Annotated in this window: 63 protein-coding genes (1 of these 63 only partly in view); 53 read left to right on the top strand and 10 right to left on the bottom strand. The window is 35.0% G+C overall.

Annotated features, from left to right (window positions below):
- The 3 genes from CS937_RS11470 to CS937_RS11460 form a co-directional block, all read left to right on the top strand.
- Positions 1-135, top strand: partial view of a YrrS family protein gene (locus tag CS937_RS11470; RefSeq protein ID WP_099158586.1) — the final stretch only. It extends 534 nt beyond the left edge of the window; the window shows 135 of its 669 coding nt (coding positions 535-669); its start codon lies beyond the left edge, outside the window; its stop codon occupies positions 133-135.
- 26 nt (positions 136-161) lie between these two features.
- On the top strand, positions 162-851 hold the full coding sequence (gene mtnN, locus CS937_RS11465) for a 5'-methylthioadenosine/S-adenosylhomocysteine nucleosidase (protein WP_099158585.1): 690 nt from the start codon (positions 162-164) through the stop codon (positions 849-851).
- Between the two features lie 71 nt (positions 852-922).
- Positions 923-1,156, top strand: a complete 234-nt coding sequence (locus CS937_RS11460; RefSeq protein WP_176555820.1) for a YrhC family protein — start codon at positions 923-925, stop codon at positions 1,154-1,156.
- Between the two features lie 45 nt (positions 1,157-1,201).
- Here CS937_RS11460 and sigK read toward each other — a convergent pair whose 3' ends face one another.
- From sigK to sda, 8 genes are all read right to left on the bottom strand, one after another.
- Positions 1,202-1,909, bottom strand: a complete 708-nt coding sequence (gene sigK, locus CS937_RS11455; RefSeq protein WP_099158583.1) for an RNA polymerase sporulation sigma factor SigK — start codon at positions 1,907-1,909, stop codon at positions 1,202-1,204.
- 124 nt (positions 1,910-2,033) lie between these two features.
- The gene (gene mnhG / locus CS937_RS11450; RefSeq protein WP_099158582.1) at positions 2,034-2,414 is read right to left on the bottom strand and encodes a monovalent cation/H(+) antiporter subunit G; all 381 of its coding nucleotides are present in this window, start codon (positions 2,412-2,414) and stop codon (positions 2,034-2,036) included.
- The gene (locus tag CS937_RS11445) at positions 2,395-2,706 is read right to left on the bottom strand and encodes a monovalent cation/H+ antiporter complex subunit F (RefSeq protein WP_099158581.1); all 312 of its coding nucleotides are present in this window, start codon (positions 2,704-2,706) and stop codon (positions 2,395-2,397) included. The genes mnhG and CS937_RS11445 overlap by 20 nt, the downstream gene beginning before the upstream one ends.
- Complete coding sequence (locus tag CS937_RS11440; protein ID WP_099158580.1) at positions 2,703-3,179, bottom strand: Na+/H+ antiporter subunit E; 477 nt, start codon at positions 3,177-3,179, stop codon at positions 2,703-2,705. Before CS937_RS11440 ends, CS937_RS11445 begins: the two co-directional genes overlap by 4 nt.
- Before the next feature lie 6 nt (positions 3,180-3,185).
- On the bottom strand, positions 3,186-4,661 hold the full coding sequence (locus CS937_RS11435) for a Na+/H+ antiporter subunit D (RefSeq protein ID WP_099158579.1): 1,476 nt from the start codon (positions 4,659-4,661) through the stop codon (positions 3,186-3,188).
- A complete protein-coding gene (locus tag CS937_RS11430) occupies positions 4,654-5,001 on the bottom strand; it encodes a Na(+)/H(+) antiporter subunit C (RefSeq protein ID WP_099158578.1) in 348 nt (115 codons plus the stop codon). The genes CS937_RS11435 and CS937_RS11430 overlap by 8 nt, the downstream gene beginning before the upstream one ends.
- Positions 5,002-7,341 (bottom strand): Na+/H+ antiporter subunit A, encoded by a 2,340-nt coding sequence (locus tag CS937_RS11425; RefSeq protein ID WP_099158577.1) that lies wholly within the window; start codon positions 7,339-7,341, stop codon positions 5,002-5,004.
- A 347-nt stretch (positions 7,342-7,688) separates the two neighbouring features.
- Entirely contained in the window at positions 7,689-7,829 is a 141-nt protein-coding gene (gene sda / locus CS937_RS11420; protein ID WP_099158576.1) for a sporulation histidine kinase inhibitor Sda, read from the bottom strand.
- Between the two features lie 441 nt (positions 7,830-8,270).
- Between sda and CS937_RS11415 the strand changes: the two genes are divergently transcribed.
- The 11 genes from CS937_RS11415 (at position 8,271) to CS937_RS11365 (ending at position 16,967) form a co-directional block, all read left to right on the top strand.
- Positions 8,271-8,786, top strand: coding sequence for a YqeG family HAD IIIA-type phosphatase (locus tag CS937_RS11415; RefSeq protein ID WP_099158575.1), 516 nt, complete (start codon positions 8,271-8,273; stop codon positions 8,784-8,786).
- A 2-nt stretch (positions 8,787-8,788) separates the two neighbouring features.
- The gene (gene yqeH, locus CS937_RS11410; protein WP_099158574.1) at positions 8,789-9,886 is read left to right on the top strand and encodes a ribosome biogenesis GTPase YqeH; all 1,098 of its coding nucleotides are present in this window, start codon (positions 8,789-8,791) and stop codon (positions 9,884-9,886) included.
- Between the two features lie 19 nt (positions 9,887-9,905).
- A complete protein-coding gene (gene aroE, locus CS937_RS11405) occupies positions 9,906-10,751 on the top strand; it encodes a shikimate dehydrogenase (RefSeq protein ID WP_099158573.1) in 846 nt (281 codons plus the stop codon).
- A 6-nt stretch (positions 10,752-10,757) separates the two neighbouring features.
- Complete coding sequence (gene yhbY, locus CS937_RS11400) at positions 10,758-11,048, top strand: ribosome assembly RNA-binding protein YhbY (protein ID WP_099158572.1); 291 nt, start codon at positions 10,758-10,760, stop codon at positions 11,046-11,048.
- A gap of 22 nt (positions 11,049-11,070) precedes the next feature.
- On the top strand, positions 11,071-11,640 hold the full coding sequence (locus CS937_RS11395) for a nicotinate-nucleotide adenylyltransferase (RefSeq protein ID WP_099158571.1): 570 nt from the start codon (positions 11,071-11,073) through the stop codon (positions 11,638-11,640).
- Positions 11,627-12,202, top strand: coding sequence for a bis(5'-nucleosyl)-tetraphosphatase (symmetrical) YqeK (gene yqeK, locus CS937_RS11390; RefSeq protein ID WP_099158570.1), 576 nt, complete (start codon positions 11,627-11,629; stop codon positions 12,200-12,202). The genes CS937_RS11395 and yqeK overlap by 14 nt, the downstream gene beginning before the upstream one ends.
- Entirely contained in the window at positions 12,203-12,559 is a 357-nt protein-coding gene (gene rsfS / locus CS937_RS11385) for a ribosome silencing factor (RefSeq protein WP_099158569.1), read from the top strand.
- Positions 12,560-12,563: 4 nt separating this feature from the next.
- Positions 12,564-13,319 carry a class I SAM-dependent DNA methyltransferase gene (locus CS937_RS11380; protein ID WP_099158568.1) on the top strand — a complete coding sequence of 252 codons (756 nt, stop codon included), beginning with the start codon at positions 12,564-12,566 and terminating at the stop codon, positions 13,317-13,319.
- 117 nt (positions 13,320-13,436) lie between these two features.
- Positions 13,437-14,027 (top strand): helix-hairpin-helix domain-containing protein, encoded by a 591-nt coding sequence (locus tag CS937_RS11375; RefSeq protein WP_245835734.1) that lies wholly within the window; start codon positions 13,437-13,439, stop codon positions 14,025-14,027.
- A 67-nt stretch (positions 14,028-14,094) separates the two neighbouring features.
- Positions 14,095-14,658 (top strand): ComE operon protein 2, encoded by a 564-nt coding sequence (locus tag CS937_RS11370; RefSeq protein WP_099158567.1) that lies wholly within the window; start codon positions 14,095-14,097, stop codon positions 14,656-14,658.
- A gap of 23 nt (positions 14,659-14,681) precedes the next feature.
- Positions 14,682-16,967 carry a DNA internalization-related competence protein ComEC/Rec2 gene (locus CS937_RS11365; protein WP_099158566.1) on the top strand — a complete coding sequence of 762 codons (2,286 nt, stop codon included), beginning with the start codon at positions 14,682-14,684 and terminating at the stop codon, positions 16,965-16,967.
- A 119-nt stretch (positions 16,968-17,086) separates the two neighbouring features.
- On the opposite strand, the gene CS937_RS11360 is transcribed toward CS937_RS11365, so the two are convergent.
- Positions 17,087-17,221 carry a YqzM family protein gene (locus tag CS937_RS11360; protein WP_099158565.1) on the bottom strand — a complete coding sequence of 45 codons (135 nt, stop codon included), beginning with the start codon at positions 17,219-17,221 and terminating at the stop codon, positions 17,087-17,089.
- Positions 17,222-17,525: 304 nt separating this feature from the next.
- Here CS937_RS11360 and holA point away from each other — a divergent pair, with 304 nt between their 5' ends.
- Positions 17,526-18,548: a DNA polymerase III subunit delta gene (gene holA, locus CS937_RS11355; RefSeq protein WP_099158564.1), complete on the top strand. Its 1,023-nt coding sequence runs from the start codon at positions 17,526-17,528 to the stop codon at positions 18,546-18,548.
- 215 nt (positions 18,549-18,763) lie between these two features.
- On the opposite strand, the gene rpsT is transcribed toward holA, so the two are convergent.
- Entirely contained in the window at positions 18,764-19,030 is a 267-nt protein-coding gene (rpsT, locus tag CS937_RS11350) for a 30S ribosomal protein S20 (protein WP_099158563.1), read from the bottom strand.
- Positions 19,031-19,305: 275 nt separating this feature from the next.
- Here rpsT and gpr point away from each other — a divergent pair, with 275 nt between their 5' ends.
- The 38 genes from gpr to CS937_RS11165 all read left to right on the top strand — a co-directional run bounded on the left by gpr (position 19,306) and on the right by CS937_RS11165 (position 57,623).
- Positions 19,306-20,403: a GPR endopeptidase gene (gpr, locus tag CS937_RS11345; protein ID WP_099158562.1), complete on the top strand. Its 1,098-nt coding sequence runs from the start codon at positions 19,306-19,308 to the stop codon at positions 20,401-20,403.
- 103 nt (positions 20,404-20,506) lie between these two features.
- Positions 20,507-21,685 carry a stage II sporulation protein P gene (gene spoIIP / locus CS937_RS11340; RefSeq protein WP_099158561.1) on the top strand — a complete coding sequence of 393 codons (1,179 nt, stop codon included), beginning with the start codon at positions 20,507-20,509 and terminating at the stop codon, positions 21,683-21,685.
- Positions 21,686-21,687: 2 nt separating this feature from the next.
- Positions 21,688-22,005: a hypothetical protein gene (locus CS937_RS11335; protein WP_099158560.1), complete on the top strand. Its 318-nt coding sequence runs from the start codon at positions 21,688-21,690 to the stop codon at positions 22,003-22,005.
- Between the two features lie 165 nt (positions 22,006-22,170).
- Positions 22,171-23,979, top strand: a complete 1,809-nt coding sequence (gene lepA, locus CS937_RS11330) for a translation elongation factor 4 (protein WP_099158559.1) — start codon at positions 22,171-22,173, stop codon at positions 23,977-23,979.
- Positions 23,980-24,059: 80 nt separating this feature from the next.
- Complete coding sequence (gene hemW / locus CS937_RS11325; RefSeq protein ID WP_483887742.1) at positions 24,060-25,223, top strand: radical SAM family heme chaperone HemW; 1,164 nt, start codon at positions 24,060-24,062, stop codon at positions 25,221-25,223.
- A 76-nt stretch (positions 25,224-25,299) separates the two neighbouring features.
- The gene (gene hrcA / locus CS937_RS11320; RefSeq protein WP_099158557.1) at positions 25,300-26,331 is read left to right on the top strand and encodes a heat-inducible transcriptional repressor HrcA; all 1,032 of its coding nucleotides are present in this window, start codon (positions 25,300-25,302) and stop codon (positions 26,329-26,331) included.
- Between the two features lie 157 nt (positions 26,332-26,488).
- On the top strand, positions 26,489-27,070 hold the full coding sequence (grpE, locus tag CS937_RS11315; RefSeq protein WP_099158556.1) for a nucleotide exchange factor GrpE: 582 nt from the start codon (positions 26,489-26,491) through the stop codon (positions 27,068-27,070).
- A 33-nt stretch (positions 27,071-27,103) separates the two neighbouring features.
- The gene (gene dnaK / locus CS937_RS11310; RefSeq protein WP_099158555.1) at positions 27,104-28,936 is read left to right on the top strand and encodes a molecular chaperone DnaK; all 1,833 of its coding nucleotides are present in this window, start codon (positions 27,104-27,106) and stop codon (positions 28,934-28,936) included.
- 137 nt (positions 28,937-29,073) lie between these two features.
- Positions 29,074-30,201, top strand: coding sequence for a molecular chaperone DnaJ (gene dnaJ / locus CS937_RS11305; RefSeq protein ID WP_099158554.1), 1,128 nt, complete (start codon positions 29,074-29,076; stop codon positions 30,199-30,201).
- Positions 30,202-30,368: 167 nt separating this feature from the next.
- Positions 30,369-30,491 carry a hypothetical protein gene (locus CS937_RS19820; protein ID WP_281251894.1) on the top strand — a complete coding sequence of 41 codons (123 nt, stop codon included), beginning with the start codon at positions 30,369-30,371 and terminating at the stop codon, positions 30,489-30,491.
- Positions 30,492-30,568: 77 nt separating this feature from the next.
- The gene (gene prmA, locus CS937_RS11300; protein ID WP_099158553.1) at positions 30,569-31,507 is read left to right on the top strand and encodes a 50S ribosomal protein L11 methyltransferase; all 939 of its coding nucleotides are present in this window, start codon (positions 30,569-30,571) and stop codon (positions 31,505-31,507) included.
- 18 nt (positions 31,508-31,525) lie between these two features.
- On the top strand, positions 31,526-32,284 hold the full coding sequence (locus CS937_RS11295; protein WP_099158552.1) for a 16S rRNA (uracil(1498)-N(3))-methyltransferase: 759 nt from the start codon (positions 31,526-31,528) through the stop codon (positions 32,282-32,284).
- A complete protein-coding gene (gene mtaB, locus CS937_RS11290) occupies positions 32,284-33,639 on the top strand; it encodes a tRNA (N(6)-L-threonylcarbamoyladenosine(37)-C(2))-methylthiotransferase MtaB (RefSeq protein ID WP_099158551.1) in 1,356 nt (451 codons plus the stop codon). Before CS937_RS11295 ends, mtaB begins: the two co-directional genes overlap by 1 nt.
- 110 nt (positions 33,640-33,749) lie before the next feature.
- Positions 33,750-34,421 carry a deoxyribose-phosphate aldolase gene (gene deoC, locus CS937_RS11285; protein WP_099158550.1) on the top strand — a complete coding sequence of 224 codons (672 nt, stop codon included), beginning with the start codon at positions 33,750-33,752 and terminating at the stop codon, positions 34,419-34,421.
- Between the two features lie 157 nt (positions 34,422-34,578).
- Entirely contained in the window at positions 34,579-34,755 is a 177-nt protein-coding gene (rpsU, locus tag CS937_RS11280) for a 30S ribosomal protein S21 (RefSeq protein ID WP_072887896.1), read from the top strand.
- Positions 34,756-34,770: 15 nt separating this feature from the next.
- Positions 34,771-35,217 (top strand): GatB/YqeY domain-containing protein, encoded by a 447-nt coding sequence (locus tag CS937_RS11275; protein WP_099158549.1) that lies wholly within the window; start codon positions 34,771-34,773, stop codon positions 35,215-35,217.
- A 250-nt stretch (positions 35,218-35,467) separates the two neighbouring features.
- A complete protein-coding gene (locus tag CS937_RS11270; RefSeq protein ID WP_099158548.1) occupies positions 35,468-36,748 on the top strand; it encodes an NfeD family protein in 1,281 nt (426 codons plus the stop codon).
- Positions 36,749-36,780: 32 nt separating this feature from the next.
- Positions 36,781-37,773: a flotillin-like protein FloA gene (floA, locus tag CS937_RS11265; RefSeq protein WP_099158547.1), complete on the top strand. Its 993-nt coding sequence runs from the start codon at positions 36,781-36,783 to the stop codon at positions 37,771-37,773.
- A gap of 32 nt (positions 37,774-37,805) precedes the next feature.
- Positions 37,806-38,306, top strand: a complete 501-nt coding sequence (locus CS937_RS11260) for a hypothetical protein (RefSeq protein WP_099158546.1) — start codon at positions 37,806-37,808, stop codon at positions 38,304-38,306.
- Positions 38,307-38,426: 120 nt separating this feature from the next.
- Positions 38,427-38,708, top strand: coding sequence for a sporulation protein YqfC (yqfC, locus tag CS937_RS11255; RefSeq protein WP_099158545.1), 282 nt, complete (start codon positions 38,427-38,429; stop codon positions 38,706-38,708).
- Between the two features lie 37 nt (positions 38,709-38,745).
- Positions 38,746-39,963 carry a sporulation protein YqfD gene (gene yqfD / locus CS937_RS11250; protein ID WP_099158544.1) on the top strand — a complete coding sequence of 406 codons (1,218 nt, stop codon included), beginning with the start codon at positions 38,746-38,748 and terminating at the stop codon, positions 39,961-39,963.
- 2 nt (positions 39,964-39,965) lie between these two features.
- Positions 39,966-40,925 carry a PhoH family protein gene (locus CS937_RS11245; RefSeq protein WP_099158543.1) on the top strand — a complete coding sequence of 320 codons (960 nt, stop codon included), beginning with the start codon at positions 39,966-39,968 and terminating at the stop codon, positions 40,923-40,925.
- Positions 40,926-41,001: 76 nt separating this feature from the next.
- Positions 41,002-43,146 carry an HD family phosphohydrolase gene (locus CS937_RS11240; protein WP_099158542.1) on the top strand — a complete coding sequence of 715 codons (2,145 nt, stop codon included), beginning with the start codon at positions 41,002-41,004 and terminating at the stop codon, positions 43,144-43,146.
- 1 nt (position 43,147) lies between these two features.
- On the top strand, positions 43,148-43,612 hold the full coding sequence (gene ybeY, locus CS937_RS11235) for an rRNA maturation RNase YbeY (RefSeq protein ID WP_099158541.1): 465 nt from the start codon (positions 43,148-43,150) through the stop codon (positions 43,610-43,612).
- Positions 43,590-43,970 carry a diacylglycerol kinase family protein gene (locus CS937_RS11230; protein ID WP_099158540.1) on the top strand — a complete coding sequence of 127 codons (381 nt, stop codon included), beginning with the start codon at positions 43,590-43,592 and terminating at the stop codon, positions 43,968-43,970. Before ybeY ends, CS937_RS11230 begins: the two co-directional genes overlap by 23 nt.
- Before the next feature lie 289 nt (positions 43,971-44,259).
- Entirely contained in the window at positions 44,260-45,162 is a 903-nt protein-coding gene (era, locus tag CS937_RS11225) for a GTPase Era (RefSeq protein WP_099158539.1), read from the top strand.
- Positions 45,163-45,257: 95 nt separating this feature from the next.
- On the top strand, positions 45,258-45,404 hold the full coding sequence (locus CS937_RS11220; protein WP_099158538.1) for a YqzL family protein: 147 nt from the start codon (positions 45,258-45,260) through the stop codon (positions 45,402-45,404).
- 37 nt (positions 45,405-45,441) lie between these two features.
- On the top strand, positions 45,442-46,185 hold the full coding sequence (recO, locus tag CS937_RS11215) for a DNA repair protein RecO (RefSeq protein WP_099158537.1): 744 nt from the start codon (positions 45,442-45,444) through the stop codon (positions 46,183-46,185).
- A gap of 298 nt (positions 46,186-46,483) precedes the next feature.
- A complete protein-coding gene (gene glyQ, locus CS937_RS11210; RefSeq protein WP_099158536.1) occupies positions 46,484-47,362 on the top strand; it encodes a glycine--tRNA ligase subunit alpha in 879 nt (292 codons plus the stop codon).
- The gene (gene glyS / locus CS937_RS11205) at positions 47,363-49,447 is read left to right on the top strand and encodes a glycine--tRNA ligase subunit beta (RefSeq protein WP_099158535.1); all 2,085 of its coding nucleotides are present in this window, start codon (positions 47,363-47,365) and stop codon (positions 49,445-49,447) included. It abuts the gene before it with no gap.
- Between the two features lie 194 nt (positions 49,448-49,641).
- Positions 49,642-50,271, top strand: a complete 630-nt coding sequence (gene ccpN / locus CS937_RS11200) for a transcriptional regulator CcpN (RefSeq protein WP_099158534.1) — start codon at positions 49,642-49,644, stop codon at positions 50,269-50,271.
- A gap of 82 nt (positions 50,272-50,353) precedes the next feature.
- A complete protein-coding gene (locus tag CS937_RS11195) occupies positions 50,354-51,157 on the top strand; it encodes a pyruvate, water dikinase regulatory protein (protein WP_099158533.1) in 804 nt (267 codons plus the stop codon).
- 470 nt (positions 51,158-51,627) lie between these two features.
- Entirely contained in the window at positions 51,628-53,442 is a 1,815-nt protein-coding gene (gene dnaG, locus CS937_RS11190) for a DNA primase (protein WP_099158532.1), read from the top strand.
- A 30-nt stretch (positions 53,443-53,472) separates the two neighbouring features.
- Positions 53,473-54,594, top strand: coding sequence for an RNA polymerase sigma factor RpoD (gene rpoD, locus CS937_RS11185; RefSeq protein ID WP_099158531.1), 1,122 nt, complete (start codon positions 53,473-53,475; stop codon positions 54,592-54,594).
- Positions 54,595-54,700: 106 nt separating this feature from the next.
- Complete coding sequence (locus CS937_RS11180; protein WP_099158530.1) at positions 54,701-55,240, top strand: hypothetical protein; 540 nt, start codon at positions 54,701-54,703, stop codon at positions 55,238-55,240.
- A 103-nt stretch (positions 55,241-55,343) separates the two neighbouring features.
- Complete coding sequence (cccA, locus tag CS937_RS11175) at positions 55,344-55,724, top strand: cytochrome c550 (protein ID WP_099158529.1); 381 nt, start codon at positions 55,344-55,346, stop codon at positions 55,722-55,724.
- An 83-nt stretch (positions 55,725-55,807) separates the two neighbouring features.
- Positions 55,808-56,527 carry a tRNA (adenine(22)-N(1))-methyltransferase gene (locus tag CS937_RS11170; protein WP_099158528.1) on the top strand — a complete coding sequence of 240 codons (720 nt, stop codon included), beginning with the start codon at positions 55,808-55,810 and terminating at the stop codon, positions 56,525-56,527.
- Complete coding sequence (locus CS937_RS11165; protein ID WP_099158527.1) at positions 56,508-57,623, top strand: Nif3-like dinuclear metal center hexameric protein; 1,116 nt, start codon at positions 56,508-56,510, stop codon at positions 57,621-57,623. The genes CS937_RS11170 and CS937_RS11165 overlap by 20 nt, the downstream gene beginning before the upstream one ends.
- Positions 57,624-57,671: the final 48 nt, after the last annotated feature.

Below are 57,671 nucleotides of genomic sequence, written 5' to 3'. Positions count from 1 at the left end.
GGAGATCAGAAAGTAATTGGAACGGTTTCCAACAATGCTCAAACAGAAACATATCGTGTTTACTTATCTTGGGTGGAAAACAAAGGTTGGCAGCCAACAAAAGTGGAAGTTTTAAAAGAGAATGATAAAAAATAGCATCGAACAATATAGGAGGCTTTTTCGTGACAATTGGAATAATCGCAGCAATGGATGAAGAAGTAGCATTTTTATTAGAAAACATGACAGAAAAACAAGAAACAACAGTTGTAGGTTGCTTATTCGTCGAGGGAATGTTACAAGGCAAAGAAGTTGTTTTGCTAAAATCAGGAATTGGAAAAGTAAATGCAGCAATGGCTACAACGATTATGCATGAACGTTTTTCACCTTCACACATTATCAATACAGGATCTGCTGGTGGCTTTGCTGAGGACCTTGAGGTTGGAGATGTTGTCATTTCAACGCAGGTGGTTCATCATGATGTGGATGTAACGGCGTTTGACTACGCATATGGACAAGTTCCAGGTATGCCAGCAATGTTTGCTGCCGATACAGAGCTAATTACAATAGCTTCAAAAGTTATTAGCGGATTGGATATCCAATCGAAAGAAGGTATTATTGCTACTGGAGATTCGTTTATGGAGAATTCAAACCGTGTAGCATTTGTAAAGGAAAAATTCCCAACAATGATTGCTGCTGAAATGGAAGCTGCAGCCGTAGCGCAAGTATGTTACCAATATGGTAAGCCATTTGTTATCATTCGTGCCTTGTCAGATATTGCAGGCAAACAATCGTCCATTTCTTTTGATGAGTTTTTAGAAAGAGCGGCAAAAAATGCATCAGAATTAATCATTGCTATGATGAAAGAGCTGTAATAGCATCCATCATTTACCTCCCAGATACCCACAGATCTTGTGTTATGATTTGCATAGGGGAAGGGGAGAGTATGATGAACAAAAGAAAAGAACTGGAGTTAAAACTAAAAGACTATAAACGTTTTATGATAACGTTATTGCTATTAAGTATCTACCTTTATTTGGGCGCTGTAATAGATACCTATATTCAACCAACCAATGATGGAGATTTTTTATTTAATCTGTCATTTGGTATGACAGTGATTGTATCTTTGTTTGGATTACGCTTCCGCCGTTTAAAGGCTAAATTAGAAGAGCGCGTATGATTTTAGATCATCGCGCTTTTTTTGAAGAATTATAGAATAGTAGGATTAATGTCCACGGCGTTCTTTACGGAAGTACTCATGGAATACCTTCATCAGCGCCCGTTTTTCAATTCGTGATACATAACTTCTGGATATGTTCAATTTTTTTGCTATTTCTCTTTGGGTCATTTCCTGATAATCATTTATACCGTACCGGTAAATAATTACTTCTTTTTCTCTACTATTTAGAATGGATAAGTAATCTTTCATTTTATCAATTTCCATGTTCAGTTGGATATACTCAATAACATCCTCACTATCTGCCTCTAATATATCAATTAAGCTTATTTCGTTTCCTTCCTTATCTTGACCAATTGGATCATGCAGGGATACATCTTTTTTTACCTTTTTTAATGCTCTTAAATGCATCAAGATCTCGTTTTCTATACATCGAGCGGCATACGTCGCAAGCTTCGTACCTTTGTCTACGGAAAAACTTTCAATACCTTTAATTAATCCAATTGTGCCAATTGAAATTAAATCCTCCATGTCTTCGCCGGTATTTTCAAATTTTTTCACAATATGAGCAACCAGGCGCAGGTTATGTTCAATTAATTTGTTACGAGCTTCTTCATCTCCATCTTGCATCTGTTTAATGTATTTTGCCTCATCTTCTGGAGGAAGAGGCTGTGGAAAGGCATGATTTTTAACGTACGATACAAAAAATAACGCTTCCTTGATAAGTAATGCAAGAACACTTAGTATTCCTGACAAACACATGCACCTCCTTAAAGCTTTCTAGGCTATTGCCTATATAATTATCCTTATGAAGGTTTTCATAAAATTGTGTCTGTCCGTAATTCAAAACTAAAAGAAAAAGTGACTTTTCACTTGAAAGTCACTCAAAATTATTCTTCTTATAAAGCTGTATGGCGTCTTCATATGCATCATTTCTATTGTTTGTAACAGGTTTTACCCCATTTTTATGCGCTGCTCTTGATATCATATGACCTGAAACCGGCGCTGTAAGTAATGTGAAGACAATTGCCAGTAGTAACTTTCCGCTAATAATGGAATAGGTTACGTATAAAAACAAGAACGCACCAATTAATACACCAGCTATTCCTAAGGTTGATGCTTTGGTTGCAGCATGTAATCGAGTATAAACATCAGGAAATCGAATAACGCCAATTGAACCTGATAATATGAAAAATGTTCCAGATAACAGAAGCAATACAATTAAAATATTTATAATGATCTTAATCCATATTTCTATCAATGATAACACCCTTTTCAAGAAATTTAGCAATCGCTATTGTACCAAGGAAAAGAAGAATACCGATTAATAAGATGACATCATTCAACTTGGTTGTCACAATAATAATAGCTAATAACGCTGCTAATCCCATTAGATTGATACCAATTCCATCTAGTGCTACTGCTCTATCCGCATTAGATGGACCAACAAGTGCCCTATATAAAAGTAATAATAAGGAAATGGATATTCCAATGACACATATCACTATTGTTATTTCAATCAATTGTTTAGTCAATTCAAGGAGGTCATTCATCGTGTCACCTCCATAATAGCCTTTTCAAATGTATTTTTAATTGAATTAATCGATTCTTCAATATCGTCTATATCCATTGCATGAATATAAATATGTGAGTTGTCACTTGAGATTGCAACGGAAAGGGTGCCAGGTGTTAATGTGATTAAATTTGCAAGCAATGTAATTTCCCAATTACTTGTTAATTCAGTGGGCATTGAAAATATTCCTGGCTCAATGTCCAATTTAGGCTTATACACTAGCTTAATGATATCAATATTTGATGAAATTAGTTCCTTTATAAATAGGAGGATAAGTTTTATTATTTTGTACAACCTTCTTAGATAAAAGGAATCTGGTACAAAGCGGTTTAGTAATAGTAATAATAGAATCCCCCATAAATACCCTGCTATAAAACTGGGAACAGTATATGATTCACTAAGGAACATCCACAATAACGCGATAATTAAATTAATGACAACTTGAAAGGCCATAGTTCATTACTCCTTTAAAACAGAATCAATATAAACTTCTGGATCGAGTAGATAGGTTGAAATCGTGTCGATTGATGGATAAATAAATTCTGCTCCTATACCTAGAATAACAGAAAATGCTAACAAGAATACAACTGGTCCCACGAATCCTTTTGTAGGTTTCTTTACAAAGGATTCGTCCTTTTCACCCCAAAAGCCTTGGATAAATATTTTCATAATAGAATACAGGATCAAAAGACTCGATAGTAAACCTAAGACGACAATCACAATTTCGTCATTTGTTAATGCACCTTTTAATAACAATAGTTTTCCGATAAATCCACTAAATGGTGGGACGCCTGCCAGAATAAAGGCGGAAACAAACAATAGCCATCCAAGGACAGGATAATAATGAATTAGACCACTAAATTTCCGAAGATCAGATGTACCAGCGACATATGCTATCGTTCCAACAAGTAAAAATAGGGCACATTTGATGATCATATCGTGAACTAAGTAGTAAACTGCACCACTCATAGCATCCTGATTAAACACACCGATTCCCATGATGATAAACCCAATGGCCGGAATAATGTTATAGGCTACAATCAATTTAATATTGGATGTAGATAATGCTCCGATAATCCCAAAGATCATCGATAAACCAGCAAACCAGATAAATGCATGATGTGTTAAGTCTAGCTTATAGACAAAAATTAATGAGAATACTCGTAATATCGAATAGATCCCGACTTTCGTCAACAATGCTCCGAACAATGCGGAGACAACAGGATTTGGTACGATATAGGATTTAGGCATCCAATAGTATAATGGAAATAGCGCTGCCTTTGTTGCAAAAACAAAAAACAGTAGCACAGCAATGGTTGTTAAAATGCCTTTTTGATCAACCTCTTGAACACGCTCAGCAATATGAGCCATATTTACTGTACCAACTACAGAATATAGAAAAGCTACAGCCGTTACGAATAAAACAGACGAGAATAGATTAATTAACACATACTTGATCGATTCTCGTAATTGAACCTTCCCTCCGCCTAAAACGATAAGTGCATAGGAAGCCATCAATAAAACTTCAAAGAAAACAAATAGGTTAAAGAGATCCCCTGTTAAAAACGCACCAGATACCCCAGTAATTAAAAAGAAGAAAAACGCGTAAAAATAATGTGTCTCTTCTTTTATATTCATCGAGTGGGAAGCATAAAAAGCACATGCTGTTGCAACGATATTTGTAGTTAGTACGAGCGTAATTGCAAGTGGATCAGCTACTAATATGATTCCATACGGTGCTTCCCAGCCACCAGTTTCTAAAATAATGGAACCTTCGTTAAAAACAATCCAAGTAATATATGAAACTAACCCTAAGTTACCAATGGTTAGAATCCGTGTTAACCATCTGGAAACAGTTACTTTTTTATGAAAAAAAGCTAGGATGATTCCTGATATTAATGGGATGATAATAGGCAGTACTGCTAAATTACTCATTTTCTTCACCCCTCAATTGTGCCATGTCATCCGTTTTATTTTCATTTATTGTTCGATAGGTTAGAACCAACAGCAAACTTGTAATACCAAAGCTAATAACGATCGATGTTAAAATTAAAGCCTGTGGCAATGGATCTACATATTTCTCAATTTCATGAATCCCATCTATTAAAATAGGTGGTTTTCTATCCTTTAATCCGCCCATCGTTAAAATAAACAAATGGGCACCATGAGATAGAAGTACTGTTCCGATAATGATTCTGAGTATTTGTTTTTGCAGTAAATTATAGATTGCTGTAGCAAAAAGTATACCTGCAAGGATTGAAATAATAATTTCCATTTATTCTGCCTCCTTATTTTTCTTTAATTTAACGAGGCTAAATATAGCGAGTGCAGCAATCCCTAATACGGTAATTTCAAACAAGGTATCGAAGCCACGCATGTCTACAAGAATAACGTTTACTATATTATGTCCGCCGCCTAATTTGTATGATGTTTCGATAAAGTAGTCGGCGATAGAATCAAACCATTTACTACTATGTGCAGAAATTCCGATAATTGTCATTAATGCTCCAAACCCAACCGAAATAATAATATTAATGGATTTTGAACTTTTCGTCTCATCTCGTTTACGAAGTTTGGGCATGTGATAGAAACAAAGTAAAAATAATACTACAGATACTGTTTCGATTACTAACTGTGTTAATGCTAAATCCGGTGCTCGATATATCACAAAAAGAACTGCAACCCCGTACCCCACAACACCAGCTATTAAAATGATAGCTACGTTGTTTCTAGCAAAAATGGTTCCAATTGCTGCAACGATCATGATAAAAACAACAGACACTTCAATAACCCTTACGTCTGCTAAATTATCAAATTGGATAGTTACACCGCCTGTAGCAAACATTGTAATGAAAGTAAGCGTAAGCGTAACACCAAGTATGATGGCGACATATAGTCTTAATGAACCTGTCATGTATTGTTTCGTTATGCCTTTTGATACGGAATTTAGTTTTTCTAATACGATATCATACAGCTTGAATAAGCTAAGTTTCCCAGGTATGAAGCGATATACTCCTGCCCACTTTTTTCGAGTCAATGTAAGAACAATACCAATTCCTACAACAGTTAGAGACATTATTAATGGAGTTTTCCATCCATGCCAAAAAAGGATATGTAGCTCTTCTGCTACCGTACCCTTGACTGCATCAGCAGCATGAGCAAGAAATGTACCATTGACTAAATTCGGAAATAGTCCAATTACGATGACACCCAAAACCAAGATGATAGGCGAAATTAACATGCCTATCGGTGCTTCATGAGGCTTTTTCGGTAAAAGGCTAAGCTGGTTTTTCCCTCCAAAAACCCCGAAAAAGAAATACATCGAATAAACGAATGTAAAGATACTTCCGAAAACTGCTAAATATGGTATAACTTGTACAAGAAATTCCGCAAATGAACTTAATCCATTACTTGTTAAGTGAATACTGGAATCAAAGAATAATTCTTTACTATAAAACCCATTTAAAAATGGCAATGGGATACCTGCCATTGAGAAGGTTCCAAATAAAGCAAGTGTTGCTGTCATCGGCATGAATGTGAGTAAGCCACCAAGTTTTCTGATATCTCTAGTTCCTGTTTCATGGTCAACTATCCCCGCAACCATAAATAGACTTCCTTTAAAGGTAGCATGATTTAAAATATGGAATACAGCAGCATAAATTGCTAGATCTGTACCAAATCCAAGCATCGCCATGATCATTCCTAATTGACTAATCGTTGAAAATGCAAGGATGGCTTTTAAGTCAGTTTGTCTGACAGCCATATATGATCCCCAGCATAATGTTATAATCCCAACAATGCTTACAATGATGAAAAACCATTCATAGCTAGAGAAAATAGGAGAAAATCGTGCTACTAAAAACAATCCAGCTTTTACCATTGTTGCTGAATGTAAGTAAGCACTAACAGGTGTCGGCGCTTCCATTGCATCTGGTAACCAAATATGGAATGGAAATTGTGCAGACTTTGTAAATGCTCCCAATAAAAGCAATACTAATATAAAAGGCAAATATGTACTGTTCAAAATAATATCTTTTTGCTCGATCATGGATTGAATGCTAGTTGTATCAGTTATGACAGATAACAATATAAAAGCACCAAACATGCTTAAACCGCCAAATACAGTAATGAGCATTGATTTTAATGCTCCGTATCGTGAACGTTCATTGAAATGCCAATATCCAATTAATAAAAAGGATGAAATGGATGTCAGTTCCCAAAATGTATAAAGCACATATATATTGTCTGACAGAACAACACCTAGCATTGCTGCCATAAACATCAATAAATAGACATAAAAATGGCCAAGACGTTCATCTTTGCCTAAATAATAGATAGAATATAAAACAACAAGTGCACCAATACCACTAATTAATAACACAAATAACAAACTTAGTCCGTCTAGATAAAAGTTGAAGTTTACTCCAAGAGACGGAATCCAATTAATTGTTTGTTTCATTGTGGTAAAATCGGAACCTACAAATTGTATGTAATATAGAAAAATAACAAAGGGAATGAAAAATATAAAGATACCAGTATGTATTTTATCTTTGAGTTTACTTATTAATGGAACAAAACAAGCAAGTAGAAGTGGTATTAAGACTGTAAATATCATTTCATTGGATTCCTCCTAAGTATTAAAGTATAGCTTTTCCAATCATATATAATTTACTAGAAATTTTATATATGAAGATGTTTTTCGAGGATTGAATTACTTAAACAATAATCTGAGGTTTAGGTAAGGAAGGATAAAATGAAATTGGAATTCTACCCTACCATAGCAATAATCTTCTAAACATATTATATAGTTAAAAGTCATTTGCATAAAGTTTTTATAAAAAGATTTTCAAAGGATAGCTTATCATATTATGGGTGCATAAAAAATAAAAAACCCCTATCATTCATAAAAATGACAAGAGTTAACAAAATGATACACGTTTTAATGTTGTTGTTGAAGCTTAATTAACTGGAACACTTTATTTTATGGGTTAACGATCTTTTTTGAATTTCTTCTTCAATCAGGTAAAGAAAGTCCGGGCTTAAATTTAATTCATTTGCTTTATAATAAGATTCCAACAACAGTTCATCCGACAAATGCTCCATAAAATTAAGCCTCCTATAAATAGTTAAATCAATGTTTTTAAGGTTATTAATAATTTACCATGAATGAAATGGTAGAACAAGGTAGTAGTTATCTACAGTGACCTGTAGATAACTTGTGTATAAAACGCTTAAAACTATCCTAAATGTTGGTATACAAGTGTGGATATTGTTGATAAAGTTATCCACAATGCAAAAAATGATAGAATTTGTCGAACGGTTTTTCAAAAATATACCCTTTTTATTGCATATTTGTGAAAAGCTGACGTAATATTACAAATTTCAATTTTGCTTTATTAATGTACAAAGTTATTATAGGATTGATGTATAATGGATCTTTGTTGTAATGTGGTTGTTTTAGATAATACTAAGTAGTAAAAGATTTTACCCAAAAATCACCACGTTGAAACGTATATTTGAAGAGAAAATAATGAGGTGTGACAGTTGTTAAAGAAGTTTTTACCAAATGAGCATGTGAAAAGTATTTTTGAAATTCATCCTGATAATTTAAAACTAAAGGGTATAAAAGGGATTATTACGGATTTGGACAATACGCTTGTTGCATGGGATGTAAAGGATGCAACACCTGAAATAGTTCAATGGTTTAAGTTAATGAAGGAACATGATATTAAAGTCACTATAATTTCGAATAATAATCAAGAGCGAGTAAAGTTTTTTTCAGAACCATTGGATACACCGTATGTATTTAGTGCAAGAAAACCATTAAGTAGGGCGTTTAAAACGGCAGCTAAAGAAATGAAATTAAAAAAAACAGAGATCGTTGTTGTTGGTGATCAATTGCTAACAGATGTGTTGGGTGGAAATTTTGCTGGATTTTACACTATATTAGTTGTACCAATTGTTCAAACTGATGGTAAAATGACAAGAATCAATCGTAAAATAGAACGAAGAATTCTAAATTATATGCGAAGAAAAGGAAAAGTTACTTGGGAGGAATAATGTTGGAGAATATTAACTGTCAGGGTTGTGGTGTGCAAATCCAGACATCTAAACCTAAGGAACTTGGGTATACACCAAGTTCAGCACTTACGAAGGAAACGGTTTTGTGTCAACGTTGCTTTAGGCTTAAACATTATAATGAAATACAAGCTGTGTCTGTAACAGATGATGATTTTTTAGAAACGGTAAGTGAGATTAGAGATACAAACAGTTTAGTCGTTCACATTATTGATATATTTGATGTGAGTGGAAGTTTGGTAAAAAGTCTACCTCGAATTACAGGGAATAATCCTATCCTGTTGGTTGGGAACAAAATGGACCTACTACCAAAATCAACAAACAAGCGAAAATTGATGCAATGGCTTCGTTCTTCAGCAAAAGATGCAGGAATTAATGTTTCAGATGTACATCTGATATCCTCTGTTAAGGGACATGGTATAGATGAACTGAAGGAAGCAATTGAGACGCATAGGGATAAGCAGGATGTTTATGTTGTAGGCACAACGAATGTTGGTAAATCTACCTTGATAAATCGTTTAATTAAGGATTCGTCTGGTTTGAGCGATGTTATTACGACATCTTATTTTCCAGGAACGACGCTTGGCTTTATTGAAATACCTTTAGACGATGAAACAGCGTTAATTGACACCCCTGGTATCGTTAATAAACAACAGATTGCACATTATATATCAGAGCAAGATTTAAAGGTCATTACACCTCACAAGGAAATTAAACCAAGAATCTATCAGATAAATAGTAAGCAAACGTTATTTTTTGGTGGTCTTGGTCGTTTAGATTTTGTTAAGGGTGATAAACAGTCGTTCGTATGTTATTTTTCAAACCAATTATCCATTCACCGTACGAAACTGGAGAATGCTGATAAGCTATATGAAGAACATATGGGTGAACTATTATCCCCACCAAGTCAGGAGACACTGGAACAGCTCCCTGAACTTACGGAAAGTACTTTTCGGATAAATAATGAGAAAGTTGATATAGTATTTCCAGGATTAGGTTGGGTTAGTGTGGATGGTAATGTCACTGTGACCGCTCATAGTCCAAAGGGTGTAGCTGTTTCTAAACGAATAGCCTTGATTTAGTTTTTGGGGAGGGGTATCAATGAATTATCAATTCGCGTTGATTGGTTATCCGATAAAACACTCATTATCACCATGGATTCACGAACAATTTTTAAAAAAGTCTGGTTTAAAAGGTTCTTATTCAATTATGGAAATAAATCCTGACGATTCGTTTGATGAAAAAATTACAGAAATTAAAAAAAGTCAAATTAACGGATTCAACGTTACTGTACCATATAAAAAACGAATTATTCCTTTTTTGGATGAGTTAGATGAACAGGCAAGAGAAATTGGAGCAGTGAACACAGTAGTATATAGAAATGGTAAATGGATTGGATATAATACAGATGGAAGTGGATATGTACGTGCATTTGAAAATAAATACCCTGAAGTTTTGTCTAATCCTAAGAATAATATATTGTTAATTGGTGCTGGCGGAGCTGCAAGAGGGATATATCATGCATTAACAACCACTGGGTGTCATCATGTTGACATTGCAAATCGTACAAAATCAAGTGCTGTAGAAATAGCTCGCTTGAAAAAGGAGCCAACCAAGACAGCTTTTCTTACAATGGGTGAAGTGAGACAGAATTTTGATTATTACGATGTTGTTATTCAAACAACATCTGTTGGTATGAAACCTAATCAGGATAAATGTATTGTACATGTTAATCGGGTTAAACCGAATAGCATTATTAGTGATATTGTATATCAACCGATCATGACTACTTTTTTAAAACAGACAGAACGATTAGGTGCAAGAATTCATTTTGGACATACGATGCTGTTATATCAAGCGCAATATGCATTTGAAATATGGACAAACCAATATGTCCATATTGACGAGATGGATGATGAATTACAGGATATTTTAGAAGGAAGGTAATCAATAATGTTAACAGGTAAACAGAAACGTTTTTTACGCTCAGAGGCACATCACTTAAAACCGATTTTTCAAGTAGGTAAAACTGGTGTAAATGAAAATATGATTGAACAAATAAACGAAGCATTAGAGAAACGAGAATTAATCAAAGTAAGTATTTTACAAAATTGCTTAGAAGATAAAGATGATGTTGCTGTACAAATAGCGGAAGGAACAAAAGCTGAAGTCGTACAAATCATAGGGAATAATATTGTGCTATATAAGGAGTCTAAGGAAAACAAACACATTAAACTGCCGTAAATGTACTATAAAGGAGTTTGTTATGAAACGTGTTGGGATTTTGGGGGGGACATTTGATCCTCCTCATTTAGGGCATTTGATAATTGCTGAAGAAGTACGGAATGAACTTCTCTTAGATGAGGTTTGGTTTATTCCGTCATATGAACCACCACATAAGCAAAAGGCAAGTACAAGCTCAAGTGACCGGATAACGATGGTTCAATTGGCAATTGCTAATAACGCAGCTTTTAAGATGAATACAATTGAGATTGAGCGGTTAGGAAAATCCTATACGTTTGATACAATGAATATATTGAATGATACATACCCAGATACTACTTTTTATTTTATTATCGGTGCTGACATGGTTGAATATTTGCCGCATTGGAATCGAATAAATGAATTAATAAAAATAGTGAATTTTGTTGGTGTAAAACGTCCTGGGTTTCATTTAAAAACGGAATATTCGATTCAAAAAATAGACATACCAATGATTGATATTTCATCTACTCTAATAAGGGATCGTCTTTCGGCGAATAAGTCGGTAAAATATTTAATTCCCCAAAGAGTGGAAACTTACATTAAGGGGAAACGGTTGTATGAAAATAAATGATGCTACTGAAGCAGTAAAGCAACAGTTGACTGAAAAGAGATTTGAACATACGTTACGAGTTGCTGAAACAGCTGTAGATCTTGCTAAGAAAAATAATATTTCAGAAGAAAAGGCTGAATTTGCTGCTGTTTTTCATGACTATGCGAAATTTCGCTCGCTAGAAGAAATGAAAAGGTGGATTTTAAGTAGTTCGCTTCCAAACGATTTATTGCACTACCATCATGAGTTATGGCATGCACCGGTTGGGGCAATTTTAGTAAGAGAAGAGCAAGGGATTAAAGATAAAGAATTACTTGGAGCTATTCATTACCACACAACAGGAAGAGCTCATATGAGTGTACTGGAAAAAGTTATCTTTCTAGCTGATTATATTGAACCTGGGAGATCATTTCCTGGGTTAGATGAGGTTCGCGAAATGGCACAGGTTGATCTGGATCATGCATGTTGGTTAACGTCTAGAAACACAATTGAATTTTTAATGCGGAAAAAGTCACGTATTTACCCAGATACTTTTCATGCATACAATGATTTAACGACAAGTTTAAACGGAGGTAACGAATAGATGAAGACATTGGAAGTTATAGAAACAATAGCAGAAGCATGTGATGATAAACGAGCGGAAAATATAATTGCATTAGATATGAAAGAAGTATCATTAGTTGCGGATTATTTTTTAATCTGTCATGGTTCAAATGAACGACAAGTTCAAGCGATTGCAAGAGCTATAAAAGAATCGGTTGAAGAAGAAGGAATCACAATTAAACGTCTTGAAGGGTTTGAACAGGCTAGGTGGGTATTAGTCGATGCAGGTGATATTGTTTGTCATATTTTTCATAAAGATGAACGGTCCTATTATAATTTGGAGCGTCTATGGGGAGATGCCTCTAGAATACAATTGAGTATTGGTCAAGAGGGATAACCAAATGGCATATCAGCAAATGGCTAATTTATACGATCAGCTTATGGGAGATGCGCCATATGATCAATGGTTGAATTTTACAAAAGAAATTTTCCGACGTTCTGGTAAAACAATTAATCATATAGCTGATCTAGGCTGTGGAACGGGGCAAATAACCACAAGACTTGCGCAAGCAGGATTTGACACAATAGGGATCGATTATTCTGTTGACATGCTAAGCTATGCACAACAACGTTCAAGTGCAGAAAGCCTGCCTATTCAATGGATTCATCAAGACTTACGCGAGCTTGAAGGCCATACGGGACTTGATGCGGTTGTAAGCTATTGTGATGTGATAAATTATATAACAACAAAGGGAGAGTTGACTCTGGTTTTTAACAATATTTTCAAAATGTTAAGACCTGGTGGGATGTTTATTTTTGATGTTCATTCTATGTATCATGTAAAAAACAATTTTGTCCAAAAAACCTTCGCGGATGTAAATGATGATATTTCTTATATATGGTTTTGTTCTGCCGGAGATGAAATAGGTGAGATGTATCATGATTTAACGTTTTTCGTTGCCGATGGGGATAAATATGTTCGGTTTGAAGAAGAACATCATCAGCGGACATATTCAGTTGATTTTTACAACGATTTACTAGAGGCAGCTGGTTTTAAAATTCAAAACTTGTATGGTGATTTTTCATTAAAGCAAGAAAGTGTACACGAAAAGACAGAAAGAATTTTCTTTGTTTGTGAAAAAAGATCGGGAAAATAAAACTTTCTCGATCTTTAAATTTTGACAAGGAAATTTGAGATTAATGTCGAATTATAGTATTAACCCCTCGATTTATAATTTTCTCCGTTTGTCACCTCCAAATAAGGATGCGATTCTATGATAGTTGAATTACTCAAGAAAAGTATGTTTTTTATATTGATTGGCGTTGGTATCATTATTTTCTTATTCATAAATAATGATGACAACAAGACCTCTACATCTGAATTCTCCCCAAATTTAGATACTCAAAAATCAGTTCCAAAAAGCAATGAGCAAGAAAATGAAAAAGGTATTGCAATTGTAGATGTTAAAGGTGAGGTTTTACATCCTGGTGTGTATGAAATTAGTACTGCATCCCGTGTGAATGATGTTATTGAGATGGCGGGGGATTTTACGGAACAAGCAGATCAAACGATGGTAAATCTTGCTCAAAAGGTTCAAGATGAAATGATTATCATCATCCCCAAGGTAGGAGAAGTAGAGGCTAGTGCAAGTAAAGGTGGAGAAGCTAGCAAAAAGGTAAGAATTAATTATGCAACACAAGAAGAAATTGAAAGTTTAAATGGAATTGGACCGTCCAAAGCACAGGCGATTCTTCAATATCGCGAGGAAAATGGTTATTTTCAAACAGTGGATGATTTACTTAATGTATCTGGCATTGGTGCAAAAACATTAGATAATTTAAAAGAGGATATTCAAATACCTTAGCGAATTGACTAAAAATAAAGAATCAATGTAAACTTAACTAGACAATAGAGAAAAGGGGCTTTATGACATGGAGAGGATTTCTTGGGATCAATATTATATGGCTCAAAGTCATTTATTAGCATTAAGAAGTACTTGTACAAGATTGATGGTCGGAGCAACGATTGTTAGGGACAAACGGATTATTGCAGGTGGATATAATGGTAGTGTCTCTGGAAGTGTACACTGCATTGATGAAGACTGTTATGTGATTGATGGACATTGTGTACGTACTGTTCATGCTGAAGCGAATGCATTATTACAATGCGCAAAATTCGGGGTACCAACAGATGGTGCTGAAATCTATGTAACCCATTTTCCTTGCTTACAGTGCTGTAAACAAATAATCCAGAGTGGAATTAAAAAGGTTTATTATGCAGAGGATTATAAAAACCACCCATATGCAGTAGAATTGTTCTCGGAAGCAGGAGTCAAAACACAAAAAGTGGGATTAAGTGATTTGGCAATTGATTCGGAATATGAAGCCAAAGCGGAATTTGTTAAAGACTTACTTGATAAATTAGATTCTGTTCAAGTTGATCGTAACCAAGTTAAAAGTATGAAAGAAGAGGCAAGACAGCTATTTAAAATTTAATGATGGTAAGGTGAATATAAAAGGTGAAAGGGTATTGGCATTTCCCTGCAATTGCAGTTGTAATGAGTATAGTAACAATTATATTTAGTAAATGGTTTATTGCGGGATTTCTCATATGGCTACTATTTTTGCATTATAAACAACGGTTAGGGAGGATACCAATTCTGGTCTCCTTAGCCTTCTTCCTCTTTTTTTACTTCTACATACCAACTATTGAGTCGCTTGAAAAGATTATGCCGTCTGGCAATGAAACGAGTACAATAGGAAAGATTAGTGGGAATGTAATTAATACACCTAAAAGAGTGGAATTTGTAATTCAGGAACATTCTTTAAAAAATAAAATCCTCGTCATTTACTTCAAAGGCAAGAAAAAACAGTTATCCAATCAGCAACTGAAAAAATTAAAACATGGAGCACTATGTAAAATTAACGGTGAATTAGAGCTTCCGGACAGAAGCACAAATCCAAGACAGTTTAACTATCGAAACTATTTATTATCACAAGGGATTTCCCTGCAATTAACAGCGAATTCTCTCAATGATATGGTCTGTGAAGGCTCATCAACGTTTAGCAAGTTTTATACAATCCGAAACAATTTAATTGATCACGTTACCGAAAATGTGAGTCCAACAACAGCAGCTTGGTTAAATGCATTGGTACTGGGAGATGATTCGGCACTTGATGATTCTACCACAGAATTATTTCAACGTTGGGGTTTGTCCCATATTTTAGCTATATCAGGCTTGCATGTGGGGTTATTTATTTCGTTGCTTTATTTTATTATGATTAGGTCTACATTATTTACAGTTGAGAGAGCACAATGGCTCATAATAATATTTTTACCTTTTTATGCGTTAATTGCTGGTGGGGAACCATCGGTGTGGCGAGCCAGTACAATGGTTGTATTATTTATAGTTTTGAATAAATTTAACATAAAATTTAGTGTTACAGATGTATTAAGTATCGTGTTTTTACTTCTTATTCTGTTGGATAATTATATTATCTATAATATCGGATTCCAATTTTCTTTTTTAGTAACATTTGGTTTACTTCTATCCAAACAGTGGTTCTCTCAAATAAATTCATCATTTTTTACTGTTTTAAAAATTAGTTTCGTGGCACAAATGATGATTCTTCCTCTTCAGCTGTCTTATTTTTACACATTCCAACCTTTATCGATTTTATTAAATGTATTAATTGTTCCGTATTTTTCTTTATTCGTTATACCGTTAATGTTTATGTTGTTATTTTTTTCATCGTTTACCGGATATATTACACAAGTAATCGACTCCTTTTTCATACATGTTCATAACATGGTCCTATCTGTTATTCAATATATCGATTCAATTGCCTACTTTCCATGGATTATCGGAACGATCTCTATCTTTAGCGGTATGTTGTATTATGCATTATTAGTTCTATTCATGAACTATACGCAAACTAAATCAGCAAAGCAGGCATTTAGATATGGCTGTTGTATTAGCCTTTTATTGATAGTGTTGTCAATAAGACCTTATTTTTCTCCAATTGGATCTGTAACGATGCTTGATATTGGTCAAGGCGATTCTTTTGTTATTGAATTACCTTACCGGAAAGCAGTTATTTTTATTGATGCGGGCGCAACATTTTCTTATGAGGACAATAAGGCAACTGATAAAAATTATAATCAAATAATCAAGCCTTATTTATATTCTAGAGGTATTTCAAAGATAGACACAATTTTTCTGTCACATGAGGATGTTGATCATATCGGGAGTGTAAAATTTATGATTGACAATATGGACGTGGAAAATGTAACGATGAGTAAATATTTTCAGCTTGATGAAACAACAGAAGCGAGGTGGAGGGACAGAGGGACTGAGATAAAACGTATACAAAAAGGGGACGATATTACAATAGAAAATCAACTGTTTTCCGTACTTTCACCAAGATCTAATAAAGGTTTAACAAATGACAATTCGCTTGTTCTATTTACGGAATTGGGTGGATACAAGTGGTTATTTACAGGTGATGTTGGAAAGGAAATTGAAAAAGAAATAATAACGAACTATCCAAATTTAAGTGTTGACGTTCTTAAAGTTTCCCATCATGGAAGTAATACATCAACAGACAAAAGCTTTCTGGAACATATAAACCCTAAATATGCACTAATCTCTGTGGGGAAGAAAAATTCCTACGGTCATCCTTCAAAAGAGGTACTGTCTGTACTGGAGAATAAAAATATAATGGTTTATCGTACGGATTATAATGGGGCAGTTAGATATCAATTTAATAAAGAACAAGGAACATTTCTGAAGTATTTACCATAGTCTATAAATAAACATAAAAGCAAAAAGAGACTGGTTTTGTCAGTCTCTTTATTATACATCGTATTATATGTGTTTGAATAAAACAAAAGTCTCTATGTCCATTATAAAATATAAGCTAATTATTTCCCTATTACGCTAATAGCAGCACCAATCGCAAAAATTAGGACAAAGAATACAAATGAGAAACCAAAGCCTTTCATGGAATCAACTACATCATTATTTTTTGATTGTACGTCTTTTTCAAATTCGTTCACAGCTACCCCTCCTATATCCATTTTAGTATAAAATAAATACGTTAAAAAATCCACTTATGAACGAAAAAGTTCACAATTAATTATTCATCTCCATAATTAGAAAGAGTTAACATCTATAGTTTTTGCTTGAATGGTCAATCTATTAGTAAACAAACATCGTTTAAAATGTGGTTTCCTAGGGCCTTGTTTTAAGCGTTCATATAGATTTCAGAGGGAATTGTTAGCATCAATTCCCTCTAAATTTGCTTGCTATTCCATTGTATAGGTTTTACGATAATATATATACATAATTGGAGTGAATCGTATGACATATTTAGAAGTGTTAAAGCAAGTAAAGAATAAACAAATTTCACCAGTATATTTATTATATGGAACGGAAGCTTTTTTCATACAGAACTTAAAAAAGCAAATTACGAAAGCTGTATTACCAGCTGATGATTTTGAAAATTTATCTACATATGATTTGGCAGAAACTCCAATTCAAGAGGTTATTGCAGATGCGGAAACATACCCATTCTTTGGCGAAAAGAAATTAATTATTGCTCAAAACCCTACATTTTTAAAAGCAAAATCCGAAAAAGTACCGTTCGAGCATGATATAGATACACTACAAAATTATCTCACGCAACCGGTAGATTATAGTGTTATTGTGTTTATTGCAACCTATGAGAAAATTGATGAGCGGAAGAAAGTCAGTAAATTACTCAAAAAAAATGGAACAGTTGCAGTGTGTAATCCGATTAAAGAACACGATATTTCTAAATGGATTAAGACGCTTGCTGATAACTTGAAAATCACGATAGCACCTGATGCTTATGAAGTTCTTGAATTGGAACTTGCGGCAAACCTTCATCTGCTGCAAAGTGAAATATCCAAATTAGCATTGTTTGTTGGGGAAGGTGGAACAGTAACAAAAGATATTGCAGAGGACTTAATTTCACATACTTCCAATAGTTCTTCACTAAGACTTGTTGATGCGGTAATTGAAGGTAATTTACATAAAGCCATTTCCATTTTTAAAGACTTAGAAAAAATGAAAGAAGAACCAATTGCACTAATTGGGTTACTGGCATTTCAATTTCGTACGATATTACGGGTCAAATTATTAAAACAAAAAGGATATAGTCAGCCACAAATGCAGAAACAATTAGGGGCACATCCATATGTAATTAAGATAGCAATGGGAAGAGAACAAAGATTCACTACGCAAGCATTGCAAGAGATTTTGGATAAGTTGGCAAATGCAGATGCTACGATGAAACAAGGGAAAATGGAAAAGGATTTAGCATTTGAACTGTTATTATACGAATTAATTAAATCAAAATAATAAAGTGAAACTTCATTCAGTGGGGGTTTCGTTTCCTCCCGCACCGAATGTTAGTTGAACAGAATCGGACCTCTACGTGCAGTTAACCTCTACTTATCTTCCTATAATTTCTTTGTAATCTTGAAGTGGAGGGTTACTGCACGTTAAGGCGAGATAAATAAGTTATAACAAAAAAACGATCCTGAAATGGGATCGTTTTGTGTTTTTCAGAACTATTATGCACCAAGCTCATTTACTTGTTTTGCTAAACGGGACTTTTTACGGTTTCCGTTATTTTCATGAATAATTCCTTTTTGAACTGCTTTATCGATTTTTTTAGTAGCTGTAGCTAGAGCAGCTTTTGCATTTTCGATATCTTTTGATTCAACAAAACTTTCAACGCGTTTGATTTGAGAACGCATATCTGTTTTATATGTTTGATTTTGTACACGGTTATTATTATTTACAGTAACACGTTTGATTGCAGATTTAATATTAGCCATTGTTTCACCTCCTAAACAGACAACTTGCATATTACAGTTGTGAACAAGAGTCATTTTACCAAACGGACGACTTGTTTTCAATAGCTTTGTTGAAAGTCAAGGAAGTTAAATTTTTACCTATATGATGTTAGTGATAGAGTTAGTTGCGTCCAACTCAAGCGCCCATTGCCTACGCTTTTGTTTATAATGCACTATTTTGTATTTTTTTTACTGATTTTGTGAAGTCTATGGATAATGAGATAGTAACAGAATTCATCATGAAAGGGTGCACATATATGGAGAATAATGAAGATTTTCAAGTGCGGACAGATTTAGCTGTCGAAGCAAAGGACATGTACGTTGAAAAAAATAACGAGCAAAAAGACGATAATATAAATGGGGTAACAATAAAAGAACGTGAAGAAGACGGCATTAAAATATCCTATGTCGAAATTGATGATGAGGGTGCTAAGATAATAAATAAAAAGAAAGGTACTTATATTACGATATATGCAGATGGGGTAAAAAAACAGGATACGACAAGGCAAGAGTCTGCTGCCAAACTACTTGGAAAAGAATTAGAACAATTATTGAAAAAAAATAACCTTTCTACAGAAGCTACTGGTTTAATTGTCGGCTTAGGTAATTGGAACGTAACGCCTGATGCACTAGGACCAATGACTGTTGAAAAAGTACTTGTAACGAGTCATTTGTTTAAACTACAACACGAAACCGTGGCGGAGGGATACCGACCTGTAGCTGCAGTGACTCCTGGCGTAATGGGGGTTACTGGTATAGAAACAAGTGATATTATCTTTGGTATTGTTGAGAAATTTAATCCGGACTTTGTAATTGCAGTAGATGCACTAGCATCTAGGTCAATTGAGCGTGTTAATGAAACAATCCAGTTATCCGATTCCGGGATTCATCCGGGATCTGGTGTAGGCAATAAACGGAAGGAAATCAGCAAGGATACTTTAGGTATTCCTGTGGTTGCCATTGGTGTTCCTACAGTTGTAGACGCAGTCACGATTACTAGCGATACAATTGACTTTATTCTAAAACACTTTGGACGAGAATACCGGGAAAAAGACAATCCCTCCAAATCACTTACGCCAGGCGGCTTAGCGTTTGGCAAAAAAGAATTCAACGAAGATGATCTGCCCGATGAGGAAAAGCGTAAAACATTTATGGGAATCGTTGGAACTCTATCAGAAGCGGATAAAAAAGCGTTAATAAAAGAGGTATTAACACCTATAGGACACAATCTAATGGTTACGCCGAAAGAGGTTGATGGGTTTATGATAGACATGGCACATGTTATTGCTACTGGTGTTAATGCTGCCCTGCATGAAAAAGTTGATGTTAATAATCTCGAAGCGTTTTCACGATAATCTCGTATAGGTTCTATCATTTTTAAAAAATTAGAAGATTTTGTTCTAGTTTCTGAATATACGTCATAGATTTTACCAATGACAGTTCAGAAAGGATGGAACAATGATCCATAAAAATGATTATAAGAGCCCTAATCGAATAGTAAATCGTTTATATAAGAAAAGCGGAATATATTTGGTTTGTATCATTATTCTATTCATTGTCATAGGTGTTTTAACAACTATATCTCCAGCTTACCGGTTTTCTTCTCATACGATTACAGAGTGGACAAGTGAAATAGATGGTTCCACATTTTTACACTTATTAGGAATGGAAAATAGAGCTTTTCAAGAAGCTTTTCCAGAAAATGAAAGGTTGCCAAAGCTATCGACTACTCTTTTTCATCTAGCAACTAATATAAAGCCCAATGATCCTAAGAGTCTGCTAGGTAATGAACTACCGGGATTTGCTTTATTCGGTGCGAAAATTATTGTAGCAGGTGAAGGGACCGATTATACAAATTTACCTGTTGAATCATCACCACCACTTGAAGAAGTTTTAAAAGATCGTAAAGCAGTGGTGGACGAACCTGAAGAAGAGTCAAAGAAAACGGATAATAAAGATGAAAACCCAAGTACTGGAAAAAGAGATGTAGTGTTTATTTATAATACACATAATACGGAGTCATTCTTGCCACTTCTGCCTGGTGTGAATGATCCTAATTTAGCTCATCATAAAACGGCTAATATTACAAAGGTTAGTGATCGACTAGCGAAGTCTATAGAAGCAAATGGAATCGGAACTACTGTGGATCATACAAATATAATGAATATCCTAAATAGTAAAGATTGGGATTATGGAAAGGCATATACTGCATCTCGCCCAGTTGTTAAAGAAGCTATTACCTCAAACAAAGATATCCAATATGTATTTGATATACATAGGGATGCCATAGGTAAGGAAGAAACAACGAAGACAATCAATGGAAAGGATTATGCCAGAATAGCGATAGTAATTGGCCAGGATTATGCTAACACTGAAAATTTAAAATTAGCTAATAAAATACACAAACTTATGAAAAAAAAATACCCTGGTTTAAGTCGAGGGATTTTTACACAGGGTGGTCGCGGACATAATGGCGTATACAATCAAGATTTATCGAATAATGCACTAACATTCGAGATTGGTGGGGTGTACAACAACTTAGAAGAACTTTATCGTTCTGCAGATGCTTTAGCTGAAGTATTTAGTGACTTTTATTGGGATGCCGAGAAAGTAAATGCGGATTCGAAGGAGGAATAAAAATGATTCGATCCTTTATTGTTCTATTGTTGTTGGCGGTATTTTTCTTGACAGGGATGCTTCTTGGAATTGATCGCGGCCAAAACGTTGATGGAAGCCCCAATGATAAAATAGAAGAGATAGTAGTAAAAACTCCAAAAGAAGATACAACCATAAAAAATAAGGAAAATTTGACGGAAAACGTAAGTGATCAAACGATAAGTGTTGAATCCTCTCCTCATTTCACGCAGAAAATGGCGTCCTTTTTGGAAACTGGAATCAAGTGGTTTTATGATATGGTAGTCCTAATCGTCTATCAAATTGCTGAATTATTTTTTTAGACATTGTGTTAAAAACCCTTTAACTACTAAGTAGTTGCTTAAAATTACTTAATGTTAAAGGGTTTTTGCATGATTACATTTATTAATGATTGAATGTATTGAATGCAATTGCTATAATCAATGCTAGTTAACGTCGCATTAAACACGTAGGAGTGAACATCACTGATGGTGAAAAAACAAAGAAATGTCCGTAATTTTTCGATTATTGCTCATATAGACCATGGAAAGTCTACGTTAGCAGATCGAATTTTAGAAAATACAAAAGCATTAACACAGCGTGAAATGAAAGAACAGTTTCTTGATGCTATGGATTTAGAACGTGAACGAGGAATTACAATTAAATTAAACGCTGTACAATTACATTATGAAAGTAAAAGTGGGGAAGAGTTTACGTTTCATTTAATTGATACCCCAGGCCATGTTGATTTTACATATGAGGTCTCGAGAAGTCTTGCTGCATGTGAAGGAGCAATACTAGTAGTGGATGCCGCACAAGGTATTGAAGCACAGACTCTCGCAAATGTTTATCTTGCCTTAGATAATGAATTAGAAATTATCCCGGTTATTAACAAAATTGATTTACCAAACGCTGATACAGACCGTGTTACAAAAGAATTAGAGGATGTTATCGGTATTGATGGTGATGATGTAATACTTGCTTCGGCAAAAGATGGTATCGGAATAGATGAGATTCTAGAACGTATTGTTGAAGCAATTCCTGCACCGCCAGGAGACAGCGAGGAGCCGTTAAAAGGTTTAATTTTTGATTCGTTATACGATCCTTACCGCGGGGTTATTGCCTATATATGTGTTAAAGAAGGTTCCGTTAAAGTTGGCGATAAGATAAAAATGATGGCAACCGGAAAAGAGTTTGAAGTAAATGAAGTAGGCGTATTTACACCAAAACCACTCAGTAAAAAAGAACTTACAGTTGGGGATGTTGGGTATTTGACAGCGTCAATCAAAAACGTTGGCGATTCACGCGTTGGGGATACGATAACACTTGCTAACAATCAAGCAGATACACCTTTACCGGGTTATAAGAAATTAAATCCAATGGTTTTTTGTGGGCTATACCCAATTGATTCAAACAAATACAATGATTTAAGAGAAGCACTTGAGCGCCTAGAATTAAACGATTCTTCCTTACAATATGAAGCTGAAACATCCCAGGCATTAGGATTTGGTTTTCGTTGTGGCTTTTTGGGACTATTGCATATGGAAATCATACAAGAAAGAATTGAGCGGGAATTTAATATTGATTTAATCACTACTGCTCCAAGTGTAATTTATGAAGTGGAGCAAACAAACGATGAAACAATTGAGGTTGATAATCCCTCTATTATGCCCGATCCTCAAAAGGTTAAAGAAGTTCGAGAGCCGTATGTCAAAGCAACAATTATGGTACCAAACGATTATGTTGGGACTGTAATGGAAATATGTCAGAAGAAACGTGGTCAGTTTGTCGATATGGAATATTTAGATGATATCCGTGTTAATGTCGTTTACCATATTCCATTATCTGAAATTGTTTATGATTTCTTTGATCAATTAAAATCACAGACAAAGGGTTATGCTTCTTTTGATTATGATCTTATTGGTTATAGAGTTTCGGATCTTGTTAAGATGGATATTTTACTTAATGGGGAAACAATAGATGCTTTATCTTTTATCGTACATCGTGACTTTTCGTATGAACGCGGAAAGCAAATAGTTGATAAACTTAAAGAATTGATACCAAGACAACAATTTGAGGTTCCTGTTCAGGCTGCAATCGGGAACAAAATTGTTGCACGATCAACCATTAAGGCAATGCGGAAAAACGTTTTGTCTAAATGTTATGGTGGAGATATTTCACGAAAACGAAAACTGTTAGAGAAGCAAAAAGAAGGTAAAAAAAGAATGAAAATGGTTGGTTCAGTAGAAGTTCCACAAGAAGCATTTATGGCAGTGTTACAAATGAATGATGATTAAACGAAAAGTAACTAGGATGGGGGAGAACTTAAATAGTTTGACCCTATTCTTTTTGTAGTCTAAGTAGTAGGTAGGAGAGGATTCATTTGGTACAATCTGTGTATATCCATATACCATTTTGTCAACAAATATGTCACTATTGTGATTTTACCAAGTTTTTTTATAATGAAAAACTTGCAGATGAATACGTTGAGGCACTTAAAAATGAAATAAACGTAAATGTAAGTGGTAAAAATAATAAAGTAAAAACAATCTTTATTGGTGGGGGAACTCCAACAGCTTTAACTTTCAAACAATTACGAAGTATACTGGAAACGATTATGGACAAATTTGATATTGAGAATTGTGATGAATATACGATCGAAGCAAATCCCGGTGATTTTGATACTGATAAAATTAAACTACTTAAGAGTTATGGTATAAACAGAATTTCATTAGGCGTTCAAGTATTTGATGATAAAATGCTTGAAGAAATTGGACGATTGCATAAAGTAAAGGATGTATATACTACAATTAATCATTTACAACAATACGGACTTTCCAATATTAGTATTGACTTAATTTATGCACTGCCAAATCAAACAGTGGAAAATTTTAAACAGACTTTAGATGAGGCGATTCAATTTGATCTTCCGCATTATTCAACCTACGCATTGCAGATTGAACCTAAGACAGTATTTTACAACAAGTTTAAGAAGGGTAAATTGCATAGGCCACCACAAGAAGATGAAGTAGAGATGTATGAATTGCTTCGAAATACGATGCGGAAAAATGGTATTGAACAATACGAAATCAGCAATTTTGCGAAACCCGGATATGAAAGTAAACATAATTTAACATATTGGAATAATGATTATTACTATGGGTTTGGCGCTGGTGCACATGGTTATTTACCAGGCAAACGAACAGGTAATATACGTCCATTGCCTGCATATGTGAAGCAAGCAATGGAAGATGGTAAACCGATATTAACAACGGACCAAATAAGTCTGAAAGAAAATATTGAAGAAGAATTATTTTTAGGTTTAAGAAAGTTAAGCGGGATAAATAGGAATAATTTTGAGCATAAATTCGGTTTTAAATTCGATAGTCTATATAGTGAATCAATTTCCTGCCTCGTACAAAAGGGATGGTTGATTAATGATACTGAGGCAATTCATTTATCAGATCAAGGAATTCTTTTTGGAAACGAAGTATTTGAACAATTTCTTTTAGATGATAAAGATTTGAATCATCTTCGTTGACAAAAAAATAAGGATTTGATAATTTATTAATAGAATTAGCACTCGTTAAACGAGAGTGCTAACAGAGGTGATCATCATGTTAACAGGAAGACAGTTATTGATTTTACAAGTCATTATTGATGATTTCATCCAAACAGCACAACCAGTTGGATCTCGTGTGATATCTAAAAAGGAGGACATTTCTTTTAGTCCTGCTACAATCAGAAATGTTATGGCTGATTTAGAAGATATGGGATATTTAGAAAAGACTCACTCATCTTCTGGTAGAGTTCCATCAGAAAAAGGGTATCGTTTTTATGTTGATAATTTATTATCACCACAAATAGCGCCTGATGATATTAACGTGATTAAACATGTCATTCAGGATGGGATATTTGAATTTGAGCAAATCGTTCAAAAATCTGCCGAGGTGCTATCGGATATAACGAATTATACTTCGATTATTTTGGGGCCTGAAGTGTTTGAAACTAAATTAAAGCAACTGCAAATCGTTACATTGACACCACAAACTGCAGTCTGTATTTTAATAACAAATACAGGGCATGTTGAACATCGAGCATTCTCGATTCCAACTGAGATGTCTTCATCGGAATTGGAAAAGATGGTTAACATTTTAAATGATCGATTACAAGGTGTACCAATTCTACGATTACCTGAAAAATTGAATACGGAAGTTCTGTCACTTATGAGGATGTACGTAAATGATTTTGAAAAATCATTTGATTATTTAAAAGCAGCCTTTTTCAACGAACACCCTGTCAAACTATATTTTGGCGGTAAAACGAATATGTTGATGCAGCCTGAATTTAAGGACATTGATAAGGTGCGTTCTTTTTACACGATGATGGAAAGAGAAGAAGAAATAGCTGATATGCTAAAAGCTACAACTGATGGGATAAAGGTGACAATTGGTCATGAAAATAAGGTAGATGCTATAAAGGATTGTAGTCTCATCACCGCAACTTATCATTTAGGAGAAGAACAAATGGGTACGATTGCTTTACTTGGTCCAACAAGGATGGAATATAAAAAAGTAATTACACTATTAAATGCTCTATCAAATGAAATGACTGAGGCATTATATATGTGGTATAAAAACAATGATTAATTAGCAGAAAGCCAAACGCTAACAAGGTGCAGGGCTGGTAGTTGATCTAGTATTGATGGGGGCTCTCATTCCCATCACTTCTTTATGTTGAGAGTTTATTTTAAATATTAATCATGATATAGTCTTACATGGCGATTTTGTAGAGGAGGTGGCTATAATGGCAGAAGAAAACAAAGACTTAAATACTGAAGAAATCATAGAATCTAATGAACCAGAAGTAACTGAAGTAATTGATGCAAATGAAAAGGAACAACAGCATTTGGATTCAGATGAGAGTAAAATGGAAACACTAAGAGAAGAAGTTGATAATCTAATTAAAGAGAAAGATGAACTTTATCAGAAATTGCTGCGAAATCAAGCGGAATTTGATAATTTTAAAAAGCGTACACAAAAAGAAAAAGAAAGTGATCGCAAATATAAATCTCAAGATTTAGTGAATGACCTTTTACCTGCGATTGATAACTTTGAAAGAGCGTTACAATTAGAGATTACAGAAGAAAATGCAAGTTTTGTAGAAGGCATTACAATGGTTTATCGACAACTCAAAGATGCTCTCAAACAACAAGGTGTAGAAGAAATAGAAACAGAAGGAAAATCATTTGATCCTAATCTTCATCACGCTGTTATGCAAATAGAAGATGAGGAAATGGAATCTAATATCATCGTAGAAGAGTTACAAAAAGGATATATACTTAAAGATAGAGTCATTAGACCAGCAATGGTAAAAGTAAATAAATAAATAATGGTTGAGTAGTTAAGGAGGAAAATGATTATGAGTAAAATAATCGGAATTGACTTAGGAACAACAAATTCATGTGTATCGGTGATGGAAGGCGGGGAAGCTGTAGTAATTCCTAATCCGGAAGGTAACCGCACAACACCATCTGTAGTCGCATTTAAAAATGGTGAGCGTCAAGTAGGTGAAGTTGCAAAACGTCAAGCAATTACAAACCCTAATACAATTCAATCAATTAAGCGTCATATGGGTACAGATTATAAAGTAAAAATTGAAGACAAAGAATACACTCCTCAAGAGGTTTCAGCAATTATTTTACAGCATATTAAATCATATGCTGAAGATTACTTAGGTGAAAAAGTAGAAAAAGCTGTTATTACTGTTCCGGCTTATTTCAATGATGCTGAACGTCAAGCTACAAAAGACGCAGGAAAAATTGCAGGACTTGAAGTTGAACGTATTATTAATGAACCGACTGCTGCTGCTTTGGCTTACGGTATTGATAAAGATGATCAAGATCAAACAATTCTTGTATATGACTTAGGTGGTGGTACGTTTGATGTTTCTATCCTAGATATTGGTGATGGAACGTTTGAAGTAGTATCAACTGCTGGAGATAACCGTTTAGGTGGGGATGATTTTGATGAAGTTATCATCAATCATCTAGTACAAGAGTTCAAAAAAGAAAACGGTATTGATCTATCAAAAGATAAAATGGCAATGCAACGTTTGAAAGATGCTGCTGAAAAAGCGAAAAAAGACCTTTCTGGTGTAACGCAAACACAAATTTCGTTACCATTTATTACTGCTGGAGAAGCTGGTCCATTACACTTGGAAATGAACTTAACTCGTGCTAAATTTGACGAACTTTCTTCTGATTTAGTTGAACGTACGATGGTACCAACACGTAAAGCTCTTAGAGATGCTGATCTTTCAGCAAATGAAGTTCATAAAGTGATTCTAGTAGGTGGGTCTACACGTATTCCGGCTGTTCAAGAAGCAATTAAACGTGAAATTGGAAAAGAACCTTCAAAAGGAGTAAACCCTGATGAAGTTGTTGCCCTTGGTGCAGCAATCCAAGGTGGCGTACTCCAAGGTGATGTAAAAGATGTTGTATTATTAGACGTTACACCACTTTCACTAGGTATTGAAACGATGGGTAGTGTATTTACGAAATTAATAGAACGTAATACAACGATTCCGACAAGTCATTCACAAGTTTTCTCAACTGCTGCAGACAATCAAACAGCTGTTGATATCCATGTATTACAAGGTGAACGTGAAATGGCAGCCGACAACAAGACACTTGGTCGTTTCCAATTAACTGATATTCCACCAGCACCACGTGGCGTACCACAAATCGAAGTGTCATTCGATATCGATGCTAACGGTATTGTAAATGTACGAGCAAAAGATATGGGTACTAATAAAGAACAATCAATTACAATTAAATCATCTTCAGGTCTTTCAGATGAAGAAGTTGAGCGTATGGTGCAAGAAGCAGAAGAGAATGCAGATGCAGATAAGAAACGCCGTGAAGAAGTTGAATTACGTAATGAAGCAGATCAGTTAATCTTCACTACTGACAAAACAATTAAAGATCTAGGCGATAAAGTATCAGATGATGAAAAACAAAAAGCAGAAGATGCTAAAGAAGAATTGAAAAAAGCAATTGAATCTGACGACTTAGATCAAATTAAAGAAAAGAAAGAAGCATTACAGGAACAGGTTCAACAATTATCTGTAAAATTATATGAACAAATGCAACAAGATGCTCAAGCTGCACAAGGTCAAGATGGCCAAAATGGTGATGACGATGTTGTAGATGCAGATTATAAAGAAGTGGACGATGAAGAAAACAAAAAATAATAGAACCTAATTAAAAAAGTCAAAGTCAGGATTCTCTTGACTTTGGCTTTTTTACTATAAGGGGTTTAGTTGCTTTCGAGCACTAAATGATGATAAGATAAAAAGTATTGCAATAGTGTCGGGAGAGTGATTGACAAGTGAGTAAGCGTGATTATTATGATGTACTTGGCGTTGGGAAAGACGCATCAAAAGATGAATTAAAGAAAGCCTATCGAAAATTAGCTAGAAAATACCATCCTGATGTAAATAAGGAAGCGGATTCGGCTGATAAATTTAAAGAAGCAAAAGAAGCATATGAAGTTTTAAGTGATGAACAAAAGCGCGCTCAATATGATCAATTCGGTCATGCTGGTGCACAGGGTCAAGGCTTTGGCGGTTTTGGAGGCGGCGCCCAAGATTTTGGTGGTTTCGGTGATATTTTTGATATGTTCTTTGGTGGAGGTGGACGTAGACGTGATCCAAACGCACCTCAGCAAGGCGCTGATTTACAATATACAATGGTATTAGATTTTGAGGAAGCAATTTTTGGTAAAGAAACGGATATAAGTATTCCGAAAGAGGAGAATTGTGATACATGTAATGGTTCAGGTGCAAAGCCTGGTACGAAGACGAAAACATGTTCACATTGTAATGGTTCAGGACAGTTAAATACAGAACAGAATACACCATTTGGCCGTGTTGTGAATAGACGAGTATGTCATCATTGTAATGGGTCTGGAAAAATCATCCCAGAAAAATGTAATACATGTGGTGGTACCGGGAAGGTTAAAAAACAAAAAAATATACACATTGATATACCTGCTGGGATTGACGAAGGACAACAAATACGTGTTTCCGGAAAAGGTGAACCAGGCGTAAATGGAGGTCCTGCGGGTGATTTGTATGTAGTAGTTCAAATTAAGCCGCATGAGTTTTTCGAGCGTGAAGGTGATCACATTTATTGTGAGCTTCCTATCACATTTACCCAAGCAGCTCTTGGAGATGAGATAGAAGTTCCAACAGTACATGGCAAAGTAATGCTTAAAATACCTGCAGGAACGCAAACAGGGAAAGTATTCCGTTTGAAGGGTAAAGGGGCGCCAAATGTTCGTGGGTATGGTCAAGGTGATCAACATATTAAAGTGCGTATTGTTACCCCTAAAAAGTTAACAGACAGACAGAAAGAATTACTAAGAGAATTTAATGAAATAGGCGGTAATGAAGCAACAGATGAACAAGATGGATCATTTTTTCAACGTTTTAAAAAAGCGTTCAAAAGTGAATAATATTCAAAAGCATGGAGATGGATGTAGCTAAACAGTTGTATATTTATCTATCTCTTTAACAGCCTTTGGCAAAATAATGAGGCTGGGACATAACTAAACTTCTTAAGTATAAACAAAGTGCTGTTTTAGTGGAGGAAATATACGTAGACTCCTGCGGGAGGAAAGGCATGGGTGAGACCCGGAGTGCGCCAGCACGAGGAGGCTCAACAGCCACCCGCGGAAAGCGAAGTATATTTCCGGAGCGAATTATAGCACCAACCATTATATCATTCGGATTTTTCTTTGGTTAAAACACTTTTGTCCCAGCCTCATTTACATATTAAAAAAGAAAACCTGTTAGGATTTTCTAAGAAATGGGTGGGTTGTATTGAAATGGTCAGAAATATGCATTCATACGACGAATGAAGCTATTGAGCCAATTTCTCATATACTTCATGAAACTGGAGCAAGTGGTGTGGTAATTGAAGATCCACTGGATTTAGTAAAAGAACGTGACAATACCTATGGGGAAATCTATGAACTTGATCCAAACGAATACCCAGAAGAAGGCGTATATGTTAAGGCCTATTTACCTGTTAACAGTTTTTTAGGTGAAACAGTTAATGAAATAAAGCAGGCGATTAACGGATTAATGTTATATGATATTGATCTGGGGAGTAACCAGGTAACCCTTAGTGAGATTAATGAGGAAGAATGGGCGACAGCATGGAAAAAATATTACAAGCCTGTCAAAATATCAAAGAAGATTACCATCACACCTACATGGGAAGACTATCCACCAGTATCAAGCGACGAATTAATTATTGAATTAGACCCAGGTATGGCATTCGGAACTGGCACACATCCGACAACTGTATTAAGTATACAGGGACTTGAACAATATATTCAGAAAGATGACGAGTTAATTGATGTTGGGTGTGGGACTGGTGTTTTGAGTATTGCCTCTGTTTTACTTGGAGCCAAAAAGGTATATGCATATGATTTAGATGAAGTAGCTGTTAAAAGTACTAAACTTAATACAAAACTTAATAAAGTAGATCAACAAATTATAACGAAGCAAAATAATTTATTGGATCATGTGAACTTTGAAGCGGATATTGTTGTTTCCAATATTTTAGCTGAAATTATTGTCCGCTTTATTTCGGATGCATGGAATAATCTAAAACATAATGGGTTGTTTATCACTTCAGGAATCATTCAAGCCAAAAAAAGTTTGGTTAAAGATGAATTGGAGAAAAATGGTTTTGAAATTTTAGAAGTAAATGAAATGGAAGATTGGGTTTCCATTATAGCAAAGAAGATTTAATAAAAGTAGGTGCTCCTTATGCAACGCTATTTTGTCCCTGAAAAAAACTGGCACAATCATGAAGTAAACATTTCAGGAGATGACGCTCATCACATTTCTAAAGTTATGCGGTATAAAGAAGGTAGTATGATTATATGTAACCATCCTAATGGTCGAGCTGCTAAATGTATCATTACTTTTGTAGGGCAAGGAGATATTACGGTACAAGTACAGGAGTGGTTAAAAGATAACGCTGAATTACCGGTGAACGTAACTATTGCACAAGGCTTACCAAAGAGTGATAAATTTGAATATGTATTACAAAAAGGTACAGAACTAGGCGCTGAAGCGTTTATTCCGTTTCAAGCTGCAAGATCAGTAGTAGTTTGGGATGCGAAAAAAGCAGAAAAGAAAATGAATCGGTTTTCTAAAATAGTGAAGGAAGCAAGTGAACAAAGTCATCGGAACAGGATACCTGAATTAAAACCAGTTTTGGGAATAGAGGAATTAATCGAAGCGAGTAAACAATATGATGTTAAGATCTTTGCTTATGAAGAAGAGGCTAAAGTGTTAGAACATCAATCATTTGGAAAATTAGTCAGTACGATTGAAAAAGGGCAGAATGTACTTGTTTGTATTGGTCCAGAAGGCGGTTTTTCTACAGATGAGGTTGAAAAATTTAAAGCAAATGATTTTTATTCTGTGCGATTAGGGCCACGAATATTACGAACAGAAACTGCTCCACTTTATGTTTTAGCTAGTATTTCTTATCATTTTGAAGAATTGAGGTATTTATGATGCCAACAGTAGCATTTCACACATTAGGTTGTAAAGTTAACCATTATGAAACTGAAGGAATTTGGAACATGTTTAAAGATAATGGATATGAACGTGTCGAATTTGACCGTCAATCCGACGTCTATGTTATTAATACATGTACCGTTACCAATACCGGAGACAAGAAAAGTCGCCAGATAATAAGGCGTGCTGTCCGGGAAAACCCTGAAGCAGTGGTTTGTGTGACAGGATGTTATGCACAAACCTCTCCGGGAGAAATTATGGAAATCCCTGGAGTTGATATTGTTGTCGGTACACAAAATCGAAAAAGTATGATTGGTTATATTGAAGAACATCTAAAAACACGTGAACCAATTAATGGTGTTACAAATATTATGAAAAACCGTGTATTTGAAGAAATGGATGTTCCAGAATTTACAGATCGTACACGGGCTTCTTTGAAAATTCAAGAAGGATGTAATAACTTTTGTACATTTTGTATTATCCCTTGGTCACGTGGTTTGTTGCGTTCTAGAAGACCAGAAGATGTAATTGTTCAAGCACAGCGTTTAGTTGATGCAGGTTATAAAGAAATTGTATTAACTGGCATTCATACTGCAGGTTATGGAGAAGACATGAACGACTATAATTTTGCAAAACTTCTTAGGGAATTAGAAACGAAGGTTGATGGGTTAAAACGGATTCGTATATCTTCAATTGAAGCAAGTCAAATTACGGACGAAGTAATTGATGTACTAGATAAATCGGAAAAAATTGTGCGTCATTTACACATACCTTTGCAATCTGGATCTGATACAGTACTCGAAAGGATGCGCAGGAAGTATTCAAGTGAATATTATAAACAAAAAGTAGAAAAGATTCGTAAAGCGTTACCAGGACTTGCTATTACTTCTGATGTTATAGTTGGTTTTCCGGGGGAAACAGAAGAAGAATTTATGGAAACATACAATTTTATTAAGGAAATTGGTTATTCTGAACTTCATGTTTTTCCTTTTTCAAGGAGAACTGGTACTCCAGCAGCACGAATGAAGGAGCAAGTTGACGATGCTGTTAAAGATCATCGTGTGCATCGTATGATTGAATTATCAGATCAACTGGCAAATGAGTATGCGTCAGAATACGAGAATGAAGTGTTAGAAGTAATTCCAGAGGAACGCATGCCAGATCAAAATAATCCTGATTTGCTTGTTGGTTATACAGACAACTATTTGAAAGTAGTATTTTCTGGTAGTCAAGAAATGATTGGGCAGATTGTACGTGTGAAAATTACAAAGTCCGGTTATCCGTATAATGAAGGAACTTTTGTAAGAATTATGGATAAAGCTACTAATAAAAATATTGAAGTAATTTCATAATATCCCGGTTCCTGATTGAATCCGGGATTATTTTTTAGATAGATTTTTTAGTGAAACCATGCTATCATTAGCGAAGAGGTACGTACAACAGATGAGAAAGGAAGTTATGAATGAGTAAAGACCTTGCAAAGTATATTGATCATACGCAATTAAAACCAGAAACAAAAGAAGAAAAAATAAGTCAAATTGTTGAAGAAGCAAGTGAACATGGATTTGCATCAGTATGTGTAAATCCGTACTGGGTATCGTATTGTTATCAGCGTTTAAAAGATACAGATGTAAAGGTATGTACAGTTATTGGATTTCCTTTGGGAGCTACAACTACTGAAACTAAAGTATTTGAAACAAATAAGGCAATTAAAGATGGTGCTACTGAGGTAGATATGGTGATCAACGTTGGAGCATTAAAATCAAATAAAGACAATGTTGTTCTACAGGATATAGAGGCAGTAGTGAATGCAGCAAAAGGTAAAGCTTTGACAAAAGTAATCATCGAAACTTCTTTACTATCAGAAGATGAAAAGGTACGAGCATGTAAATTAGCGAAAGAAGCTGGTGCTGACTTTGTAAAAACATCAACTGGCTTTTCTGGTGGCGGTGCAACTATAGAGGATATTAAGTTAATGCGTCAAACAGTAGGTAGTGAAATGGGTGTAAAAGCATCGGGTGGAGTACGTGATTTAGAATCAACAAAAGCAATGATCGATGCTGGAGCTACTAGAATAGGTGCCAGTGCTGGTGTAGATATTATAGCTGGAAATAAAGGAACTTCTGATTACTAAACAATATAATTTCATTTGTTATATCGATTTCTATTTTCTTCATTGAAAATTTGTTGACCTGTTTGATAGGTTATATTATAATTACAGAAGGCATGTTATACAATGCTATTATGCCTGTACAATCTTGTTTTATGCTTCGGAGGGAGGGGAAATTAGCATGTCAAATACAACTCGCGTTCGTAAAAACGAGTCTCTTGAGGATGCTCTTCGTCGCTTCAAGCGTAGTGTATCAAAAAGTGGAACACTGCAAGAATATCGTAAGCGTGAACACTATGAAAAACCTAGCGTTAGACGTAAGAAGAAATCTGAAGCTGCTAGAAAGCGTAAATACTAAAGTGGGTGCTTAAACATGTCATTACTAGAACAGCTGAATCAAGATATGAAGCAAGCGATGAAGAATAAGGATAAGGAAACCCTTAGTGTTATTCGGATGGTAAAAGCTTCATTGCAAAATGAATCGATTAAACTTGGTAACGATCATCTTTCAGAAGACGAAGAGTTAACTATTTTGTCTAGAGAGTTAAAGCAAAGAACTGATTCCCTCCAAGAATTTAAAACAGCTGGACGTGATGATCTTGTTAAAAAACTTGAAATTGAAATCAATATTTTACAGGAATATATGCCACAACAGCTATCAGAAGATGAGCTTGTGGCAATAGTTCAGTCGACGATTCAAGAAGTTAATGCAACATCTAAAAAAGATATGGGTAAAGTAATGAGTGCTATTATGCCAAAGGTAAAAGGAAAGGCTGATGGCTCTAAAATAAACCAGCTTGTACAAAAGAATTTAAGTTAAAAACTCATTACTGAATAAGTACACCGGGTGGGTCCTTGTCAAGATTGGCAAGGACCTTTTCTTATAGATAAAAAGTATCTTTTTTATTGTGCTAAAATTAGTATTGAGGTATTTTTGGCAAATATGTATTATTCGGATAAAATGAAACCTATAGATGATAGCATTCGTATAATTAGCAAGGAGTAAAAGGGGGTGGTATAATTTGCTGAAAAGGAGGTTGCTAACATACATATTATTAGTTTTAGCTATTATGTTATTATCAATAGATAAAACCGATGTCGTACATGCCGAAAATGATGGCAATGGAAAGCTAGTATACGTTATTCCTATTGAAGATGAAGTCGAAAAGGGATTGGAAGCTTTCCTAACCAGAGCAACAAAGGAAGCTAGAGAAGCTGGTGCTGATCACATAATATTTGAAATTGATACGCCTGGTGGCCGGGTTGATGTAGCTGGCCAGATTGCCGAACTCCTTCAAAATCTTGATATTCCTACTACAGCATATGTTGTAAACCAAGCGTTGTCTGCAGGTTCGTATATTGCCTTAAATACAGATTCAATTTATATGAATCCTCAAGCAACAATGGGTGCTAGTGGTGTAATTAATCAGGATGGAACAGCTGCCGACAAAAAGGCTCAATCTGCATGGCTTTCAGCTATGAAAAGTGCAGCAGAATCCAAGGGGAGAGATCCTTTATTTGCTGCAGCAATGGCAGATCCTAACATTGACCTACCAGAATACGGGGCACCAGAGGGTGAGTTTTTAACATTAGATCCTTCAACTGCAATTGAGACGGAATATTCGAAAGGTACGGTAGAGGATAGGGTCGACTTATTAGGTGAACTAGGTTTAAGTAAGTCCACAGTTGTTGAAATGGAACCTACATTATCAGAAGAACTTGCAGGAATTTTAACGAATCCAGTAGTAGTTCCAATACTTTTGTCTATAGCAAGTCTTGGTCTGATTGTAGAGCTGTATTCACCGGGATTTGGTATTCCTGGAATAATGGGGTTACTGTCACTTGTCTTGTTCTTTTATGGGCATATCGTTGCAGGATTAGCTGGATTTGAAGCAATTATTTTGCTTGTTTTAGGTATTGTTTTAATTATTGCGGAATTTTTTGTGCCAGGCGGAATTGTTGGATTATTGGGGATAGGATCAATTGTTTGGTCACTGTTATTGTCTGGTCAGGATTTAGGGCATATGTCAATGAGTATTGGTATTGCATTCCTAGTCGCTATTGTGGCAGCTATTATCTTGTTTAAGACGATTGGAATGGAAAAAGGTTTTTTCCGACATATTATTTTAAAAGATCAAACTTCTACGGAATTGGGATACGTATCATCTGTTAATCGATTAGAACTTATTGGTTTAGAGGGGGTGACTGTTACTCCGTTACGTCCTTCTGGAATCGCTTCATTTGATAATGAACGTATAGATGTTGTTTCTGAAGGAAGTTTTATTCAAAAGGATAAATCTATAAGAGTGGTTAAAGTAGAAGGAGTTCGTGTTGTCGTTCGAGAAATATAAAAAATAAATAGAAATTTTAGGAGGAGTAGGAAATGGAATTAGAACAACTAATGCCGATTATAATAATCGGGGTCATTATAATTGCAGTTGCAGTATTATTTACGTTTATACCTGTAATGCTATGGATTAGTGCATTAGCAGCAGGTGTTAAAGTAGGAATATTTACATTAGTAGGGATGCGATTGCGTCGAGTCGTGCCTTCAAGAGTAATTAATCCTTTAATTAAGGCTCATAAAGCAGGACTAAATGTTCAAACAAATCAACTTGAGAGTCATTATCTTGCTGGAGGTAACGTTGATAGAGTGGTTAATGCTTTAATTGCTGCACACCGAGCTAATATTGAACTAAGCTTTGAACGTGGAGCTGCTATTGATTTAGCTGGTCGGGACGTTCTTGAAGCAGTTCAAATGAGTGTAAATCCAAAGGTAATTGAAACGCCGTTTATTGCTGGTATCGCGATGGATGGTATTGAAGTAAAAGCAAAAGCTAGAATTACAGTTCGTGCAAATATCGATCGTCTTGTTGGTGGTGCCGGTGAAGAGACTGTTATTGCACGTGTTGGTGAAGGTGTCGTTAGCACAATTGGTAGTTCAGAGGCGCATACAAAAGTATTAGAAAATCCTGATTCGATTTCTCATAATGTATTAAGTAAAGGATTAGATGCAGGAACAGCATTTGAAATTTTATCGATTGATATCGCTGATGTAGATATCGGCAAAAATATCGGAGCCATTTTACAAACAGACCAAGCTGAAGCGGATAAAAATATTGCACAAGCGAAAGCCGAAGAAAGACGTGCAATGGCTGTTGCTCAAGAGCAAGAAATGGTTGCAAAAGTTGAAGAAATGCGTGCGAAAGTTGTTGAAGCGGAAGCTGATGTACCACGAGCCCTTGCTGAAGCGTTACGTTCTGGTAATTTAGGTGTGATGGATTATATGAACTACAAAAACATTGATGCTGATACTGATATGCGTGACACAATCGGAAAGCTTTCCAAAGATGACAGTGAAGAAAACGATAAATAATAGGTCTAACTTGTCTGTAAAGGAGGTGGGCTATGATGGAAGGGATATTTGATGCCATCTTCGGAAATTTTCTTGTGGTTTTAGCCATCATTGGCGGTATTGTTGGCTTTTTAAAAGATAAATCAAATAAGAACTCTGATGGAGAACATAACAAACCATATCAGGTTCCAAAACCGACTACAACGCCCTCTGGCGGAAGTGGTCAATCGCAACGTCATTCATCGTCAACTCAAGCATCTATAAACACGCAAACATTGAAAGAACAGCAAGAAAAACAAATGCAGCAATTGGCAGAACGAATGAATGCAAATCGGAAATCGTCTCAGGAAGACCTTAACCATGATGCTATCATTGGCAATACGATTAACAAACAGGTTCGTTATGATACTCAACAAAAAACAAAGATGAAAAAGCAGGTTAAACGTAATTTGACAGGAAAAGGATTGGTTGATGGTATTATTATGGCAGAAGTTTTAGGTCCACCTAGAGCGGTTAAGCCATATAAGAGTGTAATAGAAAATCGTAGAAAATAGGCTACTTAAAGTGCCTCAAGGAATAAGCGTGCATATGGTGCATTCTATCCTTGGGGCTTTTTTTGTTCTTATCTATTGTTCATTATCATAAACATGAATGTGAGAGGGGGCTCTGTATACGTGAAAAGTTTGCATCAACGAATAGGTCCGTGGTTAACGAAATACCTGGCACTTCCTTCCGATGTAATACTGGAACTACCTCGGATTACAATGATTGGACAAATACATGTCTATATCGAGAATCATCAAGGACTTGTTACTTACTCTGAAACGGAGCTTAAACTAAAAACAAAAAAAGGGTTTATCCAAATTCTTGGATCATCGTTTGTATTGAAAACAATGTTACCAGAAGAAATTTTACTTGAAGGAAATATTACAGAGGTTAAGTTTTTACCAGGATAATAACCAGATTAATGAATGTTATTTAAAGGAGGCGGACATGAAAAAGATACAAGGATCGTATATAACTGGTTCTGTAACTATATTAGTAACAGGGCACAAGCCAGAGCTTTTTTTTCAAAAATGCGTGAAAAGAGGGGTCCCTGTATGGGACATAAAAAAACAAGGAAAAACGGAGTGTAGTGGAAAAGTCAGGCTCCATGATATAAAAAATATTAAACGAATTAGGAGAGAAACTAATTACAAGATAGCTTTTATAGACAAGTCAGGGACCCCATTTTTGTTAAAACGAATAACACGAAGGAAAGAAATCGTTTTTGGACTTTTAATAAGCATTTTATTAATTATATTTTTATCAAATATAATCTGGGAAGTAAAAATAACAAGTGTATCAAAGGACACCGAAAAGAAAATTGTAAAACAATTGAATAATTATGGTGTTCATCCCGGAGCATGGAGTCTATCCCAAGCTCCACCAAGTGTCCTACAACAAAAGCTGGTTAATGATATACCGGAATTGCTGTGGATTGGTGTGAGTAAAAAAGGGACAACCTATTATCTTGAGGGTGTTGAGAAATCAATTGTAAAGGAAAAAGAAGTACAAGGACCAAGAAACCTTGTTGCAACAAAAAAAGGTGTTATCAAGAATATGTACGTATCAAAGGGGCTTTCAAAAGTTAGGGTAAATGATTATGTGGAGCCTGGAGACATACTAGTTTCAGGTAAAATTGACCCTGCTGGGGAATCTGAATCAGATAAAAAGAAAAATGAGGGGAAATCAAAATATGTTACAGCAGAAGGGGAGATAATTGCTGAAACATGGTACAAAACAGAAGTTACAGTGCCATTAAATGCTAATTTTGAATTGCTTACAGGTGAAAAGGAAAAAAAGTATTCCTTAAAGTTTGGCGATTTTAAGGTACCGATTTGGGGATTTGGTGAGCCTGAGTATGAAAATATTCATAAAGAGATAAATGAAAATCCAATTAACTTTTTTAAATGGGAATTGCCGATCAATTTTGTTGAAACCACTTTAAATGAAAAGACGTATAATAAAGTAAAACGAACGAAAGAAGAAGCGATCAATGTTGGAATTAAACAAGCTAAAAGTGAACTATTGTTGAGGCTGGAACCAGATGCTAAAATAATATCAGAAAAAATTTTGCAAGAAACAACCGAGAATGGTAAAGTTAAATTAATCTTATATATGATGGTAGAAGAAGATATAGCAAGAGCAGATCCAATACAAGGAGATTGATTATGTCGGAGAACCTAAATACAATTGATCTACAAATTACAAATCCAAATGAAGCGTTAGCATTATTTGGTACCAACGATAAATATTTAAAACAACTTGAGGAACAATTAAATGTTTCAATTGTAACTAGAGGGGAACAAGTCAGCGTTTCTGGAACGACTGATGATATTACATTAGTTCAGGATATTTTATTAACTCTTTTATCTATTATTCGTAAAGGATTAACAATATCAGAACGCGATGTTGTTTACGCAGTTGAATTGGCTAAGAATGGCAAAATCAATCAATTGGAAACGCTATTCGAAGATGAAATAACAAAAAATGTTAAAGGTAAGTCCATACGAGTAAAAACGTTAGGGCAAAGAAGTTACATTGCAGCAATTAAAACGAATGACCTTGTATTTGGCATTGGCCCAGCTGGTACTGGAAAGACATATTTAGCAGTAGTAATGGCGGTTCATGCGTTGAAAAATGGATTGGTAAAACGAATTATTCTTACTCGTCCAGCAGTGGAGGCCGGGGAAAGTTTAGGATTTTTACCAGGAGATTTAAAGGAAAAAGTCGATCCATACTTACGTCCACTATATGATGCTTTACACGATGTTTTAGGGGCTGAACATACTGCTCGGCTTATTGAACGAGAAACTATAGAAATAGCTCCACTTGCTTATATGCGTGGTAGGACACTGGATGATGCATTTGTTATTTTGGACGAGGCTCAAAATACAACTCCAGAGCAAATGAAAATGTTTTTGACGCGTTTAGGGTTTGGGTCGAAGATGGTCATAACTGGAGATATCACACAAGTTGATCTACCTAAAGGTGTGAAATCAGGATTGCAGATGGCTAGTCAACTTTTATCCCATGTAAAGGGAATTTCGTTTATTCATTTAAACCAAACAGATGTAGTTAGACATCCTTTAGTACAACGTATTATTGATGCTTATGAGAAAACGAATTAGATATTTCCGCGAAGTAAGACCCTAATGAATTGGGTCTTATTTCTGTATATACGTTTCTGATGGTGAGGGGAAAAGCATGCTGAAAAAGATAACAAAGCTTATCGATTATTTATTAAATTTAAAATCAATTTGGATAACAATTGTAATACCTGTTGTCGTATTAGGTATCTTCTTTTTCATGCTAACTTTAAATAATGTTTTTACAGAAACGTATGATATTGAACGTTTTAACTATGCGAAAGAAACAATACGTTCACCAATAACGATAGAGAATGAAAAAGAAACAACACGAAAAACCCGGGAAACCGTTCAGTCAGTTGAAGACAGATTTAATATATCGAATGAAACTACTGACGAACAAATAGGGTATATTAATGAAATTTTTGATGCAATTGAGAAGTTAGAGGATAGTAATGAAAAAAATGTACAGGATTCTAACGATGAAAAACAAGATGTATCATTAACTACTCAGGAAAAGGTGCAACGTCTTCAGAATATACTTTCACCTGAAATAACGGAGAAGATTAATGACTCCATGTTAATTCATCTACTCGAGGCAACACAGGAAGAACGCGAGGAAGCTAAAAAGTTGTTTATCACCTCTTTATCAGAAGTATTAAACAATGGTGTTCGAACTGAAAATGTTCAAAGTGCTGTAGCTGAGCTGAAACAAAAAGTAAAATATTCAAGTGTAGGTAATAATGTAAGACAGGCATTAATTTCGTTAAGTGAATTCGCTGTTGTAGAAAATTCGTTTTTTGATGTAGAGAAAACCATGGATGCAAGAAAAGAAGCTGCAAGTAGTGTAGAGCCGGTTGTCATTAGGGCTGGGGAAATAATTGTTCGAGAGGGACAGACCATCACGAATGAAATTTATGAAGAATTGAAATTAGTAGGTTTATTAAACAAGGAACGAAATATATATCCACTAATAGGCTTAGCTTTGTTAATTGTATTAATCATGGGTGTGATTTTCTATGAAATGTATCTAATAGACAAGATAAAGAAATTGGACAAAGGGACAGTTGCTTCAATCTTAATAATAAGTTTTATTGTTATAGCATTGATGAAAGTTGCCAGCCTTTTCACAACGCAAATCAATCAATTATTCTTTGTTGTACCTGTAGCGACCGGTGCATTATTGCTAAAACAGCTGATTCATGAACGATTAGCGATTGTATTGGCAATTTTATACGCTATACTAGGTAGTATTATTTTTAACGGTGAAATTCCAGGGTCTTTAAATGTTGAAGCAGGTATTTATTTCTTTTTCTCCCAAATTGGTGGCATTATTTTCTTAATGAATGTTAAAGATAGATTAGCTATTGTAAAAGCTGGAATAGGAATGGCTGTTGTAAATATTTTTACTGTATTATTATTTTTATTTCTTTCCTTTGAAAAATATTCACTAAGTGACCTAATTTATCAGTCAGGTTTTGGATTTGCTTCAGCTATTTTATCAGCTGTATTAACAATCGGTTTGTTACCGTTTTTTGAAACAGGCTTAGGAATTCTATCAGATATTAAGTTATTATCATTATCGAGTGCAAATCAGCCCCTATTACGAAAGATTTTAACGGAGGCACCTGGTACATACCATCATTCTCTTATGGTTGCTAATTTAAGCGAAACGGCTTGTGAGGCAATAGGAGCAAATGGGTTATTGGCTCGAGTAGGGGCATATTATCATGATATTGGGAAAACGGTAAGACCGCATTATTTTATAGAAAATCAATTATCCATTAAAAATCCGCATGATGTCATACAGCCAAGGCAAAGTGCAGAAATTATTATAAACCATCCATATGATGGGGCTAAGATGCTAAAAAAACATAAATTACCAAAAGAAATTATTGATATTGCTTTACAGCATCATGGAACAACATTATTAAAATTCTTTTATTATAAAGAAAAAGAAACGAACAAACATGTAAAAGAAATTGATTTTCGTTATCCCGGACCAAAGCCGCAAACAAAAGAAGCTGCGATTGTATGTATTTGTGATTCTGTTGAAGCGGCGGTGCGATCATTAAAAGAACCAACAGAGCAAAAAATAGAGGAAATAGTCGCTTCAATTATTAATGATCGGCTAATGGATGGACAATTAAATGAGAGTCCGCTTACAATGAAAGAGTTGAATAAGATTCAAAAGACGATTTGTGAAACTTTAAAAGGGATATTCCATTCAAGAATTCAATATCCTATGAAGGAGGCAAAATAACATGTATATTGATTTTCATGATCAAACTAACACAGTTCCTACTGATGACATTGACATGTTACAGCGTTTATTGCTGTTAGCTGCAAAAAAAGAAGGGATTTCTAATGAAGCAGAAGTATCAGTAAGTTTTGTTGATAATGATGAAATCCAAGAATTAAATCGAAATTATCGCCAGCAAGACAGACCTACCGATGTAATTTCTTTTGCATTACAAGAAACAGTAGAAGGGGAGTTAAATGTTGTTGGAGATGATATGCCGCTCACATTAGGAGATATTGTCATTTCAGTTGATAGAGCTAAAGAACAAGCTGAAGATTATAACCATTCGTTTGAACGAGAATTAGGTTTTCTAACCGTTCATGGCTTTCTTCATTTATTAGGATATGACCATATGAATAACGTAGACGAAGCACAAATGTTTCAAAAACAAGAGGAAATTTTAGATGAATTCGGGCTCACACGATAAAAAAGGAAAGAATTCAATCGGTTTTTCTTATGCATGGAATGGTCTTGTGAAAACTATCAAGTCTGAACGGAATTTCCAAATTCATATTAGTTCGGCTGCAATTGTTATAATTATTGGATTTATTTTACATTTGTCGGTTTTGGAATGGTCTATCATTTTATTGGTAATAGGACTAGTATTAATAGCGGAGATGATCAATACTGCCATTGAACAAATAATCGATTATCTTAAGCCAGATATCCATCCTAAGGCAAAAGTTATTAAAGATATTGCTGCAGGTTCTGTTTTAATTTCAGCAATAATTGCAGCTATTGTCGGTTTAATCATTTTTATACCTAAGCTAATTTTTTTCATGTAGAACCCTTACATTAAAGGGTTCTACGTTGAATCTTTTCAACATAGTCGCTTTCCCCACCAAATCCACTGCTTTATGCATCTACCTTAAATCCCCTACATATTTAATATCTATGTCAATTTTTGATAAAGTAAATAATCTTTTTAAAGCTTTTGTCGATTGCATGAAAATAGATTGCATTTGTAGTATTATAAAATAAACATAAAGAAATACTCTCGAGCATAAGGAAAGCTCCTATAAAAAATATTGAATATGTATAGCATTTTTCTTTTCGAGGACCGGAGGATACAGCATGGAAAACAACTTTAAATCAGGCTTTATTGCAATAATCGGGAGACCTAACGTAGGAAAATCAACGTTTATGAACAGAGTCATTGGTCAAAAGATTGCAATTATGAGTGATAAGGCTCAAACTACCCGAAATAAGATACAAGGTGTTTTAACACAAGATGATGCACAAATGGTCTTCATTGATACACCAGGAATACACAAACCGAAGCATCGCTTAGGGGACTTTATGGTAAAAATAGCTGAAAACACATTGAATGAAGTAGACGCAGTGTTGTTCATGATTAATGCAAATGAAGGTTATGGCAAAGGTGATCAATATATTTTGGACCGATTAGAAAAGGTTAAACGACCAGTTTTTCTTATTATTAATAAGATTGATTTGATCCACCCGGACGAGTTATTTCCATTAATTGAAAAGTACAAGGATAAACATAATTTTGAAGAAATAATCCCTATTTCAGCTTTACAAGGAAATAACGTTACTCATTTACTTGAACTACTTAAGGAACGTTTACCTGAAGGACCACAATATTATCCAGAAGATCAAGTTACCGATCATCCAGAACGATTTATTATTGGAGAGTTAATTCGGGAAAAAGTTTTGCAATTGACAAGGGAGGAAATTCCCCACTCCATTGCAGTAATAATTGAAAACATCGAGAAAAGAGAATCAAATGCTATTTTCATCCAAGCAACTATTGTGACTGAAAGAAAAACACAAAAAGGGATTTTAATTGGAAAACAAGGAAGTATGTTGAAAACAATTGGAAAAAACGCACGCAAAGATATTGAAGCATTGCTTGGAACAAAGGTGTATTTAGAACTGTGGATAAAGGTTCAAAAGGATTGGCGAAACAAACAAAACCAATTACGTGAATTTGGTTTTCGAAGTGATGAATATTAAACATGGTAAAATTTAAAACTCATTCTTTATAGTACAGTGGTAATTCTATTAATGAGTGCTTTTTCAAATAATATTTAAGAAAGGCGGGGTTTCTTGTGATCGACTTTACTTGGAAGTTATTTAGTCAGACGGGAAACATTGAAACCTATTTGTTATTGAAAGAGTTAGAAGTGAATCCCAATTCACCAGACCCAATTCAAGATGGAAACGAAGAAATCACTCAATTAGATACAAAAATGTAGCATATACAGTATCAAATGATAGGAAAGGTGACGCTGTGTGCTCGAAAAAATTGAAGGCCTCATAATCAAAACGCAAGATTATGGAGAGACACATAAATTAGTAACAATTTTAAGTAAGAAAATAGGGAAGTTCACAGCTATCGCTAAAGGTGCGAAAAAACCCAAAAGTAGAATGGCTGCAGTAACGCAGCCATTCATTCATGGTGAGTTCTTGGTTTATGTTAATTCTGGGCTAAGTACAATTCAGCAAGGGGATATGGTGAATTCTTTTCGAACGATTCGAGAGGACATAATAAAGACTGCTTATGCTGCGTACCTTGTAGAATTAACGGATAAGTTACTTGATTCAAAAGTAGCTGAACCATATTTATACGAACAACTGTACCAAACGTTAACGTGGATAGCAGAAAATGAAAATTCCGATATACCAGTTATGATGTATGAGCTTAAACTATTTGTTAAGGGTGGATTCGCCCCAATAGTAGACCGTTGTGTTAACTGTGGTAATAAAGAATCTCTCTTCTTATTTTCTATTGTTGAGGGTGGTTTACTTTGTAAAAGGTGTTTACATATCGATACTGAGTCAATTCGGTTGCCTGATACGATCGCAAGACTTTTTCATCTTTTTACAAGTGTTGGTCTTGAACGAATTGGTAAAATATCATTAAAGAACGAAAATATATTATTATTGCGCCAAATTTTGGATGCTTATTATGATCGTTATGGCGGATATTTCTTAAAAACAAAGAAGTTTTTAAAACAATTGGACAAATTTAAGTAAGTGTATTAATTGACAAATCATTGATTTATAAAGTATTATTTGTACATATTTCTATGATAATTTTTATTGCTATGAGGGAGAAAAAGTACTTATTGATTTCTATTTGAAGCGAGTCCGGAATAGTGTGAGCTGGATAATAGTGCAATAAGGGAAAGGCACCTCCTGAGCAATCTAATAAAGTGGCTCCAATATGGGGCAAATAGGGTGGAACCGCGGGATATATCCCGTCCCTATGTCTATTGTTATTAGACATAGGGACGGGATTTTTTATTACTCTAAATGATGGGAGTTTGAATTAATGAATATTCAAGAAATGATATTAACACTGCAAAAGCATTGGTCAGATCAAAATTGTATTTTGACCCAAGCATATGATGTTGAAAAAGGTGCTGGAACAATGTCTCCAATGACATTGTTACGTAGTCTGGGACCTGAGCCATGGAATGTGGCATATGTTGAACCATCTAGACGACCTGCCGACGGTCGATATGGTAAAAACCCAAACCGATTGTATCAACATCATCAATTTCAAGTAATAATGAAGCCATCACCAGATAATATTCAGGAATTGTATTTAGATTCATTAAAGGCGTTAGGAATTGATCCGTTAGAACATGACATTCGCTTTGTAGAAGATAATTGGGAAAATCCAACACTTGGTGCTGCTGGTCTTGGATGGGAAGTTTGGCTCGATGGAATGGAAATCACCCAATTTACCTATTTTCAACAAATTGGTGGTCTTGAAGCGAGTCCAGTAACTGTTGAGCTTACTTACGGTCTAGAACGGTTGGCATCTTATATCCAAGATAAGGAAAACGTGTTTGATTTGGAATGGACAGATGGGGTTACCGTTAAAGATATTTTCTTCCAACCTGAATTTGAACACTCAACCTATACATTTGAAGAATCAGATACCGATATGTTATTTAATTTATTTACCATGTATGAACTAGAAGCTAAGCGAACTATGGATAATGGACTGGTATTCCCTGCTTACGATTATGTTCTTAAATGTTCACATACTTTTAATTTGCTCGATGCCAAGGGAGTTATTTCGGTTACAGAACGAACTGGTTATATATCACGAATTCGAAATTTAGCTAGAAGTATCGCCAAAGCATATGTTGCAAAAAGGGAAGAGCTAGGGTTTCCAATGTTATCGAAGGAGGAGAAATAATTGGCTAAGGATGCGTTATTTGAAATTGGATTAGAGGAATTACCTGCACGCTTTGTGGATGATGCAGAACAGCAACTTGTATTAAAAACGGAAGACTGGTTAAAAGAGTTACGTATTTCTTTTACGTCTATTACTTCTTTTTCAACCCCAAGAAGAATTGCAGTTCTTATTCATGATATGGCAGAAGAACAAACAACAATGGAGGAAGAAGCAAAAGGGCCTGCTGAAAAAATTGCAAAAGATGCTGATGGAAACTGGACTAAAGCCGCCATCGGATTTACAAAAGGGCAAGGTAAAACTACCGACGATATTTATACAAAAGAGGTAAATGGAACATCCTATATTTTTGTTAAAAAACATATTACAGGCAAACAAACAATAGAGTTACTTCCAGGCTTCAAGAATATTATTTTAGCTTTACAGTTTGCTAAAAATATGCGGTGGGGTGAAGAGATTCTTCGTTATGCTCGGCCTATTCGTTGGCTTGTTGCATTATTTGATAATGAAATTGTTCCATTTGAAATCGCACGTGTTACAACTGGCAATCAAACATTTGGGCATAGATTTTTAGGAGAGCCAATTACACTTAATCATCCAAATGATTACGCTGATGCCCTTGCGCAAAATTATGTAGTTGCAGATGCTAAACATCGGGAGAAACTAATTGTAGACGGGATTAAGGAACTAGAAGAAAAGGAAGGGTTTAACATTCCTATTTCAACAAGCTTATTAAATGAAGTTTGTAATTTAGTAGAGTATCCGACTGTTTTTATGGGGTCATTCGATGAGTCATTTCTAAAGCTTCCAACTGAAGTATTGGTTACGTCAATGGCAGAACACCAGCGTTATTTTCCGGTTGAATCAAAAGACGGTAAATTGCTTCCTCATTTTGTAGGCGTTCGGAATGGTAATGAACATAAGCTTCAAACGGTTGTGAAAGGAAACGAAAAAGTATTAAAAGCACGGTTATCTGATGCACAATTTTTCTATGAGGAAGATCAAAAACACACAATAGATTTTTATTTACAAAAGCTAGAAAAAGTTGTTTTTCAGGAAAAACTAGGTACAATCCATGATAAAGTGGAACGCATTACGAACGTTACTGAAACATTGGCCACGCATCTGAACGTCGATCAAGAAACAAAACAAAGAGCTGTAAGAGCTGCCCAAATCAGTAAATTCGATCTAATGACAAATATGGTTAATGAATTTACCGAACTTCAAGGTGTTATGGGTGAGAAATACGCTATTAACTTTGGTGAAGATAAAATAGTAGCAAAAGCTGTTGCTGAACATTATATGCCACGTCATGCCAATGGGGATTTGCCAGAAACGATAGAAGGGTCAATCGTTAGTGTTGCAGATAAGCTAGATACAATCGTTGGTTGTATTTCTGTAGGGCTAATCCCAACAGGTTCACAGGATCCTTATGGTCTTCGACGTCAAGCTGTAGGTATATTGAAAACCCTACAGGAAAATGAATGGAATATCTCTGTTGAATCATTGTTAGAAATAACTCAAAATCTATATCAAACAGTAGATATTGAAAAAGAAGACTCTGATAATGTGTCAAACGAACTCATTGAATTCTTCAAAATGCGTGCTACTTATTTAATGAAAGAAATATCTATATCACAGGATGTGATTCAGGCAGTACTGTTTAATAACATTGGAATTGTTGGTTATACATTAGATAAGGCAAGTGTTTTGTCAGAGAAACGGAATGACCCAGAATTTAAGCAGGTACAAGAAGCATTTACGCGTGTCTTAAATTTATCTAAGAAAGCACAGTATGCTGAGGTAAATAAAGATCTATTTGAAACCTCTTCAGAACAAGGACTGTATGAAAAATATCAAAAAGTTTACGATGATTATATGGATAAAAGTAAAAATCGTGATGCAATTTATGCTATGAAACAATTGAGTGAATTTGCGGAACCGATACATTCTTTTTTCGAACACAATATGGTCATGGCTGAAGATGAAAATATCCGTAAGAACCGTTTAGCATTAATCAATCTTGTTGCGAAATTAATTTATGATTATGCTGATATGACTAAGATCGAATGGAAACAGCATTTTTAATTTAGGTTCGGTATCAATGGAAACTCCGTAGTGCGAAAAGCCATTTACACGTCGGTCTCTTTTTCTTACGCATTTCGCCGTTAATTAAGCCCGCTTCGCTTTTATATAGTATGACAAAGTTTTCTTTTTTGCTGTAAATAGTCTATAATATTTATTAAATAGTATAACCGATTGTGCTGGTGGGTGGTGAAGAAGTGGAGTTATCAAATAGACAAGAACAAATTATAGAGATAGTTAAGGAAAACGGTCCAATTACAGGGGAACATATTGCAGACCGATTAAGTTTGACAAGGGCTACTTTACGTCCAGATTTAGCCATCTTAACTATGGCTGGATTTTTGGATGCCAGACCCCGCGTAGGATATTTTTTTACAGGAAAAACAGGATCTGAACTACTTACAGAGAAGATAAAGAAGTTTAAGGTACATGAATATCAATCTGTTCCAATTGTCGTTAAGGAAAGTGTATCTGTATATGATGCAATTTCAACAATGTTCTTGGAGGATGTTGGAACACTGTTTGTCGTTGATGATCATGCATGTTTAACAGGTGTTTTATCACGCAAGGACTTGTTACGAGCGAGTATCGGTAAACAGGACTTAAATGATATTCCGGTACATATTATCATGACAAGGATGCCGAATATTACGATATGCAGAAAAGACGATTTACTGTTAGATGTAGCAAAACAATTAATTAACAAACAAATTGACGGTATCCCAGTAATAAAAGATACTGATCATGGACTTGAGGTTGTAGGACGCATTACGAAAACAACTATAACAAAAGCTTTTGTAGAATTGATAATGGATGAACATTTGTAACGTATTTAAAAAGACCAAATAATTCTTACTTACTGCTAATTGGCGATTATTTGAGTGTGTACTGTTAGGAAGGAGCATATATATGAGCACAAAACCATTAGTTTTCGTTTTATCAGACTCTGTTGGTGAAACGGCAGAATTGGTAATTAAAGCTGGCTTAAGTCAATTTAATAATGGCCAATATAAAATTCAGCGAATTCCTTATGTAGAGGATAAGAAAACAATTGATGAAGCGTTACTTTTGGCTAAAGAGAAACAGGGGATTATTGGATTCACGTTAGTTGATCCATTACTCCGTAAACATTTAAACAACGCAGCAAAAAGAATTAATATTGAAGCAATTGATATCATGGGTCCGATGATGGATTCTATGGAACGTGTATTTGGAAAACCTCCTAGACTTGAGGCTGGTTTAGTTCATAAACTGGATGAAGATTATTTTAAACGTGTCGAAGCAATTGAATTCGCCGTAAAGTATGATGATGGTAGAGATCCACGTGGGATTTCAAGAGCAGATATTATTTTGATAGGAGTATCACGTACATCAAAAACGCCACTATCACAATATTTAGCCCACAAGCGAATAAAGGTTGCCAACGTACCAATTGTTCCGGAAGTAGATCCACCCGAAGAGTTATATGAGGTCGACCCTGATAAGTGTATTGGTTTACGAATTACACCTGAAAAACTAAATGATATTCGCAAGGAACGCTTAAAGGCTTTAGGTTTAGGTGATCAAGCTACATATGCAAACATGAACAGAATACATCAGGAACTTGCTTATTTTGATAAAGTAGTAAACAAAATTGGTTGCAAAGTTGTTAATGTCTCTAATAAAGCGGTTGAAGAAACAGCAAATAGTATTATGCGTCTTATTAGAAAATAATAAAAAGTGAATAGGTACTAAAACATTCTGTAATAAAAATTGCAGAGTGTTTTATTTTGTAAAAATATATAATTTTTTTCTAGCATTTTAATATATATTGTATTATAATTAATATTTGTGTAAAAATGAAATAAGAAAGTTTATTACCTTTGATACTGTTGTAAAGGTCTAGATATTCAGAAAAATAAAACATTGCGAATTAAGAAGGATTCTTATTCTTTTATGTAGAAATAATGAATATACAAGAATGAGTGATTTTTTATCTCTTTTAGTATTTGCAACAAAGGTTTATCTTATTACCACAAGAGGCACAATGGTAAGTGATTACACAATTAAACATAGACATGTGTGCTCCTTCTAAACTTACATGACACAATAGAAGGAAATTTTTTTCGGGTTTAGAAAAAATATTGTCGAAACATGAAGGATTTTCTACATGTGGTCTCGAATAATAGAACGTGGTGGTCGATATGTCTAATCAGATTCCTGAAGAAGTAATTGAAGAAGTTAGAAAAGCCAACGATATTGCTGATGTTATTGGAGAATATGTACAATTGAAAAAGCAGGGGAGAAACTATGTTGGCTTATGTCCGTTTCATAGTGAAAAAACTCCCTCATTTTCAGTCACACAGGAAAAACAAATTTTTCATTGCTTTGGTTGTGGAAAAGGCGGAAATGTAGTGACATTTTTAATGGAGATGGAAAGCTTTTCATTTTATGAAGCATTGACATTTTTGGCTGATCGAAGTGGTATTAAGCTACCTGAAACAGGAGTCAGGAAAGAAAGTTCACTATCAATAGAAAGTCAAAATGTTTTATCAGCCTATGAGTGGTTGACCAAGCTTTATCATCATCTATTAAGATTTACGAAAGATGGGAAAGAAGGGTACAACTATTTTAAAGAAAGAGGGATAAGCGAGGAATCCATAGATACTTTTCAATTGGGTTTTGCATCAAAAGTGAAGGGCTTTACAGCAGAGTTTCTAGAGAAAAAAGGTTTTCATCAACAAGTTTTGGTTAAATCTGGCTTATTGACTTTACACGAAGATAATAGCGTTTCAGATCGTTTTAGTGGAAGGGTTATTTTCCCTATTCGAAATCATCTAGGTAAAACAATTGCATTTGGCGGTAGAACAATTACAGATCAAGAACCTAAGTATTTAAATAGCTCAGAAAGCGAACTGTTTCAAAAAGGTAAGATTCTGTATAATTTTGACTTAGCAAAAAAATATATCCGGAAAAGTAGTGAAGCTGTTTTATTTGAAGGATATATGGATGTTATTTCAGCATATCAGGCAGGTGTGAAAAATGTAATTGCAACATTAGGTACCGCCTTAACTGAAAGTCAAGCCAAACTGCTAAGACGTTATGTTGATACAGTAGTGCTTTGTTATGACTCCGATAAAGCCGGAACCGAGGCAACGTATAAAGCTGCCAACTTACTCCGTCAAGTAGGATGTCAGGTGAAAATAGCCCGATTAGATGACGGGATGGATCCAGATGAATATATTAAGACTTATGGTCCCGATGCATTTAACGATAAGGTAATCAGAGCTAGCGGTACGTACATGAGTTTTTATATGCGATACTTAAAAAAAGACTATAATTTAAATCTTGAAGGAGATCGCATTCAATATGTAGAAAATGTTCTTACTGAGCTTGCAAGGATTGATAGTTCCGTTGAACGGGAATATTATCTAAAAGAGCTTAGCAATGAATATAATTTATCGATGGATACCTTAGTTGAAGAAATTAAAAATCATCGCCAAAATATGGGGATCCATAAGGATAAGAGAGAAAAGAAAAGATATACTAATAGTGCTACAAAATATTATCAGTCAAAAAAGTTATTACCTGCTTTTCAAAATGCTGAAAAACAATTGATTGCATATATGTTGAAAGATAGGTCCATAACTGATAAAGTGCAGGAGGAAATAGGTGGGGCATTCAATATAGATGAGCACAAGATTATTGCCACTTATTTATATGCCTTTTATGAAGAAGGGCATACAGCTGATGTAAGTTTGTTTATTGAGAGGTTAACTGATCAGACAATTAAACAATTAGTTACTGAAATTGCAATGTCTCCTGTTATTGAGAATATTAGTGATCAGGAAATCAATGATTATATACGGATTATCCGTGCTGAAAATAATGACATGGCTAGTATTAAGACGTTAAAACAACAGCAGAGAATAGCTGAACAGCAGAACGATCCGCTAAAAGCTGCACAAATTGCAATGCAAATCATTGAAATACAAAAACAGTTAAAAAATACAAATTGAATTATTAGTAGTATGGAAGGAGGGGGACTCATGGCCGAAAATAAGCCGTCACAAACTAAGGAAAATGGAACTGAATTAACACTTGAACAAGCAAAAGACCAATTATTGGAATTGGGCAAAAAACGTGGTGTATTGGCTTATGAAGAAGTTGCCGATCGTTTGTCTGGATTCGAAATTGAATCAGATCAAGTGGACGAGTTTTATGAGTACCTAAATGAGCAAGGTGTTGAAGTAATCGGTGAGTCTGAAGAAGACCCTAAAATGCAACAAATAGCAAAAGAGGAAGAGTTCGATCTAAATGATTTAAGTGTACCCCTCGGTATAAAGATCAATGACCCGGTTCGTATGTATCTAAAGGAAATTGGTCGTGTAGATTTATTATCTGCAGCTGAAGAAATCGAACTTGCAAACAGAATTGAACAAGGTGATGATGAGGCAAAAAGACGCCTTGCTGAAGCAAACTTACGCCTTGTTGTAAGCATTGCAAAACGTTATGTAGGTAGAGGAATGTTGTTTTTAGACCTTATTCAAGAGGGAAATATGGGTCTAATGAAGGCTGTTGAAAAATTTGATTATCGTAAAGGATTTAAATTTAGTACGTATGCAACATGGTGGATTCGCCAGGCAATCACCCGTGCTATCGCTGACCAGGCAAGAACAATTCGTATTCCTGTACACATGGTAGAAACAATTAATAAGCTAATCCGTGTGCAACGTCAATTACTGCAGGATTTAGGACGAGAGCCTTCCCCTGAAGAAATTGGTAAGGAAATGGAACTTTCTCCTGATAAAGTACGAGATATTTTGAAAATTGCTCAAGAGCCAGTCTCATTAGAAACACCGATTGGAGAAGAAGATGATTCCCACTTAGGTGATTTTATTGAGGATCAAGAGGCGATTTCTCCTTCTGATCATGCTTCATATGAGCTATTAAAAGAACAGTTAGAAGATGTTTTAGATACACTTACAGACAGAGAAGAAAATGTATTACGCCTACGCTTCGGACTTGATGATGGACGCACAAGAACACTAGAAGAGGTTGGAAAGGTCTTCGGTGTTACAAGAGAGCGTATCCGTCAAATTGAAGCTAAAGCATTACGTAAATTACGCCATCCAAGTCGCAGTAAACGTTTAAAAGATTTCCTTGAATAAATGGGCTTCAGTCATTGGGCACAAATTGTGAACAATGACTGTACACCTGGATTTAAAACTTAATATTTTGAACCTGAATTTTGCCATTCAACCAGAGGTGATATGTATGGCAGAAGAACGAATTGCTACAATCGTTAAGGAAATAAATTATTGGAAACAGCATAAATTGCTTCCGGATATGTATTGTGATTACCTGCTTGCATTGTATACAAATGGGACAGGAGTTAGTGAAAATGATGCTTTAGTAGAAAAGCGTAAGATTAAAATTTCCTTAATCATACAAATTATATTACAGTTTCTCTTGGTACCGTTTTCATTTCTTGTTATATATTTTACGGAATTTCACCCCATAATGCAACTCAGTATCTTGTTTCTTTTTGTTGGTTCTTCTTATTGGCAATATAGGTCTTTTAAATTGGCAGATAATATATTATTTCATCTTTCATTAATCATCTTTTTGTTGCTGATTCTTCTGACTTCTGTTTTTATTAGTCAAGTTCTTACAAGTGTCCAATGGTTGACTGCGATGATAATATTATTGCATTTTATAGGATGGGTCGCTTGGAGTAAACAAAAGAGATTATTATATTTAAGGGTTATAGGAATAATTGGCATTATTTTTACATCATTTTACATTGTTCTATAAGTTTTCACAACTTATCCCTTTAAACTAAATTGATTTTCGAGTAAAATAAATATAGTCTTTTTAGCAAACTAGATTAAGGGGATTACATAAGGAGGAAATACGGATGAAAAGAAACGCAGTCATCCCTTATGCACTTATAGCCGTTATAGGGATTGCTTTGGTAATCGTTTTATCAGTTGTCGGTATTGGCCAGCGTGACGCTATTCAGAAGGCTGACGAAGGCGGCGGAGAGAAACAGGAGCAAACTGAAGGCGGTGCAACAGCAGATGATCCAGAAGCTATTTTTGAAAACAATTGTGCATCATGTCATGGTGCTGATTTGACAGGTGGAATGGGTCCGGACTTAACAAAGGTTGGTAGCCGACTATCTAAAGATGAAATTAAGGATATAGTTATGAATGGTAGAGGCGATATGCCACCTGGAATAATCAAAGAGGATGCGCAAGCAGAAGCGATAGCAAAATGGTTGTCTGAGAAAAAGTAATTTTATATTATTACAGGTTTAACTACAGAGAAAGCTTTCTGATACAATGCAGAAAGCTTTCTTTTATATACGAGGAGATAAAAATGAGTGAAAAATTAAAACCATCGAATAGACTAATGAATGTTGCTGCATACCTACCAAAAGGAGCTATTTTTGCTGATATTGGTTCAGATCATGCTTATTTACCATGTCATGTATGTATGCAGGATAGCACAGCGAAAGCAATAGCTGGTGAAGTGAATGTTGGTCCATATCGAAGTGCAGAGGAAACGGTAAACCATTATAATTTGGCGAATATGGTCGATGTCCGTTTAGGGGATGGACTAGCGGTGATTAGAAAGGGCGAAATAAAACAACTTGTTATCGCAGGTATGGGAGGCACACTCATTCATGCTATTTTAGAGAATGGAAAGGATAAACTTAAGTCTGTTGAACGCATTATTACGCAACCAAACGTAGACGCAAAAAGTGTACGTACATGGATGGTTAAAAACAATTATGAAATCATAGCTGAAGAGGTAATCGAAGAAAATGGACATTTCTATGAAATAATTGTTGGTGATCTGAATACAAGTGGAAATACATTAGAACTTACCGAAAAAGAATTATTATTTGGACCATTACTATTACAAAATAAATCCGATGCTTTTTACTCTAAATGGAAACAGGAGATGGAAAAGCTGAAGTTTGTTATCATACAAATGAAACAGGCAAATGTCCCGGTTAATGATAAAATCAGTCAGTTTCAATCTGAACTTGAGTGGATAAGGGAGGAAATACAAGATGGCAAAAACAATCCGTAATCTAGATGTTTTTCGAATGCTTGAGGAATGGGCACCAAAACATTTAGCCTATGATTGGGATAATGTTGGAATGCAGCTTGGATCGTTATCAAAACCTGTAAGAAAAATTATGGTTACCCTAGATGTATTAGAATCGGTTGTGGAAGAAGCTATTGAAAATAATGTTGATTTAATTATTGCCCATCACCCACTGTTCTTTAAGTCAATCAAACAGGTAAATGTTGAGTCACCACAAGGGCGTATTATTCAAAAACTAATCCAGAATGATATAACAGTATACGCGGCACATACCAATTTAGATGTAGCAGATGGTGGCGTTAATGATATGTTGTGCGACATACTTGAATTAAACACAAAAGAAGTTTTGATAGAGTCACATAGAGAAAAATTAGTAAAAGTTGCAGTCTATGTACCAGATACACATAGTACAGAGGTTAGGGAAGCACTTAGTAATAGTGGTGCTGGTCATATTGGTAACTATAGTCATTGTACATTTCAAACACCGGGTAAAGGTAGTTTTAAACCATTAGAAGGAAGTAATCCCTATATCGGACAGGCGAATGAATTAGAAATGGTAGAAGAAGTAAAAATAGAAACAATTGTACCAGAATCAATTCTTCCTTCTGTGTTGAATGCTATGGAAAATGCTCATCCTTATGACGAAGTTGCCTATGATGTTTATCCAATGGAAATTCAAGGAGAAGCAACTGGGATTGGCAGAATTGGTTTATTAGAAAATAGTATGACACTTGAATCGTTTTGTGAACATGTGAAAAACAAATTAAATGTTCCAAATGTAAGAGTGACAGGGAATTTAAAAGCAAAAGTCAAAAACGTAGCAATTTTGGGTGGAAGTGGAGAGAAGTACATATATGATGCGCTAAATAAGGGTGCTGATGTATATGTTACAGGTGACATGACATTTCATGTGGCGCAGGATGCGTGGCAAATGGGTCTTTCTGTTATTGATCCGGGGCATCATGTAGAAAAAGTTATGAAACAGGCAACAAAACACTATTTAGATCAAAAATTGCAACAGCATAATGTCGATGTTCTGGTTTCACATGCAAATACAGAACCATTTCGCTTTATTTAATAAAGTCCTTTATAATGAAAAACAGGCTATATATTCGGATGGTGTAAA

The organism is Virgibacillus ndiopensis, assembly GCF_900187325.1.
Lineage (GTDB): Bacteria > Bacillota > Bacilli > Bacillales > Amphibacillaceae > Virgibacillus_E > Virgibacillus_E ndiopensis.
The sequence above is the reverse complement of the archived record's forward strand: the minus strand, read 5'-3'. Positions and strand labels throughout refer to the sequence as shown.

Bases quoted from the DNA above. Each gene is read 5' to 3' on its own strand.
- CS937_RS11460 (WP_176555820.1), top strand. From the start codon at position 923: ATGATGAACAAAAGAAAAGAACTGGAGTTAAAACTAAAAGACTATAAA.
- CS937_RS11445 (WP_099158581.1), bottom strand. From the start codon at position 2,706: ATGAATGACCTCCTTGAATTGACTAAACAATTGATTGAAATAACAATA.
- CS937_RS11440 (WP_099158580.1), bottom strand. From the start codon at position 3,179: ATGGCCTTTCAAGTTGTCATTAATTTAATTATCGCGTTATTGTGGATG.
- CS937_RS11435 (WP_099158579.1), bottom strand. From the start codon at position 4,661: ATGAGTAATTTAGCAGTACTGCCTATTATCATCCCATTAATATCAGGA.
- CS937_RS11430 (WP_099158578.1), bottom strand. From the start codon at position 5,001: ATGGAAATTATTATTTCAATCCTTGCAGGTATACTTTTTGCTACAGCA.
- CS937_RS11425 (WP_099158577.1), bottom strand. From the start codon at position 7,341: ATGATATTTACAGTCTTAATACCACTTCTACTTGCTTGTTTTGTTCCA.
- sda (WP_099158576.1), bottom strand. From the start codon at position 7,829: ATGGAGCATTTGTCGGATGAACTGTTGTTGGAATCTTATTATAAAGCA.
- aroE (WP_099158573.1), top strand. From the start codon at position 9,906: ATGAATTATCAATTCGCGTTGATTGGTTATCCGATAAAACACTCATTA.
- yhbY (WP_099158572.1), top strand. From the start codon at position 10,758: ATGTTAACAGGTAAACAGAAACGTTTTTTACGCTCAGAGGCACATCAC.
- CS937_RS11395 (WP_099158571.1), top strand. From the start codon at position 11,071: ATGAAACGTGTTGGGATTTTGGGGGGGACATTTGATCCTCCTCATTTA.
- yqeK (WP_099158570.1), top strand. From the start codon at position 11,627: ATGAAAATAAATGATGCTACTGAAGCAGTAAAGCAACAGTTGACTGAA.
- rsfS (WP_099158569.1), top strand. From the start codon at position 12,203: ATGAAGACATTGGAAGTTATAGAAACAATAGCAGAAGCATGTGATGAT.
- CS937_RS11380 (WP_099158568.1), top strand. From the start codon at position 12,564: ATGGCATATCAGCAAATGGCTAATTTATACGATCAGCTTATGGGAGAT.
- CS937_RS11375 (WP_245835734.1), top strand. From the start codon at position 13,437: ATGATAGTTGAATTACTCAAGAAAAGTATGTTTTTTATATTGATTGGC.
- CS937_RS11370 (WP_099158567.1), top strand. From the start codon at position 14,095: ATGGAGAGGATTTCTTGGGATCAATATTATATGGCTCAAAGTCATTTA.
- holA (WP_099158564.1), top strand. From the start codon at position 17,526: ATGACATATTTAGAAGTGTTAAAGCAAGTAAAGAATAAACAAATTTCA.
- rpsT (WP_099158563.1), bottom strand. From the start codon at position 19,030: ATGGCTAATATTAAATCTGCAATCAAACGTGTTACTGTAAATAATAAT.
- gpr (WP_099158562.1), top strand. From the start codon at position 19,306: ATGGAGAATAATGAAGATTTTCAAGTGCGGACAGATTTAGCTGTCGAA.
- spoIIP (WP_099158561.1), top strand. From the start codon at position 20,507: ATGATCCATAAAAATGATTATAAGAGCCCTAATCGAATAGTAAATCGT.
- CS937_RS11335 (WP_099158560.1), top strand. From the start codon at position 21,688: ATGATTCGATCCTTTATTGTTCTATTGTTGTTGGCGGTATTTTTCTTG.
- lepA (WP_099158559.1), top strand. From the start codon at position 22,171: ATGGTGAAAAAACAAAGAAATGTCCGTAATTTTTCGATTATTGCTCAT.
- hrcA (WP_099158557.1), top strand. From the start codon at position 25,300: ATGTTAACAGGAAGACAGTTATTGATTTTACAAGTCATTATTGATGAT.
- grpE (WP_099158556.1), top strand. From the start codon at position 26,489: ATGGCAGAAGAAAACAAAGACTTAAATACTGAAGAAATCATAGAATCT.
- dnaK (WP_099158555.1), top strand. From the start codon at position 27,104: ATGAGTAAAATAATCGGAATTGACTTAGGAACAACAAATTCATGTGTA.
- CS937_RS19820 (WP_281251894.1), top strand. From the start codon at position 30,369: ATGGGTGAGACCCGGAGTGCGCCAGCACGAGGAGGCTCAACAGCCACC.
- CS937_RS11295 (WP_099158552.1), top strand. From the start codon at position 31,526: ATGCAACGCTATTTTGTCCCTGAAAAAAACTGGCACAATCATGAAGTA.
- mtaB (WP_099158551.1), top strand. From the start codon at position 32,284: ATGCCAACAGTAGCATTTCACACATTAGGTTGTAAAGTTAACCATTAT.
- deoC (WP_099158550.1), top strand. From the start codon at position 33,750: ATGAGTAAAGACCTTGCAAAGTATATTGATCATACGCAATTAAAACCA.
- rpsU (WP_072887896.1), top strand. From the start codon at position 34,579: ATGTCAAATACAACTCGCGTTCGTAAAAACGAGTCTCTTGAGGATGCT.
- CS937_RS11275 (WP_099158549.1), top strand. From the start codon at position 34,771: ATGTCATTACTAGAACAGCTGAATCAAGATATGAAGCAAGCGATGAAG.
- CS937_RS11270 (WP_099158548.1), top strand. From the start codon at position 35,468: ATGTTATTATCAATAGATAAAACCGATGTCGTACATGCCGAAAATGAT.
- floA (WP_099158547.1), top strand. From the start codon at position 36,781: ATGGAATTAGAACAACTAATGCCGATTATAATAATCGGGGTCATTATA.
- CS937_RS11260 (WP_099158546.1), top strand. From the start codon at position 37,806: ATGATGGAAGGGATATTTGATGCCATCTTCGGAAATTTTCTTGTGGTT.
- yqfD (WP_099158544.1), top strand. From the start codon at position 38,746: ATGAAAAAGATACAAGGATCGTATATAACTGGTTCTGTAACTATATTA.
- CS937_RS11245 (WP_099158543.1), top strand. From the start codon at position 39,966: ATGTCGGAGAACCTAAATACAATTGATCTACAAATTACAAATCCAAAT.
- CS937_RS11240 (WP_099158542.1), top strand. From the start codon at position 41,002: ATGCTGAAAAAGATAACAAAGCTTATCGATTATTTATTAAATTTAAAA.
- ybeY (WP_099158541.1), top strand. From the start codon at position 43,148: ATGTATATTGATTTTCATGATCAAACTAACACAGTTCCTACTGATGAC.
- CS937_RS11230 (WP_099158540.1), top strand. From the start codon at position 43,590: ATGAATTCGGGCTCACACGATAAAAAAGGAAAGAATTCAATCGGTTTT.
- era (WP_099158539.1), top strand. From the start codon at position 44,260: ATGGAAAACAACTTTAAATCAGGCTTTATTGCAATAATCGGGAGACCT.
- glyQ (WP_099158536.1), top strand. From the start codon at position 46,484: ATGAATATTCAAGAAATGATATTAACACTGCAAAAGCATTGGTCAGAT.
- CS937_RS11195 (WP_099158533.1), top strand. From the start codon at position 50,354: ATGAGCACAAAACCATTAGTTTTCGTTTTATCAGACTCTGTTGGTGAA.
- dnaG (WP_099158532.1), top strand. From the start codon at position 51,628: ATGTCTAATCAGATTCCTGAAGAAGTAATTGAAGAAGTTAGAAAAGCC.
- rpoD (WP_099158531.1), top strand. From the start codon at position 53,473: ATGGCCGAAAATAAGCCGTCACAAACTAAGGAAAATGGAACTGAATTA.
- CS937_RS11180 (WP_099158530.1), top strand. From the start codon at position 54,701: ATGGCAGAAGAACGAATTGCTACAATCGTTAAGGAAATAAATTATTGG.
- cccA (WP_099158529.1), top strand. From the start codon at position 55,344: ATGAAAAGAAACGCAGTCATCCCTTATGCACTTATAGCCGTTATAGGG.
- CS937_RS11170 (WP_099158528.1), top strand. From the start codon at position 55,808: ATGAGTGAAAAATTAAAACCATCGAATAGACTAATGAATGTTGCTGCA.
- CS937_RS11165 (WP_099158527.1), top strand. From the start codon at position 56,508: ATGGCAAAAACAATCCGTAATCTAGATGTTTTTCGAATGCTTGAGGAA.